The organism is Vibrio sp. 14N.309.X.WAT.E.F5, assembly GCF_030397615.1.
GTDB lineage: Bacteria > Pseudomonadota > Gammaproteobacteria > Enterobacterales > Vibrionaceae > Vibrio > Vibrio lentus.
This window is the reverse complement of record NZ_JAPNXR010000001.1, coordinates 461,371-515,847: the sequence shown is the minus strand read 5'-3', so window position 1 is coordinate 515,847 and position 54,477 is coordinate 461,371. Positions and strand designations below refer to the sequence as shown.

At 41.8% G+C, this 54,477-nt stretch carries 76 protein-coding genes and 2 pseudogenes (2 of these 78 cut by a window edge); 13 read left to right on the top strand and 65 right to left on the bottom strand.

The genetic code is table 11. From position 1 onward, the window contains the following. The 8 genes from OW495_RS02425 to artP form a co-directional block, all read right to left on the bottom strand. Nucleotides 1–6 carry the start of a hypothetical protein gene (locus tag OW495_RS02425; protein WP_102362223.1) on the bottom strand. Its footprint begins 465 nt before the window's first position, so 6 of the gene's 471 nt are visible here — the first part of the coding sequence; it begins with the start codon at nt 4–6; its stop codon lies beyond the left edge, outside the window. A 139-nt stretch (nt 7–145) separates the two neighbouring features. Continuing rightward, the gene (locus tag OW495_RS02420) at nt 146–601 is read right to left on the bottom strand and encodes a GNAT family N-acetyltransferase (protein ID WP_065103463.1); all 456 of its coding nucleotides are present in this window, start codon (nt 599–601) and stop codon (nt 146–148) included. A gap of 138 nt (nt 602–739) precedes the next feature. Beyond that, nucleotides 740–1,390, bottom strand: coding sequence for a hypothetical protein (locus OW495_RS02415; RefSeq protein WP_102513601.1), 651 nt, complete (start codon nt 1,388–1,390; stop codon nt 740–742). 134 nt (nt 1,391–1,524) lie between these two features. Beyond that, nucleotides 1,525–1,902, bottom strand: a complete 378-nt coding sequence (locus tag OW495_RS02410; RefSeq protein WP_102280800.1) for a hypothetical protein — start codon at nt 1,900–1,902, stop codon at nt 1,525–1,527. 311 nt (nt 1,903–2,213) lie between these two features. Next, nucleotides 2,214–2,882, bottom strand: a complete 669-nt coding sequence (artM, locus tag OW495_RS02405) for an arginine ABC transporter permease ArtM (protein ID WP_017074936.1) — start codon at nt 2,880–2,882, stop codon at nt 2,214–2,216. After that, nucleotides 2,879–3,565, bottom strand: coding sequence for an arginine ABC transporter permease ArtQ (gene artQ, locus OW495_RS02400; protein WP_102513602.1), 687 nt, complete (start codon nt 3,563–3,565; stop codon nt 2,879–2,881). The genes artM and artQ overlap by 4 nt, the downstream gene beginning before the upstream one ends. A gap of 1 nt (nt 3,566) precedes the next feature. Beyond that, nucleotides 3,567–4,298, bottom strand: coding sequence for an arginine ABC transporter substrate-binding protein (locus tag OW495_RS02395; protein ID WP_065112559.1), 732 nt, complete (start codon nt 4,296–4,298; stop codon nt 3,567–3,569). Nucleotides 4,299–4,418: 120 nt separating this feature from the next. Continuing rightward, nucleotides 4,419–5,147: an arginine ABC transporter ATP-binding protein ArtP gene (artP, locus tag OW495_RS02390; protein ID WP_102513603.1), complete on the bottom strand. Its 729-nt coding sequence runs from the start codon at nt 5,145–5,147 to the stop codon at nt 4,419–4,421. A gap of 527 nt (nt 5,148–5,674) precedes the next feature. Here artP and OW495_RS02385 point away from each other — a divergent pair. Beyond that, nucleotides 5,675–7,510: an ABC transporter ATP-binding protein/permease gene (locus tag OW495_RS02385; protein ID WP_289884741.1), complete on the top strand. Its 1,836-nt coding sequence runs from the start codon at nt 5,675–5,677 to the stop codon at nt 7,508–7,510. 198 nt (nt 7,511–7,708) lie between these two features. Continuing rightward, on the top strand, nt 7,709–8,173 hold the full coding sequence (locus OW495_RS02380) for an acyl-CoA thioesterase (protein ID WP_017091416.1): 465 nt from the start codon (nt 7,709–7,711) through the stop codon (nt 8,171–8,173). 127 nt (nt 8,174–8,300) lie between these two features. Here the strand turns inward: OW495_RS02380 and OW495_RS02375 are convergent, their stop codons facing one another. Beyond that, on the bottom strand, nt 8,301–10,556 hold the full coding sequence (locus OW495_RS02375) for a peptidase U32 family protein (RefSeq protein ID WP_102294864.1): 2,256 nt from the start codon (nt 10,554–10,556) through the stop codon (nt 8,301–8,303). 173 nt (nt 10,557–10,729) lie between these two features. Here OW495_RS02375 and OW495_RS02370 point away from each other — a divergent pair, with 173 nt between their 5' ends. The 3 genes from OW495_RS02370 (at nt 10,730) to gltS (ending at nt 14,190) form a co-directional block, all read left to right on the top strand. Beyond that, nucleotides 10,730–11,320, top strand: coding sequence for a glutathione S-transferase (locus OW495_RS02370; RefSeq protein WP_241910163.1), 591 nt, complete (start codon nt 10,730–10,732; stop codon nt 11,318–11,320). A 195-nt stretch (nt 11,321–11,515) separates the two neighbouring features. Then, nucleotides 11,516–12,889 carry a patatin-like phospholipase family protein gene (locus tag OW495_RS02365; RefSeq protein ID WP_289884736.1) on the top strand — a complete coding sequence of 458 codons (1,374 nt, stop codon included), beginning with the start codon at nt 11,516–11,518 and terminating at the stop codon, nt 12,887–12,889. A gap of 77 nt (nt 12,890–12,966) precedes the next feature. Continuing rightward, nucleotides 12,967–14,190, top strand: a complete 1,224-nt coding sequence (gltS, locus tag OW495_RS02360) for a sodium/glutamate symporter (RefSeq protein WP_102513607.1) — start codon at nt 12,967–12,969, stop codon at nt 14,188–14,190. A 150-nt stretch (nt 14,191–14,340) separates the two neighbouring features. Here the strand turns inward: gltS and OW495_RS02355 are convergent, their stop codons facing one another. The 3 genes from OW495_RS02355 to OW495_RS02345 are packed head-to-tail and all read right to left on the bottom strand — an operon-like array spanning nt 14,341 to nt 15,332. Beyond that, on the bottom strand, nt 14,341–14,790 hold the full coding sequence (locus tag OW495_RS02355) for a GyrI-like domain-containing protein (RefSeq protein WP_102513608.1): 450 nt from the start codon (nt 14,788–14,790) through the stop codon (nt 14,341–14,343). A gap of 48 nt (nt 14,791–14,838) precedes the next feature. Beyond that, complete coding sequence (locus OW495_RS02350) at nt 14,839–15,072, bottom strand: hypothetical protein (RefSeq protein ID WP_004733848.1); 234 nt, start codon at nt 15,070–15,072, stop codon at nt 14,839–14,841. Nucleotides 15,073–15,080: 8 nt separating this feature from the next. Continuing rightward, nucleotides 15,081–15,332, bottom strand: coding sequence for a Rho-binding antiterminator (locus OW495_RS02345; RefSeq protein ID WP_102513609.1), 252 nt, complete (start codon nt 15,330–15,332; stop codon nt 15,081–15,083). A gap of 244 nt (nt 15,333–15,576) precedes the next feature. On the opposite strand from OW495_RS02345, the gene OW495_RS02340 reads away from it, so the two are divergent. Both OW495_RS02340 and OW495_RS02335 read left to right on the top strand, forming a co-directional pair. Continuing rightward, on the top strand, nt 15,577–15,942 hold the full coding sequence (locus tag OW495_RS02340) for a cytochrome c (protein WP_102513610.1): 366 nt from the start codon (nt 15,577–15,579) through the stop codon (nt 15,940–15,942). Between the two features lie 118 nt (nt 15,943–16,060). Beyond that, nucleotides 16,061–17,239, top strand: a complete 1,179-nt coding sequence (locus OW495_RS02335) for a BamA/TamA family outer membrane protein (RefSeq protein ID WP_102513611.1) — start codon at nt 16,061–16,063, stop codon at nt 17,237–17,239. A gap of 69 nt (nt 17,240–17,308) precedes the next feature. Here OW495_RS02335 and catB read toward each other — a convergent pair whose 3' ends face one another. The 4 genes from catB to OW495_RS02315 form a co-directional block, all read right to left on the bottom strand. Continuing rightward, nucleotides 17,309–17,935, bottom strand: coding sequence for a type B chloramphenicol O-acetyltransferase (gene catB, locus OW495_RS02330; RefSeq protein WP_102513612.1), 627 nt, complete (start codon nt 17,933–17,935; stop codon nt 17,309–17,311). Between the two features lie 93 nt (nt 17,936–18,028). Continuing rightward, nucleotides 18,029–18,760, bottom strand: coding sequence for a glucose 1-dehydrogenase (locus OW495_RS02325; protein ID WP_012604011.1), 732 nt, complete (start codon nt 18,758–18,760; stop codon nt 18,029–18,031). 9 nt (nt 18,761–18,769) lie between these two features. Continuing rightward, nucleotides 18,770–19,177 carry a nuclear transport factor 2 family protein gene (locus tag OW495_RS02320; protein ID WP_102513613.1) on the bottom strand — a complete coding sequence of 136 codons (408 nt, stop codon included), beginning with the start codon at nt 19,175–19,177 and terminating at the stop codon, nt 18,770–18,772. 96 nt (nt 19,178–19,273) lie between these two features. After that, on the bottom strand, nt 19,274–19,990 hold the full coding sequence (locus OW495_RS02315; protein WP_102513614.1) for an HAD family hydrolase: 717 nt from the start codon (nt 19,988–19,990) through the stop codon (nt 19,274–19,276). Nucleotides 19,991–20,243: 253 nt separating this feature from the next. Between OW495_RS02315 and OW495_RS02310 the strand changes: the two genes are divergently transcribed. Further along, nucleotides 20,244–20,576 carry a PBPRA1643 family SWIM/SEC-C metal-binding motif protein gene (locus tag OW495_RS02310; protein WP_004733856.1) on the top strand — a complete coding sequence of 111 codons (333 nt, stop codon included), beginning with the start codon at nt 20,244–20,246 and terminating at the stop codon, nt 20,574–20,576. A 180-nt stretch (nt 20,577–20,756) separates the two neighbouring features. On the opposite strand, the gene OW495_RS02305 is transcribed toward OW495_RS02310, so the two are convergent. The 8 genes and pseudogenes from OW495_RS02305 to OW495_RS02270 all read right to left on the bottom strand — a co-directional run bounded on the left by OW495_RS02305 (nt 20,757) and on the right by OW495_RS02270 (nt 25,021). After that, the gene (locus tag OW495_RS02305; protein ID WP_076671951.1) at nt 20,757–20,981 is read right to left on the bottom strand and encodes a hypothetical protein; all 225 of its coding nucleotides are present in this window, start codon (nt 20,979–20,981) and stop codon (nt 20,757–20,759) included. 187 nt (nt 20,982–21,168) lie between these two features. Then, a complete protein-coding gene (locus OW495_RS02300) occupies nt 21,169–21,831 on the bottom strand; it encodes a DUF922 domain-containing protein (protein WP_102513615.1) in 663 nt (220 codons plus the stop codon). A 205-nt stretch (nt 21,832–22,036) separates the two neighbouring features. Continuing rightward, complete coding sequence (locus OW495_RS02295; protein WP_102513626.1) at nt 22,037–22,507, bottom strand: GNAT family N-acetyltransferase; 471 nt, start codon at nt 22,505–22,507, stop codon at nt 22,037–22,039. Between the two features lie 132 nt (nt 22,508–22,639). Next, complete coding sequence (locus tag OW495_RS02290) at nt 22,640–23,221, bottom strand: HD domain-containing protein (protein ID WP_102280769.1); 582 nt, start codon at nt 23,219–23,221, stop codon at nt 22,640–22,642. A 44-nt stretch (nt 23,222–23,265) separates the two neighbouring features. Beyond that, nucleotides 23,266–23,814 carry a GNAT family N-acetyltransferase gene (locus OW495_RS02285; protein WP_102513616.1) on the bottom strand — a complete coding sequence of 183 codons (549 nt, stop codon included), beginning with the start codon at nt 23,812–23,814 and terminating at the stop codon, nt 23,266–23,268. Between the two features lie 187 nt (nt 23,815–24,001). Continuing rightward, nucleotides 24,002–24,418: a VOC family protein gene (locus tag OW495_RS02280; protein ID WP_017112026.1), complete on the bottom strand. Its 417-nt coding sequence runs from the start codon at nt 24,416–24,418 to the stop codon at nt 24,002–24,004. 45 nt (nt 24,419–24,463) lie between these two features. Then, nucleotides 24,464–24,562 (bottom strand): annotated as a pseudogene (locus OW495_RS02275) (GNAT family N-acetyltransferase); the annotation flags it as partial. A gap of 18 nt (nt 24,563–24,580) precedes the next feature. After that, nucleotides 24,581–25,021, bottom strand: a complete 441-nt coding sequence (locus OW495_RS02270) for a MarR family transcriptional regulator (RefSeq protein ID WP_065103485.1) — start codon at nt 25,019–25,021, stop codon at nt 24,581–24,583. An 89-nt stretch (nt 25,022–25,110) separates the two neighbouring features. Between OW495_RS02270 and OW495_RS02265 the strand changes: the two genes are divergently transcribed. Then, entirely contained in the window at nt 25,111–25,554 is a 444-nt protein-coding gene (locus OW495_RS02265) for a hypothetical protein (RefSeq protein ID WP_102362236.1), read from the top strand. 79 nt (nt 25,555–25,633) lie between these two features. Here the strand turns inward: OW495_RS02265 and OW495_RS02260 are convergent, their stop codons facing one another. Together OW495_RS02260 and OW495_RS02255 are read right to left on the bottom strand one after the other, a co-directional pair. Next, a complete protein-coding gene (locus OW495_RS02260; protein WP_289884723.1) occupies nt 25,634–26,140 on the bottom strand; it encodes a DUF6653 family protein in 507 nt (168 codons plus the stop codon). Between the two features lie 247 nt (nt 26,141–26,387). Beyond that, the gene (locus OW495_RS02255) at nt 26,388–27,197 is read right to left on the bottom strand and encodes a sulfite exporter TauE/SafE family protein (protein WP_289884722.1); all 810 of its coding nucleotides are present in this window, start codon (nt 27,195–27,197) and stop codon (nt 26,388–26,390) included. Nucleotides 27,198–27,489: 292 nt separating this feature from the next. On the opposite strand from OW495_RS02255, the gene OW495_RS02250 reads away from it, so the two are divergent. Both OW495_RS02250 and OW495_RS02245 read left to right on the top strand, forming a co-directional pair. Next, on the top strand, nt 27,490–28,467 hold the full coding sequence (locus OW495_RS02250) for a DUF1852 domain-containing protein (protein WP_102543710.1): 978 nt from the start codon (nt 27,490–27,492) through the stop codon (nt 28,465–28,467). Between the two features lie 27 nt (nt 28,468–28,494). Continuing rightward, the gene (locus tag OW495_RS02245) at nt 28,495–29,526 is read left to right on the top strand and encodes a methionine synthase (protein WP_102307218.1); all 1,032 of its coding nucleotides are present in this window, start codon (nt 28,495–28,497) and stop codon (nt 29,524–29,526) included. A gap of 157 nt (nt 29,527–29,683) precedes the next feature. On the opposite strand, the gene OW495_RS02240 is transcribed toward OW495_RS02245, so the two are convergent. The 17 genes from OW495_RS02240 to OW495_RS02160 all read right to left on the bottom strand — a co-directional run bounded on the left by OW495_RS02240 (nt 29,684) and on the right by OW495_RS02160 (nt 40,488). Next, a complete protein-coding gene (locus OW495_RS02240) occupies nt 29,684–30,130 on the bottom strand; it encodes a GNAT family N-acetyltransferase (protein WP_065112537.1) in 447 nt (148 codons plus the stop codon). 198 nt (nt 30,131–30,328) lie between these two features. After that, on the bottom strand, nt 30,329–30,781 hold the full coding sequence (locus tag OW495_RS02235; protein ID WP_017112017.1) for a DUF302 domain-containing protein: 453 nt from the start codon (nt 30,779–30,781) through the stop codon (nt 30,329–30,331). A gap of 485 nt (nt 30,782–31,266) precedes the next feature. Continuing rightward, the gene (locus OW495_RS02230; protein ID WP_289884715.1) at nt 31,267–32,145 is read right to left on the bottom strand and encodes a PhzF family phenazine biosynthesis protein; all 879 of its coding nucleotides are present in this window, start codon (nt 32,143–32,145) and stop codon (nt 31,267–31,269) included. A 194-nt stretch (nt 32,146–32,339) separates the two neighbouring features. Further along, entirely contained in the window at nt 32,340–32,831 is a 492-nt protein-coding gene (locus tag OW495_RS02225; RefSeq protein ID WP_289884713.1) for an RDD family protein, read from the bottom strand. Nucleotides 32,832–33,059: 228 nt separating this feature from the next. Continuing rightward, a complete protein-coding gene (locus tag OW495_RS02220; RefSeq protein WP_289884712.1) occupies nt 33,060–33,395 on the bottom strand; it encodes a 5-carboxymethyl-2-hydroxymuconate Delta-isomerase in 336 nt (111 codons plus the stop codon). Between the two features lie 17 nt (nt 33,396–33,412). Further along, nucleotides 33,413–33,847, bottom strand: a complete 435-nt coding sequence (locus tag OW495_RS02215; protein WP_289884710.1) for a GNAT family N-acetyltransferase — start codon at nt 33,845–33,847, stop codon at nt 33,413–33,415. A gap of 306 nt (nt 33,848–34,153) precedes the next feature. Continuing rightward, a complete protein-coding gene (locus OW495_RS02210; RefSeq protein WP_289884708.1) occupies nt 34,154–34,585 on the bottom strand; it encodes a DUF2000 domain-containing protein in 432 nt (143 codons plus the stop codon). A 144-nt stretch (nt 34,586–34,729) separates the two neighbouring features. Beyond that, nucleotides 34,730–35,209 (bottom strand): ATP-binding protein, encoded by a 480-nt coding sequence (locus OW495_RS02205; RefSeq protein WP_289884707.1) that lies wholly within the window; start codon nt 35,207–35,209, stop codon nt 34,730–34,732. An 80-nt stretch (nt 35,210–35,289) separates the two neighbouring features. Beyond that, the gene (locus tag OW495_RS02200) at nt 35,290–35,739 is read right to left on the bottom strand and encodes a DUF3291 domain-containing protein (protein ID WP_102362247.1); all 450 of its coding nucleotides are present in this window, start codon (nt 35,737–35,739) and stop codon (nt 35,290–35,292) included. 142 nt (nt 35,740–35,881) lie between these two features. Next, nucleotides 35,882–36,703 (bottom strand): NAD(P)-dependent oxidoreductase, encoded by an 822-nt coding sequence (locus tag OW495_RS02195; RefSeq protein ID WP_289884706.1) that lies wholly within the window; start codon nt 36,701–36,703, stop codon nt 35,882–35,884. A 113-nt stretch (nt 36,704–36,816) separates the two neighbouring features. After that, nucleotides 36,817–37,272, bottom strand: coding sequence for a GNAT family N-acetyltransferase (locus OW495_RS02190; RefSeq protein ID WP_289884705.1), 456 nt, complete (start codon nt 37,270–37,272; stop codon nt 36,817–36,819). A gap of 107 nt (nt 37,273–37,379) precedes the next feature. Continuing rightward, nucleotides 37,380–37,733, bottom strand: a complete 354-nt coding sequence (locus OW495_RS02185) for a tRNA-binding protein (RefSeq protein WP_102280740.1) — start codon at nt 37,731–37,733, stop codon at nt 37,380–37,382. Nucleotides 37,734–37,781: 48 nt separating this feature from the next. Continuing rightward, nucleotides 37,782–38,183, bottom strand: coding sequence for an OsmC family protein (locus OW495_RS02180; RefSeq protein WP_065112527.1), 402 nt, complete (start codon nt 38,181–38,183; stop codon nt 37,782–37,784). Between the two features lie 149 nt (nt 38,184–38,332). Continuing rightward, complete coding sequence (locus OW495_RS02175; protein ID WP_289884704.1) at nt 38,333–38,620, bottom strand: hypothetical protein; 288 nt, start codon at nt 38,618–38,620, stop codon at nt 38,333–38,335. Between the two features lie 310 nt (nt 38,621–38,930). Next, a complete protein-coding gene (locus tag OW495_RS02170; RefSeq protein WP_289884701.1) occupies nt 38,931–39,326 on the bottom strand; it encodes a hypothetical protein in 396 nt (131 codons plus the stop codon). A 152-nt stretch (nt 39,327–39,478) separates the two neighbouring features. Then, nucleotides 39,479–39,769 (bottom strand): hypothetical protein, encoded by a 291-nt coding sequence (locus OW495_RS02165; protein WP_354669430.1) that lies wholly within the window; start codon nt 39,767–39,769, stop codon nt 39,479–39,481. A gap of 197 nt (nt 39,770–39,966) precedes the next feature. Further along, complete coding sequence (locus OW495_RS02160; RefSeq protein WP_289884698.1) at nt 39,967–40,488, bottom strand: adenylate kinase; 522 nt, start codon at nt 40,486–40,488, stop codon at nt 39,967–39,969. A gap of 314 nt (nt 40,489–40,802) precedes the next feature. Between OW495_RS02160 and OW495_RS02155 the strand changes: the two genes are divergently transcribed. Further along, nucleotides 40,803–40,958 carry a CCGSCS motif protein gene (locus OW495_RS02155; RefSeq protein WP_289884697.1) on the top strand — a complete coding sequence of 52 codons (156 nt, stop codon included), beginning with the start codon at nt 40,803–40,805 and terminating at the stop codon, nt 40,956–40,958. 157 nt (nt 40,959–41,115) lie between these two features. Here the strand turns inward: OW495_RS02155 and OW495_RS02150 are convergent, their stop codons facing one another. From OW495_RS02150 to OW495_RS02060, 18 genes and pseudogenes are all read right to left on the bottom strand, one after another. Next, nucleotides 41,116–41,778 carry a DNA alkylation repair protein gene (locus OW495_RS02150; RefSeq protein ID WP_102362254.1) on the bottom strand — a complete coding sequence of 221 codons (663 nt, stop codon included), beginning with the start codon at nt 41,776–41,778 and terminating at the stop codon, nt 41,116–41,118. Nucleotides 41,779–41,788: 10 nt separating this feature from the next. Further along, entirely contained in the window at nt 41,789–42,403 is a 615-nt protein-coding gene (locus OW495_RS02145; RefSeq protein ID WP_289884694.1) for a nucleotidyltransferase domain-containing protein, read from the bottom strand. Nucleotides 42,404–42,417: 14 nt separating this feature from the next. Continuing rightward, nucleotides 42,418–42,891: pseudogene (locus tag OW495_RS02140) on the bottom strand (GNAT family N-acetyltransferase). An 11-nt stretch (nt 42,892–42,902) separates the two neighbouring features. After that, nucleotides 42,903–43,307 (bottom strand): DUF1801 domain-containing protein, encoded by a 405-nt coding sequence (locus OW495_RS02135; RefSeq protein ID WP_289884692.1) that lies wholly within the window; start codon nt 43,305–43,307, stop codon nt 42,903–42,905. A gap of 219 nt (nt 43,308–43,526) precedes the next feature. Further along, nucleotides 43,527–44,003, bottom strand: a complete 477-nt coding sequence (locus OW495_RS02130) for a hypothetical protein (protein WP_289884691.1) — start codon at nt 44,001–44,003, stop codon at nt 43,527–43,529. 114 nt (nt 44,004–44,117) lie between these two features. Then, nucleotides 44,118–44,594 carry a GNAT family N-acetyltransferase gene (locus OW495_RS02125; protein WP_102339711.1) on the bottom strand — a complete coding sequence of 159 codons (477 nt, stop codon included), beginning with the start codon at nt 44,592–44,594 and terminating at the stop codon, nt 44,118–44,120. A gap of 49 nt (nt 44,595–44,643) precedes the next feature. Then, nucleotides 44,644–45,336, bottom strand: coding sequence for a hypothetical protein (locus OW495_RS02120; RefSeq protein ID WP_289884802.1), 693 nt, complete (start codon nt 45,334–45,336; stop codon nt 44,644–44,646). 123 nt (nt 45,337–45,459) lie between these two features. Continuing rightward, nucleotides 45,460–45,867, bottom strand: coding sequence for a GFA family protein (locus tag OW495_RS02115; RefSeq protein WP_102291266.1), 408 nt, complete (start codon nt 45,865–45,867; stop codon nt 45,460–45,462). A gap of 124 nt (nt 45,868–45,991) precedes the next feature. Continuing rightward, the gene (locus OW495_RS02110; protein ID WP_289884687.1) at nt 45,992–46,549 is read right to left on the bottom strand and encodes a cysteine hydrolase; all 558 of its coding nucleotides are present in this window, start codon (nt 46,547–46,549) and stop codon (nt 45,992–45,994) included. 141 nt (nt 46,550–46,690) lie between these two features. Next, nucleotides 46,691–47,158 (bottom strand): cold shock domain-containing protein, encoded by a 468-nt coding sequence (locus tag OW495_RS02100; protein WP_289884684.1) that lies wholly within the window; start codon nt 47,156–47,158, stop codon nt 46,691–46,693. Between the two features lie 170 nt (nt 47,159–47,328). Then, nucleotides 47,329–47,577 (bottom strand): hypothetical protein, encoded by a 249-nt coding sequence (locus OW495_RS02095; RefSeq protein ID WP_289884682.1) that lies wholly within the window; start codon nt 47,575–47,577, stop codon nt 47,329–47,331. Nucleotides 47,578–47,718: 141 nt separating this feature from the next. Further along, nucleotides 47,719–48,099 (bottom strand): HNH endonuclease signature motif containing protein, encoded by a 381-nt coding sequence (locus tag OW495_RS02090; RefSeq protein WP_289884680.1) that lies wholly within the window; start codon nt 48,097–48,099, stop codon nt 47,719–47,721. A gap of 105 nt (nt 48,100–48,204) precedes the next feature. Further along, nucleotides 48,205–49,032, bottom strand: a complete 828-nt coding sequence (locus OW495_RS02085) for a TIGR02391 family protein (RefSeq protein WP_102327510.1) — start codon at nt 49,030–49,032, stop codon at nt 48,205–48,207. Between the two features lie 135 nt (nt 49,033–49,167). Further along, nucleotides 49,168–49,692, bottom strand: a complete 525-nt coding sequence (locus OW495_RS02080; protein ID WP_289884675.1) for a hypothetical protein — start codon at nt 49,690–49,692, stop codon at nt 49,168–49,170. Between the two features lie 217 nt (nt 49,693–49,909). After that, a complete protein-coding gene (locus OW495_RS02075; protein WP_289884673.1) occupies nt 49,910–50,518 on the bottom strand; it encodes a sugar O-acetyltransferase in 609 nt (202 codons plus the stop codon). A gap of 95 nt (nt 50,519–50,613) precedes the next feature. Next, a complete protein-coding gene (locus OW495_RS02070; protein ID WP_102383068.1) occupies nt 50,614–50,988 on the bottom strand; it encodes a VOC family protein in 375 nt (124 codons plus the stop codon). Nucleotides 50,989–51,056: 68 nt separating this feature from the next. Beyond that, entirely contained in the window at nt 51,057–51,773 is a 717-nt protein-coding gene (locus tag OW495_RS02065) for a pseudouridine synthase (protein WP_289884669.1), read from the bottom strand. Next, nucleotides 51,746–51,907: a hypothetical protein gene (locus OW495_RS02060; RefSeq protein ID WP_012604036.1), complete on the bottom strand. Its 162-nt coding sequence runs from the start codon at nt 51,905–51,907 to the stop codon at nt 51,746–51,748. Before OW495_RS02060 ends, OW495_RS02065 begins: the two co-directional genes overlap by 28 nt. 198 nt (nt 51,908–52,105) lie before the next feature. On the opposite strand from OW495_RS02060, the gene OW495_RS02055 reads away from it, so the two are divergent. After that, on the top strand, nt 52,106–52,507 hold the full coding sequence (locus tag OW495_RS02055) for a YkgJ family cysteine cluster protein (protein ID WP_017107975.1): 402 nt from the start codon (nt 52,106–52,108) through the stop codon (nt 52,505–52,507). Between the two features lie 52 nt (nt 52,508–52,559). On the opposite strand, the gene OW495_RS02050 is transcribed toward OW495_RS02055, so the two are convergent. The 4 genes from OW495_RS02050 to OW495_RS02035 form a co-directional block, all read right to left on the bottom strand. Further along, on the bottom strand, nt 52,560–52,973 hold the full coding sequence (locus tag OW495_RS02050; RefSeq protein WP_029223502.1) for an NUDIX domain-containing protein: 414 nt from the start codon (nt 52,971–52,973) through the stop codon (nt 52,560–52,562). Between the two features lie 184 nt (nt 52,974–53,157). Then, nucleotides 53,158–53,538: an STAS/SEC14 domain-containing protein gene (locus OW495_RS02045; RefSeq protein WP_289884663.1), complete on the bottom strand. Its 381-nt coding sequence runs from the start codon at nt 53,536–53,538 to the stop codon at nt 53,158–53,160. Between the two features lie 111 nt (nt 53,539–53,649). After that, nucleotides 53,650–54,246, bottom strand: coding sequence for a class I SAM-dependent methyltransferase (locus OW495_RS02040; RefSeq protein WP_289884661.1), 597 nt, complete (start codon nt 54,244–54,246; stop codon nt 53,650–53,652). Beyond that, nucleotides 54,239–54,477 carry the 3' portion of an HAD family hydrolase gene (locus OW495_RS02035; RefSeq protein WP_289884660.1) on the bottom strand. Its footprint extends 268 nt past the window's final position, so 239 of the gene's 507 nt are visible here — the last part of the coding sequence; its start codon lies off the right edge, out of view; the stop codon is at nt 54,239–54,241. The genes OW495_RS02040 and OW495_RS02035 overlap by 8 nt, the downstream gene beginning before the upstream one ends.

The following is a 54,477-nucleotide window of genomic DNA, read 5'->3' as shown; positions in this document are numbered from 1 at the left end:
TAACATGTTTGACCTTTATTTTGATAAATTATCGCTAGCCCCTAACGTCCAATTAAGCAGCTAACAACGTTATTAATATACTCAGAATCACTCAAGCTAAAGCCATTAAAAATGCTACGTGTTGGCTTTCTGCTTAAATTGTTTGTTATAGTTTCACTTGTTTGAAGTACTGTTTATATTTTGTATTTTCCAAATAACCTAATTCTTCATACAGTAATTGTGCTACAACGTTATCAAGCGATGTTTCTAGTTCAATACCTTTCGCATTAGTGTTTCTGGCATACATTTCTGCAAATTCCATTAGGGCTCGTCCAAGTCCTAATCCCCTTGCTTCGGTAGATACATAAAGATCATTTAACGCCCAGTATTTTTTTAACGAAATTGAACTGAATCCTTGGTATAACGTTACAAAACCAAGTACTTGCTCTTTAGCTATTGCTAGGAGAAAAACACCACTTCCATCATTTAACCTAGAAGCTATCCAATCTGAAGATTCACTTTCACTAGCTGTACTATCTAGGCTCACCGACAACTGACGGTAAGCATGAAAAAGCATAGATAATTGCTCTAGATCTTCAACTTTTGCTTCACGAAATTCCATTTTTACCTCTTAAGTTACAACGCCTTGTTTAAAGTGTAAGGCACGGAATGCCAAAGCTACCGTAACCACCTTAAACACTAAAGCCAACGCATAGTAAAATGCCACGTGTTACGAATTATTATTGAACAGTTTGTTCGTTTAATAGTTGTGCTCTTGCGTACGGTGATAAAAGTCAGAAGATAAGTTCACTCGTTTAAAAAGATCGCTAGACATAACAAGCTCTAGTAAAGCTTGCATCGCGACTTCATACTCGCTCAGTTTTTGGTCATCATCACTCAATTCATAATGCTCGTCATATGCCGCTTCATCATAACCAGACATGCCATAAAGTGCGACAGCATAACGGTTGCTCCAATCTCCGATATTTTTCCTTACTCGTTCACGGGTCTCATCGGACCTATAGGTGTCCTCTAACTTGTTACTCGCGCGCTCAGCGTTAATCAACCTCAACAACTCAACTTTATGCGTACCGGTCAACTCAGAATCATTTGCCTTAACTTTCTCTTGAATTTGTGTGTCTATAATTCCATCCAAATCTGACCAAGTATCTAACTTATCCTCTTCGTATTCTTCAAGCGCTTCCCAACTGTCTAAGGGTTTGTTTGCTTGATCCCACCAGTCAATGTACTCATTGATAGTTTTGTTGAAACCTGCTTCTGTATGAATGTAAACAACGCCTTCAGAAATAACTACCGCATAAATACTTTCACTTTCATAGTTATCAATTAATACTTTTAGCTTAGGCTCAAGTTCCTGAAAAATTAAATCCGAGTTTAAACGCCTTCTCATAAAGTTTCCCTATTCAACTAACGCCCAATTAAGTAACTGACAACACTACCAATACACGCAAATTTACCAACGAAATAACTGAAGCTAAACCGAGCTAAAAATGCCAAGCGTTGGCAGTCTGCTTAAATTGCTTGTTATAAATTTTTGTATGGGTTCATCCATGACTTAGGAAATTTGGAGAACAACGTATAACTAATTGCTTCACGTAAACTAAACTTACCTAAGAGGCACATTACTAAAGAAAAAACGCTCGCGACACATACAACACCTGCATACACCGACAGTATTAACACTAAGAGTTGTGAACCTAAAAATTGATAAACACTATACTCTGAACCATTTAATTGACTTAAAGGTAAATTAAGATCAACGCCAAACCAACCTGCTAACAACATGCTTAATTTAGTACATATGAAGATGCCCAGAGTTACACCCAAAAAGCCAACATAAGACGTGATTTTTTGATATTTCATCGGTAATCGATACTGTGCTTTGATCGCTTTAATAACCATTACACCACCCTTATTTATAACAACTATTAGACTGAAAAATTCTGCATTTAAACACCGAATTATTCTATCTAGTTTCATATGAGCGGAACTCTACCACAATTAATTTTATAATTTCAGTGACTTAAAGCACAGATAAGCACGTCGAATGATAAGATAAAGAACATTTGCACGCCGTATGGTTATGGCAGAATTGTCCTGAACTGTATAGAACCACTGTTCATCTACACTTATCCCAAACACAAAAAAGCCTACCATCTATGCGAACATAAATGGCAGGCTTTATACGTTAATTAGGCTTGTGAGTCGCTAGATTACGCGGCTTCGAATGCTAGGGCTTTCTTTTCTACCTGACGGAAGATAAGCGTTAATACGCCATTTACGGCTAGGTAAAATGCACCAGCAATGCCGAACACGGTTAGCGTGTCGTAGGTTTGGCCATTAATACGCTGAGCGTAGCCCATCAAATCCATGATAGTGATGGTGCTTGCCAGTGATGTGCCTTTGAATACCAGAATCACTTCGTTCGAGTAAGCAGGAACCGCGCGACGCAGTGCGTATGGCAGTAACACTTTAAGCGTTGCGATTTTGTCCATGCCTAGTGCACGACATGCTTCCCACTGCCCTGCTGGAATCGCGTTGAATGCACCTCTGAACAGTAGCGTACTGTACGCTGCTGTGTTCAAAGCTAATGCTAACATCGCGCAGAACCAAGGTTGGCTTAACCATGTCCATAGGAAGCTTTCACGAATCCAATCGAATTGACCTGGGCCGTAATACACCAAGAAGATCTGCACCAATAATGGTGTACCCGTGAACAACGTAATAAGACCACGAGTGAACCAATGTATTACTGGTAACCTTAGAATCAGCGTTACTGTCATCAACAGTGACAAGATACAACCAACAAGCAGTGAAGCGCCTGTCAGTTGAAGGCTGGTCGCTAAGCCTTCAAGCATTTGAGAGAGGTATTGTTGATTCATGCCATTGCCCCTTTGTTACCCAAACCTTGAATAGAGAACTTACCATCAATCACTTTTACTGCTCTTTGCGTAATCAATGTGATGATTAGATAAATAGCTGCTGCCGTTGCGTACCAAGTAAATGCTTCGTGCGTAGCTGCTGATGTCAGTTGCGCTTGCTTCAATAGATCAGTTACGCCAATCAGCGAAACAAGTGCGGTGTCTTTTAATAGAACCAACCATTGGTTCGTTAAACCTGGTAGTGCGTGTCTTACTGCTTGTGGCAATACAACTCTGAAGAACGCGCGAGATTGAGGGATACCCAAAGCACTCGCCGCTTCTCTCTGCCCTTTACTTACTGCTTTCAATGCACCACGAATAGTTTGTGAAGCGTAAGAAGCGAAGATAAGTGACAACGCAACAACACCAGATAAGAACGGGCTAACTTCAATAAAGTCACCAGTGATCATGAAGAGCACTTGTGTTGAACCAAAGTAGATAAACAAAACCACCAAGATTTCTGGTAGACCACGTACGATTGTCACGAACGCGGTTGTCGGCCATTTGATAGCAATACGACGAGACATTTCACCGCCAGCAAACAATACCGCTAAAACTAATCCAACCAATAGACTTACGAACGCAAGCTGAACTGTCATCCAGCTTGCTTCGACGAGCCCTAAAGAGTAACCCGTTAACTGCATATTACTTACCGAAGTACTTGTTGAAGATCTTGTCGTATTCGCCGTTCGCTTTAACCGCTGCAAGTGCTGTGTTCAGCTGTGCAACGAGCTCTGGGTTGCTTTTGTTTACTGCGATACCGAAACCGTTACCGAAGTATTCTTGGTTCGTTACTTGCTCGCCAACGTAAGTTAGGTTGTCTTGCTTCTTAAACCATTCCGCTACTACCGCTGTGTCACCAAATACTGAATCAATACGGCCGTTTTTCATGTCGATGAATGCATCTTGGTAGCTTGAATAAGGAACAGCGGTTACGCCAGTCATTTGCTCAAGTAGGAAGCTTTGGTGAGTAGAACCGTTTTGAACACCGATACGCTTGCCTTCAAGGGCTGCTTGGTCTGCTACTTTACCTTCGATAGAGATGAATGCTGCAGAGTTGTCGTAATAAGCATCAGAGAAGTTCACTTGTTGAAGACGTGCTTCAGTGATATCCATTGCCGAGATAGCCGCATCGTAACGTTTGAATTTAAGAGCTGGGATCAGGCTATCGAATGCTTGATTGTGGAAAGTACATGTCGCTTTCATCTCTTCACAAAGTGCGTTTGCTAGGTCTACGTCAAAACCTTGGATTTGGTTGTTCTCGTCCATGTATTCGAACGGTGCGTAAGTTGCTTCCATTGCGAATTTGATTTCTTCTTGAGCCGCTGCATTGAAAGAAGCAAGGCCGATAAGTGAAGCTAGTAGAATCTTTTTCATTTTGTTACTCCGAATACATTGTGATAGTGGCCTGTGGCCATTCTTATAATTTGATTGTTTTAATCGATGTTGTGTTTAGCTAAATCTAGTGAGCTAGCTTGGATTTAATGAGTGACTTACTTAGTGGGTTAAGTACTCGGCAAACTCTGGAGTCTGCGGATTAATGAATGCGTCGTTGGTGCCGTGTTCAACGATGTAACCTTTCTCAAGGTAAAGAACATGGCTTGCAATCTTCTTGGCGAAATCAACTTCGTGAGTCACAACAACCTGAGTGATCCCTGTGCCGCTTAGCTCTTTAATGATGCTAACAACTTGGTTGGTGATCTCTGGGTCGAGTGCTGCCGTTGGTTCGTCAAACAACAATACATCTGGCTTCATCATAAGAGCACGAGCAATCGCAACACGTTGTTGCTGACCGCCAGACAGTTGCAATGGCCAAGCTTCTGCCTTGTCCGCAAGCTGTAAAGTGGTTAATACCGCTTGTGCTTGTTTGATGGCTTCTTGCTTATCTAAGCCTGCAACTTTGGTTGGCGCTTCAATCAAGTTTTCCATTACCGTCATGTGCGGCCACAAGTTGTATTGTTGGAAAACCATGCCGACTTTACGACGAAGTTTAAGCCCCTGCTTCTCTTGGATCTGACTAGCAAAGTCGAATTGCTCGTTAGCAATGTCTAATTCGCCGTTGTCCGCAATTTCTAGCAGGTTCAAAACACGCAGTAGTGAACTCTTACCAGCGCCGCTTGGGCCAAGCAGTACCAAGGTTTCGCCACTCTCACAGTTAAAACTGATGTCGTGAAGAACTTGGATATCGCCATATGATTTGTTGATGCTCTTTACTTGAATACTCATGCCGGATTACTGCATTAATTGTCATTTGTTGGTTATTCTATTCAAACTGAACTTTTATGCAAGATAAATGTATAAAAAACTAATTTGTTGAATTTTTGTAACAGATATTACATAAAAAATAGTCTCAATGACTGGTCTTACATCTATAAATTACAAGTTATTGATAAAATTAGTTTAGAGATAAAAGGCAAACGTTTTACTGCTAATTTATAAATAACCGTTGGGTTGTAAATCTATGAACACACTTCCCTATTGATTTAGAATTACTTGCATAAAAATGAGGGTTATAAAGACAGTTTTGAAACCATCTTGGCACACACCAAATGCTTAATTTTCCCTTTAAACAGTTTCTGTTGATTCACTCAGTGCTAAGAAAATTTTGGAAATTGACTTTCCTAGGAAGCGTCACGCGGCAATAAATGCTTTAATGGCATCGATTCTCAATAACAAGTTTTCAGCAGCGAACAACACGTATTACAAGCAATAAGCCATCTATTCTCAAAGCGACAACACATTAAGGCAGTCATATGCAAAACGATGTCTCTTCTACGCTCGACTCTACTCAGCGAACGACTCAGCGCTCTACTCAAAAAGCGCCAGAACCCAAACCTGAGAAGAAAAGCCTCAGTATTCTATTCGAGCTCAGCAAATTTATTCAGCCGTATAAAGGTCGTGTGATTGCAGCGTTGATCGCGTTGATCTTCACGGCGAGCTTAACCCTTTCGGTCGGACACGGTATTCGTCTTCTTATCGACCAAGGCTTCAGCCAACAATCGTTGTCAGACTTAGGCAGCGCGATTCAATTCATTATGGTGGTGGTCGTGTTGATCTCGATTGGCACCTTCTTCCGCTTCTATTTAGTTTCTTCTGTTGGTGAGCGAGTAAGTGCGGATATACGCCTGTCGGTTTTCAATCACGTGGTGACGCTTCACCCGAGTTACTTTGAAACCAATGGCAGTGGCGACATCATGTCGCGCATCACAACCGACACAACTCTGCTTCAAAGCATCATTGGTTCGTCGTTTTCTATGGCGATGCGCAGCGCGCTGATGTGTATTGGCGCAATCATCATGCTGTTCGCGACCAATATTAAGCTAACGCTGATTGTATTAGCGTCAGTGCCGTTTATCTTGATTCCAATCCTTGTCTACGGGCGTCGTGTGAGAGCCCTATCCCGTCAAAGCCAAGATTCGATGTCTGATGTGGGCTCTTATGCTGCCGAAGCGATTGAGCACATTAAGACGGTGCAAAGCTACAGTCGAGAAGCGCAAGAGAAAGCGTCATTCGCAATTGAAGTCGAAAAGGCTTATGAGATTGGTCGCCAACGCGTTAAACAGCGTGCGATTCTTATCTCTGGTGTGATTGTTATCGTGTTCAGTGCGATTGCAGGCATGCTTTGGGTTGGCGGCAGTGATGTTATCAACGGCACGATGTCGGCGGGTGATCTGGCTGCATTTGTCTTCTATGCGATCATGGTCGCTTCATCGCTAGGTACGATTTCTGAAGTGATGGGTGAATTGCAACGTGCGGCAGGTGCGACAGAGCGATTGATTGAAATACTACAAGTTGAAAGCCACATTGTTGCGCCTGTAGAAAACCCAACACCACTCGATAACGTGACACCAGAAGTCGCTTTTGATGATGTGACTTTCTGTTACCCATCAAGACCCGATCAGCCCGCAACAAGCAGCCTCACGCTAACGGCCCATGAAGGTAAAGTGTTGGCATTGGTTGGCCCGTCTGGCGCAGGTAAAACCACCCTATTCGAACTGCTACAACGTTTCTACGACCCACAAGTGGGCAAAGTGACGTTAGGTGGTGTTGAACTGAATCAGTTTGATCCGAACGAGCTAAGAAAGCAGATGGCGTTGGTTCCTCAGCAACCCGCTCTGTTCAGTAACGATGTGTTCCATAACATCCGATACGGAAACCCAGAAGCAACGGACGAACAAGTTATCGAAGCGGCGAAAAAAGCGCACGCGCACGAGTTCATTCAGAACCTACCTGAAGGTTATCACAGTTTTCTTGGTGAACGCGGTGTAAGGCTTTCAGGCGGTCAGCGTCAGCGTATTGCAATCGCACGTGCCATCCTAAAAGATCCGAATATTCTACTGTTGGACGAGGCAACCAGTGCGCTAGACAGTGAAAGTGAGCATCACGTTCAACAAGCTTTAGAAGAGTTAATGCGTGGCAGAACGACCATCATTATCGCCCATCGATTATCAACAATTAAACACGCCGACCAGATTGCAGTGCTCGATAAAGGACAGCTAGTAGACATCGGCGACCACCAGTCGCTCATCAACAGCTGCGAATTGTACCAACGCCTAGTTGAACTGCAATTCAAACACCTTAATGTGTAAACATTGAGTGGATGTGCAACTAAGTCACTGACATTGTGTGGTTTCAAGCTTCAAAAACTTAAATCACACGTGTTGCAGTTTTGTTAATTTAACGGTAGGGTTTTTATTTCAATAGCAACTTATCCCGATGAAGGATAAGTAGATAACGTTAATTACCCAGATAACATTAACTACACAGATAACAATAAGAGAGTTCGCATGGAAGCATTATTATCTGACTACCCGGTAGTAACAGAAATCCCAGTCGCTTGGGGAGAAATGGACGCGCTTAATCACGTTAACAACGCCGTATATTTTCGTTATTTCGAAACTGCTCGCTTAGATTTTTTCAAGCACGTTGAGCTGATGGAAGAGATGGCGATTACCAAAGTTGGCCCTGTTCTTGGTGACACTTACTGTAAGTATTTCCGTCCAGTCACGTATCCAGACACGCTGATGATTGGTTCTCGTGTCACCGACATTCAAGACGACCGCTTCACCATGGAATACGCGATCGTCAGTAAGACTCAACAGAAGCTGACGACAATCGGTACTGCGACCATCGTTATGTTCGATTTTGCGTCAAACCAAAAAGCGCTGCTTTCACTGCGTTTAACCAGTGAAATCGAGAAGATGAACACGTTAAAGAGCCCATGCTTCAAACAGGAAGCTGTGACGGAATAACGTATTCGCTGAATCAGAATCCTCAGATACAAAAAGGCCACTCGATTGAGTGGCCTTTTGTTTATTACTTCACCGTGCTTACAAGCGGTTAAGCCTTATAGACCTTAGCCCCTATAAACCTTGAACCCTATAGACCTTGAACGTATTGAGCGTTAGTACGAACTTCGACTAGCTGCTCTAGGTTCTGTTGTGAACCATCAACACCGTCAATCAAACCTTGGAAGTGTTTGATAAGCTCTACTTTGTCTTGTACTTCTTTCGAACCTGCACCGATGTTGGTTAGATCGATGAAGAACTCATCGAACAGACCCGAGAAATCCGTTACAGCGTCATGGTTTAAGAACTGCTCGTGATTGTAAATGCTTGGGTAGCCGCCCTTCTGTTTATCAACCGCGAAAGAGATGCCTTTCACGTTGGTAATCGTGGTCGCTTTCTCACACTTCAACATACAACCCGCTTCGATGCTTGGCTTGTTACAACCGACGGTTCTTTGGAAGAAACACTGGCGGCTAGTCATCATCAAGATTGGGTGGTAGATGCTGTAGAACAGTTTGAAGTTCTCTGGGCGACGGATATGACGAATCTGACCTTTGTTGATCTCGTTCGAAATGAAAGCACCGGCACAGTTAAGCTCTTCTTGCAGAGTCACTAACGCATGAGAGTTGGTCGTGTTCATGAACGGGCCTGCAACCCACTCGATACCCATTTCGTAAGCTTTGTAAGCAATACCCGTGTTGTTGGTTACGATGCGAGCTGGCTTGATCTCTTCCAGAATACGAACCGCTTCGTCGTAGTCTTTACCGATCAATACTGCAGGGAACCAAGGAATCAAGCGTGGGTTTGCAGCCAAGATATCGATGTACTTGTTGCAACGCTTCTTGAAGCTTTCAGGCAGTTTGAAGTAAACATCCGCTTCAGTCACATCACACAGATGCAAGTCTTCCACATCCGCGATGAGCATCGACATGGTTGGCTTGTCGTTCACCTTAGGGTGTTGCGGTAGTGCTGGCACGTCAACATGCTTAATCACATCTACAGAACCATTAAGAACGAAGTCGATTTCATCTTTAAGATTAGACACTTCTTTCAAAGGAATAATCAGGCCAGCATCAAGGTTATCGTAGTTGTAGCTCTCTAATGTATGAACTGCACTCTTAACAGCTTTGAAACGCTTCTCAAGTAACTCTTGATCGATCGCCTTCTCACCTGCCGCTATCAGTAGCGATTTAGATTGAACCGTAAAGTTCTCTTTTGATGTGTTTACTGTCACCGTGAATGGTTGACCCAGTTTCGCGCTAAACGACAATGACACCGGTGTTTTACGAATATCAAGGAACTCGATCTTGTCGCGCATTTCGCTACCTAGCGCATTCTTAGCTTCGTAAAGATCGCTGGTCACTTCTTGAATTTGCACAACAGAGATTTCATTGTTCTCTTTCGTCGCTTTATCTACAGCGTAATTCATGCTGTTGTCGCGAGGGTTATCGATGAACATGTCTTTCGTTAGGTTGCCCTTAAGGAAAGAGTTGGTGAAATCACGGTTGAATACTTTGTGTAGGTTCGAATCGTCTTCGATCAACAAACCACTTTCTACAAAGCTATCAATCTGTTTGCGCCACGTGTCTACCACAGTGTATACGTAGTGTGCGCCTTTAATACGGCCTTCTACTTTCAACGAGTCAACTTTTGCGTCAACCAGTTCAGGTAGGTCGTAGTAAGCAGAGTTATCTTTCAGGTTCAGTGGAAACTTGTTTCCTGCATCGGTGATTTCGTATTCATCACGACATGCTTGGCTACAACGGCCACGGTTACCTGAGTTACCCACACTTACTGAGCTTGAGTAACATTGGCCAGAGAATGCGATACACAAAGCGCCATGTACAAACACTTCGGTTAGAACATCGTGATCGTGTGCCACTTCCGTCAGCATTTTGATTTCTGGCAGGTTCAATTCACGAGACAAGTTAACGCGCGTCGCGCCAATCTTAGACAAGAACTTAATCTGGCCTTCGTTGTGCGTAGTCAGCTGAGTCGATGCGTGAACATCTAATGATGGGAAATGCTTTTTCACCAAATCGAATAAACCAAGATCTTGGACAATGATGCCGTCTAGTTTGGTGTTCACTAGTTGGTTTAACAGTTTAGTGATGCTCTTAATTTCATGCTCCAGCAGCACAACGTTAAGAGTTAGAAACACTTCACAGCCATATTCATGAGCAAGGCGAATCACACCATTCAACTCATCTAACGACAGGTTAGAGGCTCTGTTACGAGCGTTGAAGGTGTCTAAACCGCAATAAACCGCATTAGCACCTGCTACGATAGCTGCTTTAATCGCCTCTACATCGCCACCTGGGGCTAATAACTCAATCTTTCTGCTCATTTTTGAAGTCGCTCACTTACTTATAATTTTTAAGCCGCGTATTCTACCTACATCACGATCTCTTTACCACCTAACAACACTTTTCAAACTAAATGACCTCAATAATGCCAAACGAATCCGATTTACCTATCCTTTATTCTTTAAGACGCTGTCCTTACGCTATGCGTGGAAGAATGGGCATTGCCTTATCAAAACAGCAAGTGTTGCTCCGTGAGATTGTCACCAAAGATAAGCCTAGCGAACTATTGGCTAGTTCACCAAAAGGCACTGTTCCAGTATTGGTATTGCCAGATGGTCAAATCATCGAGCAGAGCTTAGATGTGATGAACTGGGCGCTTCAACAAAACGATCCTCAAAATCTTCTGCGTTCAAGTAACCCAACACTTAGCCAACAAGTCCACCAGCTCATTAAAGTTAACGATGATGAGTTTATTGGTCACTTAGAAAAGTATCGTGCGTCTGTTCGTTACCGAAACATCGATACGGAACAACGTCGACAAGCCTGTGAAGGATTCATCAGTAAGTTAGAAGCGTTACTCACCGATCAGCCCTACTTTTTTGGAGAAACCCCAAGCTTAGCCGATTTTGCCGTGATGCCTTTTGTTAGCCAGTTCGTAAGAGTCGAGAAGAAGTGGTTTGTGCAATCTGAATATCAGAACGTAGGACGTTGGTTAAGAGCGCACCTCGAGAGTAAGCTCTACACCCAAGTCATGAAGCAATACCCTTTGTGGAATGAAACTAAACAAGATTGTCTTTTTGGATAGGATTAAGTCGCTATGAATTACTGGAGATATCCCTAGATTTCTGAAGATGACTGTAAACAGTTCTAAATAACCATAGCCAGCTCTCTATTGTTATGAAAATCGTGACACTGAATTACAAGTGGTGCTATTGATGGCATATTAGATATCAACGAAAATCGCCTTTCACTCAATCACAACGTTAGTTTGAAATGCGCTATGCCCAAAAACCAAGTAAACACGTTCAACACACCTAGTCCCGATTTTAAAGGGTTCGCGAAAACTTCACTGTTAGTGGCCTTCTCGCTTGCCCTTTCAGGCTGTAGCGCGAAAAACAAAGCAACCAACACAAGCCCATCTGCTGCGCAGCAGAATCAAGCCTACACGGCGAAAAGCTTCATTAAACCCAATAGCAAAGTCACGTTGATCCTCTCTTTCTCTGGCGGCGGCACACGTGCAGCTGCGCTCTCATATGGTGTGTTGCAAGCATTGCGCGACACCAACATCGAAGTTAATGGTGAAACGGTCAATCTGTTAGAAGAAGTTGATATGATCAGTTCGGTATCCGGTGGCAGCTTTACCGCCGCGTATTATGGTTTGTATGGTGACCAGATATTCGAAGATTACGAAGCAACGTTCCTTTATCACGAAGTCTCGAAAGATCTGTTCTCCATCCTTTTATCTCCAACTTATTGGTTCTCGTACGCCACCAGAACAGACAAAGCCACCGACTATTACAAAGCCAACATCTTCGGTGAAAGTACATTTGCCGACATGCACCGAGAAGATGCACCCTACATTGTTATTAACGCGACCGACATTTCAACGGGTTCACGTTTTTCATTCACACAAGAGTATTTTGACCTCATTTGTTCAGACTTGAACAGCTATTCTGTATCTGGTTCGGTGACGGCTTCTTCTGCTGTGCCTTTCGTTTTCACACCTGTGGTACTAGAAAACAAAAATGACTGTGACAAATCAGAGCATTTACAGCCCTCGTTTGAAGCCACAAGTTACCGCAACCGAAATCTGATCAAGTCGTTAAAGTCTTATAGCAATAAGCATGATGTGAGTTATCTCCACCTTGTCGATGGCGGGATCACTGACAACCTCGGTTTACTGTCGGTATATGAGATGTCTGAATACTTGCGTTACAACGACAACGAAGAGCTGAAAAACTTGTACGACAACCAGCACGCGCGCCCTATTGTCATCATTTCGGTTGATGCATCGACGACGCCAGAATCTGGCATTGGAGAATCAATTAAAGCGCCTTCCATCAAACAAACGGTGGATGTCATCACCGATATCCAGCTGCATCGCTATAACGACACAACAAAAGATTTGATCGTTGACGAGTTGCAGTCTTGGTCGGAGTTGGCCTCTCAGCAAGGTCGTAAGGTGTCTCCTTACTTCATTGAAATCAGCTTAAATAAATCAGACAACAGCGCCAAGCGATATTTGCTCAATCAAATTCCGACGGACTTTATGATAGACAAAGAAAACGTCGACCTATTGATTGAAGAAGGTAACAAACAACTTGTTGCCGATCCGGAATTTCAAAACTTCTTATCATTTGAATATAACAAATGATGCTAATCTAGTTGCTTATTAAAGCGCAATCTGGCAATCAAAAATCACGTCATAATTTCACCTTTACAAGGATCACTATGGAATTTGAAAACAACATCTTACATCTCGGGTCATTCTTTGCAGTGACCATGGGGATCGTGGTTCTATTTATCGGTCGGAGGCTCAATCAAGTCATCGGTTTTTTAAAAGAGTTCAGTATCCCTGAACCTGTATCAGGCGGAATTTTAGCGTCGCTCCTGTTCGCGGTTTTATACGCGACGACCTCAATCGAAGTGCAGTTTGATCTGTTTGCTCGCGATGTATTATTGGTCTACTTCTTTACCACCATTGGTATTAACTCAAGTTTGAAAGACCTGTTCAAAGGCGGAAAGCCCTTGGTCATTTTGCTAGCAATCACTATCTTCTTCATGATCATGCAGAACATTGTCGGTATTTCTGTTGCATCAATGTTCGGTTTAGAGCCTGTCTTTGGTCTACTCAGTGGAAGTATTTCGCTGATTGGCGGACATGGTACCGCGATTGCTTGGGCACCCAAGGTTGCAGAAGAGTTCGGCCTAGAAAGCGCGATGGAAATAGGTATCGCCAGTGCAACATTCGGGCTGATTTTAGCCAGCCTGATGGGTGGCCCTATTGCGAAGTTTCTCATTAAGCGTCACAACCTCAAACCTGCCGACGGGCAATCAGGATCAATCGATTCAAATGCAAAAAAACAACAACAAGCTCTTACATCATTTCAATTTTTAGACGCCGTGTTAGCGATCCATATTTGTGTCATTGTCGGCGCGTTGCTTAATGAATTGATCAGTCAGACAGGATTACAGCTTCCACTGTTCGTATCGTGTTTGTTTGCGGGTATCGTGATCACCAACGTAATGCCAGACTCCTACCCTAGAATCTCGGGCGCAAAATGGCCGACACGCTCACCCGCTATCGACTTAATTGCTGAAATCTCCCTGGGTACATTTTTGGCAATGTCACTAATGAGCATGCAACTTTGGACGCTCATTGACTTGGCGGGTCCTATCTTCGCGATATTGGCAATGCAGCTGCTACTGGCCGTGATAATCAATATCTTCATCGTGTTCCCTTCAATGGGTAAGACCTATGACGCGGCCGTTGTATGTGCGGGGTTTGGAGGAATTTCATTAGGTTCAACACCGACAGCCATGGCAAACATGTCGGCAGTAAGCCAGAAGTATGGGCATTCAGCGCAAGCCTTCATCATCGTGCCATTGGTATGCGCGTTCTTCATTGATTTAGCGAACGCCCTGATTATTCCTTACTTCATGAGAATGATGTAGCTAACCTTTGTTAATACGATATTCCATAATTTGTTAAAGGGTGTACCGCAATTTATTTAGGCGGTGTACCCCAATAAAAAGAGCCGCTCAATACAGAGCGACTCTTTTACTAATGACTCAATTTGACTATCACTAATGACAACCCAAAGCTTATTGAATCGCTATCGAAATCTCGACTTCAGTTTCGCCTTTGTAAAATTCAAAGTCTGTCGTGTAAGTTCGAACATGTGGGCAATCCGCTGCGTTGAAATACGCCCACACTTCGCCCCATAAATCGATGACCGCTTGTGGTAATTCACCTTCAGCAGAAAACGTTAAGTATTTGCCTGCTTGTATTTCGGTTTCTACAAACGCGTCTAAATTGTTATCGGTAAGTGCGTTAGTACATGCAATAACATCAAACTCACCAGTAAAATCCGATTGGTAATTGGTGTAGACGCCATAAACCTTTGAATCTGCTGTCAGCTTAGGAAAAGCTTGATCGAAAAAACCTTGCCATAATTGACCTATCTTTGCTTTTGCTGGATCAATCTCATCGGTATTAGTGGTTCTTACTGAAAACCCATACGCCTTTACGGCTTCAATCGTTTCTACTTTCATACGTATTATTCCTATGCCAATCGACGCTTTAACTATGTGAAATTTTAACTAATCTTGTATCTCTTTATGGCCACACTTTTCACAGACAAGATGACGAGAAAACTCATCCATTGACGCGATAAATGGGCCAAGGAACCAACCTTTTATCATGCCTGCCCAAAACTCGCTTCGCTTTTGGTTAGGTTTGTCTGCAAACGCACTCGTCTTTCTGACCAACACAACAACATGTTGTGTGTCTTCTCTGCACGCGGTGCAATAGCATTGTTCTATGGTGTTATTCATTTGAAAGCCTATGACGTTTTGAATGAAATCTGCTGAAAATGAGGATTGTCGACACAGACTTCTAGTGTGGAAAGGTCAGTGAGTACGACAAGTTGTTCTACACCTTGAATACTGACCTTCATGCACTCTTCACGGCTATCATTGCGTTGAGTATCTAATCCGACACATTCAATCTGCTCGCCAGACTTCAGCGTTAATTTGATTGGGTATCGGTGCATACACACAATCTCAATATAATCGTAATCGTTGCAACTAATCATAATACCCCTCCAATTCATCCACCACGCTAATGCGACACGCCATACTATGCAATATGCATATAATCAATCATTTACCCAAATCACATTGATGTTAGTCCGCAACTAAACCTATTTCTAAATTTACTTATAAAGCTAATTCTAATTCTAATTCTAAACTTAGCTTAATCTCGCTTTATCCATTCACGTTTCTTCTACTCACGCCTGCTTATTCTTTCATTGTTAAATAATAATCGAGAATAAAAAAATGAAACACATGAACTATTTACACTTGTTGGCTTTCTTCGGGTTAGTCACCTCAATGATGACGTTTAATGTTAATGCGACCACTGAAGTCGATGCGAGTCAATTCGCCAATGGCAAAGCCAAATATCGACAGCTTTGTCAGGTGTGCCATGGGGACAAAGGACACGGTGATGGCCCCACTGCAGCTTCATTGCCACACAAGCCCGCCAATATCGCTAATAAACTGAGCGGCTTTTTTACCAGCCCAAGCTCTTTGGCGGATGACATTTTAGAGGGCGATGTAGAACAAGGTATGCCAGCGTGGAAAGGTACAATTACCAAGCAAGATGCTCTGAATATTCTGACGTACGTAGAAACTATCCAATAGTAAACGCTGTGCCATTCGCCTTTTGAACAGATATATCGGTTAATACTCCTCGTTCTATTGCGCTCTCTATTTGGTTGATTACACTCAATTTAATGGATATTGAATAATACGGAATGTTATGACCTTTAAACCTTTAACACTAAGTAGCCTGATACTTGTTTCTACGGCGACACACGCCGTCAGCTTTATCGATGAAATTGATGGCCAACTCGATATGGGAGAATACCTCGCAGAAAATGCCTATGGTTTTCTTCCTGTCCCAATTCTCATTACAGAGCCTGCGGTAGGATACGGTGGCGGCTTCACCGGTATCTTCATGCACGAATCTGAATCGCAAAAAAACACGCGTAAAGAACTCGCCGAAAAATCCATCGACGGTGGCGCGCAACTTCTCACCCCTGCAATCACTGCGATTGGCGGCTTTGCGACAGAAAATGGCACTTGGATGGCGTTTGTTGGTCACAAACGCAGTTGGAATGAAGACTCGATACGCTACCTTGGTGGATTAGGTTATGGCGATATCAACATGACCTTTTATAGACAAAGCTCTCCGAACGCCTTGTCTCCACTCGATCCAAACGAAGGTGTTGAGCTAGGACTCAAAGGCATGGGCGGGATACAGAAGCTCCAATTTAGAGTACCCGACTCGCAATGGTTACTGGGGTTTTCTCAACAGTTCTTCGCACCAACACTCTCACTGAATAATCATCCCAAAGCGCAAGAAATCTTAAACAACATTGGCAACACGTCACCGACCTCTTCCGGTTTGGGTCTAATCGCTGAATACGACAGCAAGAACAGCTTCTTGAATCCGACGCAAGGCTACAACTATGTCGCGGAATATCTTTGGTTTGGTGATGCGATTGGCAGTGACTACACCTACCAAACGTTTAATTTGGAAGGGTTGAATTATTGGGAGTTAAACAAGGAGTGGAACTTAGCATTGCGAGGACAATACAAATCATTGTCGACCAATGAACGCGTGCTTTCCCCTCAATATTACCCAGACATTGAACTCAGAGGTATCGCCCGCAATCGCTATCAAGGTGAACACACTGTCGCGGCAGAAGTTCAAATAAGCAAACAATGGACACCACGTTGGTCAACCGCGGTGTTTACGGGAATTGGCTATGCGGGTGACAGTGATAAAGACATGTTTGATCAAAGTTCTCACGCTGCTTATGGCGTCGGTTTCCGATACCTTATCGCAAGACGCTATGGTTTGATTTCAGGGATTGATATTGCTTTCAGTGAAGAAGATACCGCGCTCTACTTCCAAGTCGGTGCTGGTATCTAATTTATTACGCTGTGCTTACCCAATAAACCAAAGCGATAACGATGAGACAAAGCGCTCCGGTAACAATAATTACTTGAGTGCTTTCCAGTACTGATAAAGGCCATCGATATCTGAAGAGCACATCAACGACATTGCGCCTTTGATCTGTTCTTCGCTCCATTCCCACCATTTCATTTCTAGCAACTGAGCGATTTCAGTTTCATTGAAACGATAACGGATGTGACGCGCAGGGTTTGAGCCGACAATCGAGTATGGTGCAACGTCTTTAGTCACAACAGCTCGACTTGCGATGATTGCTCCGTCACCGACCTTAACACCACTCATGATCATGGCTTCTGTGCCAATCCACACATCGTTACCAATCACGGTATCACCAGAGCGTTCGAAGCCGTCTATCGCATCTTCAAACTTCTCGTCATCTTGATAGAAGAACGGGAAAGTGCTCACCCACTGATTTTGATGTCCTTGATTGCCCGCCATCATGAAAACTGCACCAGAACCAATCGAGCAATAACTGCCGATGATTAACTTGTCGATCTCTGTTCTATCAGGTAGTAGATAACGCGCACAATCATCAAAACTGTGGTTATGGTAATAGCCGGAATAGTAGCTGTACTCGCCTACGATGATGTTTGGGTTGGTCACTTGTTCTTTGAGTGACTTTCCGACAAACGGACTTTCAAAATAATTTTTCATGTTTGTACTCTTAGTTTCGTTCTTTTAGTTAGGTACTTTTGTTGCGTGTTTATGATTTTAACTGGTTTATCTTAGTGTAAAGGCCAACGTGCCCTATCGACCGCCCGCAATATCAATAAATGAGCCGGTTACATACGAAGCTTCGTCTGATAACAACCATGCAATAGAGTTAGCCACCTCTTCTGGTGTGCCACCTCGTTGTAATGGTAGCTGCGAAGCTAGTCTGTCTACGCGATCAGGTTCTCCGCCGTCTGCGTGCATCTCAGTGTAGATACAACCAGGCCTTACGCCATTCACTCGGATATTGCGTGAAGCCAATTCAAGCGATAAGCCTTTGGTGAGTGAATCCATCGCACCTTTCGATGCTGCGTAATCCACATACTCAAACGGTGCGCCTGTGCGAGAAGCGGCAGACGATACATTCACAATTGAACCCGCACCGTCCGCTTGTTTAATAAAGGCTTTACTGCATAGAAAACAGCTTGATACATTGGATTTCATCACCTTTTCGAAGCGATCCAATTCAATATCTACTAATGGTGACTGGGTAAACAATATCCCAGCATTATTGACCAAGTGAGTCACTGGACCTAGCTTGTTACGAGCAATCTCGAATAAGGATTTCACGTCCGATTCAACAGACACATCCGCCCGAACACTGATAGCGGTTCCACCTTGTTCACGAATATCATTGACTAGCTCTTCCGCTCGCGATTCATTGTGTATGAAGTTAACGCATACGGCATAGCCTTTACTGGCCAACAATTTAGATGTCGCAGCGCCAATGCCTCGGCTTCCGCCTGTTACAATCACTACCTTATTCAATGAAACCTCCTAATGCCATTTGTTTGTTATAACCTGATTTTTCGATACAACCTGAACCCACTGCGATCGCCACACCGGCGCTTCGAATGGGTCTGGCCAAAACTCAGTTTGCTTTTGAATCAAGCCATCAACCACCGTGTGAAAGGTGATCACCCGATCTTTCAATACACTGTCAGTCACTGACACATCGGTTACTACTGTATCACCCTCACAGACAATCGAATTGAGCGTGAACTCCCAAACACCATTCGCTGGGTATTCAGAGTTGATTGCCGTAAAGTTATCGCGCCCTAATGTGAGTTCAGATGACTGAGGCCAATAGCCTTCAAAATCTGCGGCTAGCCATTCGCTTGCCTTGGCAAAATCATTACTGCGCATTGCATCCCAAAAACCTAATACCACTTGTTTTGGTGTCATTATTCTTCCTTAAAATCGTTCAGTTATAACGAATTTTTTACATAGCTATTTAGGTACGTAAAGAGATCGCTTTAAGCGTACTTAAACTATATACCTCTACGTATACTTACCGATGATCGTTAAAAGATCATCGACATGGTTGGCAATATAATCGGGCTTGGTTTGCCAATTTTCAGGTTCAGATCGGCTATAACCGGCGGCCACGGCAATCACTTTTGCGTTCTTACCCAATGCTGCTTCAATATTGCGAGCAAAATGTGTATCCGCTTCATGGTCACCGATGTACATCAAACAAAGCTCGTTAGACTGATCGGCGCCAAATATGTTCTCAACACATTTCACGCCACCAAACGGGTGTGGCTTTTGGTGGCCGTTCGAGACATCGTCATAGCCCACTACCGATTTAAATAAATCGCCAATGCCATAACTGTCGAGCACACCACGAATATTCAATTGAGAGTTTTGAGAACAAATCCCATGAGGAAGGTGAGCAAACTGACTTACCACAGTGTTCATCCCGTCAAACAAGGCGACAGCAGTTTGGTTTTTCTCTTGATGCTCTGCCCACATTCCACCGGCGATCAACATTTCGTCATGTGATAGGCCGTAATAATCGACATATAAAGCTTGCCAGTTTTTAGCACCGTGGTTGGCTTCGTGGTAAAGCGTTTCGCTCAGCAGATATTTAGGTAAATTCTCACCTGATAAGTGTGGCGCGACCACAGAGATAATATCTTTGGTAATTGCGATATTCTTTGGAACTGAATTCACTAAGGTTCCATCGTAATCCCACAGGATGGCATCTAACTTCATGGGGTATCTCGTTGTTTAAATTGACGATTTCAATTTATCACTTGAGGCCCTGTTAAGGGAAATCTTATTGTCTTGAGTTTCAAAATTAGTCTAATTAGAACAAAGCAATAAAACAAATAATTGCTGGCAAACAAAAACCAACAATCTTTACTCACATCACTGCTTTATCAATTGGAATATATGCGTATAATCCCCCGCTCTATAACGCTACCTAGCATAGGAATAGCGTCATCCCAAATTTTGTGAGTACCCAATGTCGAAACTATTTTTCAAAGGCCGTATCGAAACAAGACAGAACCACGTTCTTGCTGGCTACAATGTAAACCGCGATGTTAAAGTGGGTACTGAAGAGTCACCAGTTGCTGTAATGGTTCAAACTGAAGCTCGTAAAGCAGAAGTTGAAGCAATCGCGGCCGAGCATTCAATCTTTGTTACTGTATCTGTTGATGCAACTAAAGAAGAAAACACGCTTGAGTTCGACACGTTGCTAAACAAGCCAAAAACAATGACGTTCGAAAAGACACCTAACCGTAACGACCCATGTTCTTGCGGTAGCGGTAAGAAATACAAGAAGTGCTGCGCATAAGCACTTCTAACTCTCAATCAGTAACCGCATACGATTGAGACAATCGAGATAAAAACGGGCAGGTCACTACGATCTGCCCGTTTTTTGTATCTCGAGCTATTTCTTAAGCAAGGCGTTCACTTTAATAACGTTTTGGCTTTTTGATAACAGACCTCTCAGATACCTTACTGATCGCCAGCCTTAGTCAAGATTGTCTGGCGTACGTAAGTACGTACCACACTTTGTACACTTATAATCACCCGTTGTGTTATTGGAGACTAGTGACGACAGAATCTGTTGGATCAAACCTGGTTTCTTTGCTTTTTGAGGTGCTTTTTGCACTTGGTTGCTGAACATAGTGTATTTATGCAGTGTCAGCACTTTGCAGTTACAACAAAACGCTCTCGTCTGCTCACTTCCATACATAATATCTATAAACCTTATCGATAACAGAAACTTAACCAATGCAAATATGCCACAAGTTGAATTCAATCTAAATCGTTTTATAGAATTATCCGTCAATCAAACAACCGAAACTAATAAGAGAAGCCGCTCATAAACCTACTTTTGTTGGTGAACAAATTTTTTCGGCTCACATAGCTTTACGTTGCACTCACTCTTTCATGTTTGTTAGATACTTCGATAACGTGATGCGGCAATGAGCGTAATAGGCTTCCTCTCCAAAGGGAGAAGCGAGTAATTCAGTTTCACCATGATTGGTGTAGGAATCGAACTCATCACTCTGTTGTTGCAAGCTGGCATATAAACCGTCGACGACAGTGAGTTGATGTTTGCAATCTCCGCTCTCTCCCTGCTTGAACGCTAAATACACCTGCTGAAATAGCTTTGCGGCTATCGCACAGTGCATTTCTTCATGACGATACAGTTTTCCCATATAAGATTTAAATTCGTCCACCACCTCTCGGTTAGCTTCCGAACGTTGGATTTGGGGCAAGGTATACGTGATGTTAACGTCCAGTTTAGATAGCTCGCAGGTTTCACGGTTATGAGAGGTTTGATATTGCCAATTAGTAAGACCATCGAAACCTCTATCTTTTAAGTGTTGAGGCTTATTCTCATGAAAGGAGCGATTAATTTCAGCAACGGTACCTCCGTTCACGCTATAAGGTTGGTACTCAACGCTAAGAGAATAACCTAAGGGCAACGTTTCGCTCATTGCTATATGGCTAAAAAAAATATGGTGGCTAAACATTATAAAGTGACCAAACACAATTGATACGTTCGTTCCCAAAGCCTTTGATATTCGACTATTCATAGTCCCTCAATAGTTCTAAAAGCAAGACTAGAGTGATCATCAGCAATCGCTCAATCACCGCATATAAGGAACGACCTATGTCTGGACTACCTCACGTGTCGATTAACGCCAAGTCATTACTTAGTTCGTTCCCAGTATTAAAAATAGGTCGGTATTGAGTTTTCACAAACGACTTTTTCATTCGAGCATCACTTACGAACAACGCTTATCTAATTTGTCCTTTCATTATGTGCTGCGGACCGGCTTCACCACCTAAGTACTTTTCATTGGTATCCACGAATCCACCCTTTTTGTAACAACTGACGGCCCCTGGGTTTTTGCAATTAACGGTCAGGTAAATCGAGTCGTATTCGGCGTAGTTAGATTTCAAATAAGGAAATAGCGCCTTCACACTACCCGTCCCGATGCCTTTGCCCTGCTGATTTTTGTCGACAGCGAATGCTCTTAATCCTAAGCCACGTTCAGAACAAAAATCGTACCCAGCAGCATACGCAGTATCTAACTTAAAAAAGCCAACAACATCCTCGTTGTGTTTGATGACGTGTAAGTGAATCGTGTCACTACCACTCAATAAAAACGCTTCTGCGGTTCCTGCGAACTTGATCTGTTCATCAGCCAATTGAATGTTTTTGACTCTCTCAACATCCAACGGTTTGAGTCGTTCAACGGTTATCATAAATGCTCCAAACTGTCTGGTTACGTTGCGCTTAGTCATTACGTAAGTTCCGTAATTAAGTCGCCATGGCCGATTACCTAATATTTTGACTTATTGTCTAAGAGAAGCCGGATTAATACTGTGGTTCATGCACTATTTCAGAAAACCTTTCTCTGCGGCACTTTCTAACTGAACTTCAAGTGCATCCCACAACTTATTACTGCCTTTGGATATGCGTTCACCATTGAAAGTGAGGACTTTATCTTTAGAGATATTGTGCTTCTTCCAGCTATGACCACCACCGTGGATGTTATGTAATAAGGGAGGCACTCTATCAATCGCTTTTGCGAACATCGACTCTGGAGACTTGCCTTCTTCAAACTCTAACCACAACTGTAAATACTCATCGCGTAGATCATGAGGTAACGATTGGAATAAGCGCTCAACACAATGACGTTCTTTTAACTTATTTTCTTCCGTTTCACTGGCGTAAATAATCGTGTCTCCGGCATCGATCTCACCTAGGTCATGAATCAATAGCATTTTAACAACACGCGTAATATCAATCGTCTCGTTCGCGTAGTCTTTCAACATCAAGGCACTTAAGCACACATGCCAACTATGCTCGGCTGAATTTTCGTAGCGATCCAGCCCTACTGGTTTCGTTTGACGGTGAACTGATTTTAGCTTTTCAATTTCAACCATAAACTGAAGGACATTATTGATTTCTTCCATGAAGCATTCTCCTAAATCGAGTGTAAGTTAGATGGGTTTGAGCATCAGTTATGAAGATCTTTTGTGCACAACGTCATCGTCATTTCGGAGATCGATTGACCATCGATACGATAGCAATCGGACATTTCACCTATTATTGAAAAGCCGTATTTTAAATATAAATTTTTCGCTGGGAGGTTATCTGAAAGCACGTTGAGGTCAAGCCAATCAATGCCTTGAGTATCTCGACAAAACTGAACGACCGATTCAATTAACTTACCCCCTAATCCTTGTTTTCTGACGCTATGATCAACGCCCATACCTAAACAAACGCGGTGGAAACCATACTCCCCACCATTGTGGCGTAAATCAATGTGGCCAAATATATGACCAAACGAGTCTTTAACGACCCAAAGCTTTCGCCAGCCTGATTCACCGATTGAAACTTCGAAGCCGTTTCTAAACTTAGCTTTGAGAGAATCAGAAACACGACAGTCATGCTTAGCAATAGGTTGGAAAAGTGGAGAGTCGTCGCCAGCATTATCTAAAAGCTGCACGTCTAAATACTGATAGAAGTTTTCCAGATCTGATATTTCTGCTTGTACTATTTCCACTTATCTTCCTTGTTTTTATATGATTACCGCATCAAATAATAGAGCCTATTAGAGGCCAAACATCGCAACCTTTGAGTGCCATGCCTTAAGTGTCAGATTGTGCATATTTCGAGAAGTGTTGATTAGTGGCTTGTGGCGTAATTTATAGGGCGTATATAAAGAACGTCCTATAAATTGACCTATGTGCTTATCTCTTTGCCATCGGATGGTCAGGGTTTAACTGAAGTAAATCCCAAAGGTTTCCATACAAATCTTCGAATACAGCAACAGTACCGTAGTCTTGTTCTTGTGGATCTCGGACAAAGTTAATCCCTATTGATTTCATGTGCTCGTAATCACGCCAGAAATCATCGGTATTCAAGAAAATAAATACACGTCCACCCGCTTGGTTACCAATAAAATCATGTTGTTCTGGCTTAGACGCCTTTGCGAGCAATAAGGTAACGCCGTGAGAATTCGGCGGAGCAACCACAACCCAACGTTTGTCCTGTTCTGCCTGATAGGTGTCTTCAATAAGTTCAAAATTCAGCTTGTTTACATAGAAATCGATGGCTTCATCGTAATCTTTGACGACCAATGCAATGTGGACAATATTTTGCTTCATGTTCTTACCTATTGTGTAAACTTTTTAGTTTTTAGAATCCGTTCATTATACGCAAGGTTTGAACTTTTTTGTCATTCCTTGGCATGAAGGAGACACTAGTTTATAGCCTAATTTTTCATAGAATTCAGGTTCATCAGCGATCATCAGCGATCATCAACTAAGCTATTCTCTTTCAAGAAATTTGGCCATTTTATTTAACGTAATTAAAGCCTTATCTAGCTCATCTCTGTCGATTCCTTCGGCGCCTTGATTTGCCCACACAACTTGTTTCTTATCGAGTAGATTGTAGGTTTGCTTACCCTTGTCCGTGAGTTCCACGAGTTTCGCTTTCTTATGATTCGGATTATCTAACCATGCCACCAGCTCGTCTTTAACCATGACGTCAACAACACGCTGAGTGGCTTGTCTACTTTGGCCCATGATACGGCTAATTTGTGACACTGTGACTAAGTCAGTTGATTTTTCAATCGCTCCCATCACCTTCCATCGTGCACTACTCAGTCCAAACTCTTCCGTTATTTTATCGCCTTCATTGTTCAATAAACCACTTACCTTAAAGATCTCTAAAGCAATCTTAGTAAAGACTTCTCCATTCGTATCCACAATGCCTCACTTTGACAATATGCTGTCATTAATTTAAACTCAACGATATTGACAACATATTACCAAAATAACAAATGGAAGAGAACAATATGAAACCAATAATCCACCGACTTGCTGCAATAGTTGCTACGTTATGTGTTGCAACATTCTTTTCTTCAACCTTGATTGTGGAACTGACTGGAACCACAGAGTCGATACAGCTGGTTAAGTCGCTGATAGTATTTCCGGGTTTATTTATTCTGGTACCAGCGATTGCAGTTACGGGCGTAACAGGTGCTGCAATGGCTAAGCACCGAAAAGGAAAAATTGTTGAACGTAAGAGTAAACGGATGCCAATCATTGCGTTTAACGGAATCTTTATTTTGATCCCAGCAGCCTACTTTTTGAATCAATGGGCGAGTTCTGGAGAGATGGATGCAGTATTTTATGGCGTTCAAGCGTTAGAACTTATCGCTGGAGCCACTAACCTAACACTGATGTCTTTGAATATTATGGATGGTCGAAAATTCCGTCCTAAAAAGACGAAATCTTAACTACCCTTGGGTAGAGTTGTTTAGGTGAAGCACTCATGGGCCTTTCACCTAATAAGGAACCTACCCGATTCGCTGGTCATCACTTTAACCAATTCGCATATTCAGGTTTGGTGTCTTTCATATCCAAATACAGCCAGACCATTCTATCGACAAACCAAGCCTTGAATACCGCAATCCAAAGGTTACCAAAGACGACTAAGGTTAAGTCTAAGTTCCACAGGCCATATACAAATACGGGCAAGCCTAGCCCAGTTAAGGACTGAAGAACCAGAATCGGTTTTACATGATGAAGAGGAATAGGCTCAACCTTACGATTCAGATAGATACGCTCGCCAAACGTACCCATTGAAGCCCAGTTGTTCGTTGTCTCAGGAGCTTGGAATAACCTCGGATTAATCCATACCCAAAGGAAAGAGGCCAATATTGCCAGTACAGAATAGATACCGATCCAATCTCTAGACCAAAAAGCGAGAGAAATCAGTGGGAGAAGAGTAAATCGAGTATAAACACTCCATGGATTAGAGTGCTTATGCCAAGTGGATTCATCCATCGACATGAGCTTTTCTAATTGTTTAATGATATCCAAATGACTTCCCTTGAATTGTTAACGTATCGGCCGTGAACAATTAGCCACGAACAGCAAACAACGCTGCATATGAACTCAAGCATTACACGACCACTTAAACGATAAAAACGATTCGAGCGTATTTTGTGATATCAGGTAGTGAACTCGTGTCACCCTATAGGCTTAACACCTTCTCGGAGTCGTTCATTCATTGATTCTTAATGAACATTTATTTTTAACGACCACTCATTCTTAACGACCATTAGTTTTAACGAATAGCCATATTGGCAGCCATAGCTAATAGTAATACTGCGAAGATTTTTTTGATCGTTGGAACGGGTAAGTAATTGGTCGCTTTTGCCCCTAAAGGTGCTGTGAACCACGAAGTACAAACAATACCTAATAGCGCAGGTAGATAGACAAACCCAGCAAAACCATCCTTTAAAGCAAAGTGAGCCGTACCTGAACTGATGTAACCTATCGAACCAAACAACGCGATGACAATACCGCAGGCAGACGCACAGCCTATGGCCTTTTTCATATCGAGTGAGAAGAACGTCAGTAAAGGCACTAATAACGCACCACCACCGATACCAATCATGGCTGACAACCCGCCAGTGATCGTCGTAAAAAAGGTTAACAATGCTTTATTGGGTAGCTTACGCTCTTTAGAAGCCTCGCTTTTACTGCTTAGGAACATCTTAATTGCGATGAGCACAACACTGACGGTAAAGACCAAGCGCACCACTTGTTCTGGCAATAGTGCCGCCATAAAACCACTAACCAGTGCGCCAAGCGCAACACCTGTCATTATCCATGGCGCAAGATTCCATGGCACGTTACCATTTTTATGATGGGCAATTGCAGACGATGTTGATGTGAATAATATCGATGCTAATGACGTCGCAATTGCAACGATCACGACCTGATCTGTTGGTAAAGATCCGAAGTGCAGTAAAATACTACTGAGTACCGGGACAATAATAAGCCCCCCACCGATCCCTAATAACCCAGCCAAAAAACCTACACCACTGCCAAGTATTGCACAGTATAAAATCAACAACAGCCATTCACTCATTCCGCTTATTTCCTTATATATTTAGGGGCTACTTTACGACATAAATTCAGTTACGCTCGCATTCAGCCAGTTAATATAACTGACGGTCGCTTTATTTTTCAAACGAATACATCATGAATAATCCTCATGTTGAATGTGAAAGAAAACCATTATTAACCATCCACTGAAGCACGTATAAATAATCCCATAGCAAAAACATTATTGAATTTAATTCTTAAATCAGCTCACGGCCTCAAACCAAAACCTGTGCAAATCGCTGACTAAGAAATCAAAATATTGGGATACCAACACTATGAATAAAGACTTTAACTTTACAATTAAAAGCATTTGTCTCGATGAAAATTATCGTCCTTCAGACAGTACTCGTATCACAACCAATTTTGCTAACTTAGCGAGAGGCGATAGCCGCCAAGAGAATCTACGTAACGCATTAAAGATGATTGATAACAGTTTCAACGCTTTAGCACATTGGGATAACCCAAACGGTGATCGCTACTCTGTTGAGCTTGAAATCATTTCGGTTGATATGGATATTGAAGGCAGTGACCAAGCCTTTCCTTCAATCGAAATTTTGAAAACGAATATCGTTGACCAGACCACCAACAAACGTATTGAAGGCATTGTTGGAAACAACTTTTCCTCTTACGTTCGCGATTATGATTTTAGTGTATTACTACTGGATCATAATAAAGGCCAGCCGAAATTTAGTATCCCAGAGAATTTTGGTGACCTACACGGAAAACTCTTTAAATACTTTGTTAACTCGGATGTTTATAAGCAGAACTTTAATAAACAGCCAGTGATATGCCTGAGTGTTTCAGACAATAAAACCTATCATAGAACTGAAAATCAACACCCAGTTTTAGGCGTTGAATATCAGCCAAACGAGTCTTCTCTCACTGAGCAATATTTCAAGAAGATGGGATTACAAGTTCGCTACTTTATGCCGCCAAATAGCGCAGCACCGTTAGCTTTCTATTTCTTTGGCGACTTACTTAATGATTACACCAATTTTGAATTGATCAGCACCATCAGCACAATGGGAACTTTTCAGAAGATTTACCGCCCAGAGATTTATAATGCGAACGCAGTTGCTGGTAAATGCTACCAGCCAAATCTTAAGAGCTTAGATCATTCGTTGACTCAAATTGTTTATGACCGAGAAGAGCGCAGTCAGTTAGCTATTGAACAGGGTAAATTCGCTGAAGAACACTTCATTAAACCGCACCAAGCGACGCTTGAGAATTGGTCTGCGAACTACGCATTGTAATTAACCCAGAATATAGCGGCACTTATTATGAAAACACTATTACCGACTTCAACAGCAGGCAGCTTACCTAAGCCCTCTTGGTTAGCTCAACCTGAAACACTTTGGTCACCTTGGAAATTGGAAGGTGAAGAACTGATTGCTGGTAAACACGATGCGTTGCGTATCTCGTTGCAAGAACAGCAACAAGCCGGAATCAATATTGTTAGTGACGGCGAACAAACACGCCAACACTTCGTCACAACGTTCATTGAGCACCTTAACGGCGTTGATTTTGAGAAGCGTAAGACCGTTAAGATTCGTAATCGCTATGACGCAAGCGTCCCTACGGTTGTAGGCCCTGTTTCTCGCCAAAAGCCTGTTTTTGTCGAAGATGCTAAGTTCTTACGTCAACAAACTGATCAGCCGATTAAATGGGCATTGCCTGGTCCTATGACCATGATCGACACGCTTTACGATGATCACTATGAGAGTCGCGAACAATTGGCTTGGGAGTTTGCCAAAATTCTCAACCAAGAAGCGAAAGACTTAGAGGCGGCTGGCGTTGATATTATCCAATTTGATGAGCCTTCGTTTAACGTGTTTTTTGATGAAGTGAATGATTGGGGAATCGCGTGTTTAGAAAGAGCCATTGAAGGCCTTAAATGCGAAACTGCCGTTCATATTTGCTATGGCTACGGCATCAAGGCCAATACAGATTGGAAAAAGACATTAGGAACTGAGTGGAGACAATACGAAGAAGTATTTCCGAAACTGCAAAAATCTAATATCGATATTATCTCGTTAGAATGTCACAACTCTCGTGTGCCTATTGAGCTATTGGAACTAGTTCGCGGCAAAAAAGTCATGGTTGGCGCTATTGACGTAGCAACCAACGATATCGAAACACCAGAAGAAGTTGCAGATACTCTTCGAAAAGCTCTAGAGTTTGTAGATGCCGAAAACCTGTACCCATGCACTAACTGCGGAATGGCTCCCCTGCCACGCTCTATCGCAACGGCCAAGCTGAACGCATTACATGCAGGAGCAGAGATCATCCGAAAAGAAATCGCCGATAAATAGAACACTCATCGGAAGCTTTATCGAGATTTGAAGCATCAACTTGTTTGACTAAAAGCGCACCGCAGAAATCGGTGTGCTTTTTTGTGCTTAACTGTTGATACCGTTAGTTAATCATAAGCATTGAATCGCTAACTATTTCACTCAAGCTCACAGCTTGTTAAAGCTGTATGTATAGCCTCAGCATGTCTTTATGTTGAATGCCGTTTTCAAAGATGGGCTCTGGATAATTGAGAAGAAAGTAATCTTTAGCCACTGAATCGACTCGAAAGCCAAGGCGTTGATAGTAAGTTAGTTGATAACCAAAAGTACCGGTACCAAGTTCGACTCTTTCTATCCCTTTGGTCGGTAAAACGGACAAAACAAACCTAAGTAATTCAGACCCAATGCCACGCCCCTGATTGTCGGGATAAACCGAGACATTATAGATTTCAGCTACAGTATGCTTTTGAGGTTTAACAACACACACGCCCAAGGTTTTTCCATTCTCTGATGCGCTAAAGCACCACGAACTTGGCAGATACGATGAAATGCTCTCTTTTGACGGGTCAGCTTCGAGAAGTAGATCCATCGGGATCTCGTGACTTCCAACTTCATTTAATTCCATATTTCTCACCAAGAACGAACAGCAAACCGAATTCTATCAAAAGTGATACTCACTACGTTAATTCATATGAGAAAGCATGCCCTATGGACAACTGGTTACGAACTAGAGTGAAGCTTAGTTCAATTGAGGCATGTTACTGACAGCCTAACCTCGCGTAGCAAGCCACGCATAGGCTGTTGGTGATGAAACTATTGATGCTTACTTGGCTACTGTAGCCTCTGACAGCTTACTCAACACACCTGAGATCTTTTTAATGACTTCATCACAACCTTGGATCTGATGACGCTCCATTAGGTACGTAGGATTATTATAAGTGAGCCAAACTTTCTTATTATCGTCTTCACTCACCATGACCTTCTGCGGTAAATCGATAGCAACATCTTGAGCGCACTGCATTAAAGGCGTTCCAACTTTTGGGTTACCAAAAATGATAACTTCGGTTGGTCGTAGTTCTAGGTTCACACTGGCCGCATTTTTTTGATGGTCAACTCTTGCAAACAAAGTAAGCCCTTTGCTTTTCGCTATATCTTCGAAACGATCAGCAGTTTCTTTTACCGAGTAATTACTTTCATACTTAACTAGACCATCAGACGCCGCGACAGAAAAGGAAGCGGAAAGTGCGATAATGCCTAGTGATATTATTCTTTTCATTCTATACCTCTACGAGTTAACTCATTCAAAACACAGTTGCCTAACGCCGAATTACAGGGCGAAACATCACTCTTATAACGCCTTTTTAGGTACTTAGTCTACGCAGACCTTTGTAATATGCGTCATCAGAAAGCCTAACCTTTCAACTGGTTGGTACTTATGATTGTAGTGTGCGACACATTATCTATATTTCTTCATTGAATTTTGGACAATGAGTTTTGTCCGAGTGTATGAAAAGTGTAATACCCAATAAACAAGAATAAACAGCCCGATATCAATGAGAAAGAGCGTTAAATCGAACGGATCAGAAAAGATATTGTAGCTATACCCTAGCTGACTCATAACATGCCGGCTAAATAAGATAGTGATCAAAATAATGACCAAGTTCATGAACATCCTTATCGGTCTAAGACCTGCTTATTTATAAAAAAATCTTGAGACCAACACCCTGTTAATAAGGCGTCGCGCATGAGTTTTCAGTGTTCCTATATGGCAATATTCTGAACCCCAATTGGGTGAGCGAAGCCTCCGACCCTAACCTTGATAATCTCACTATCGCCAACATCGTCTAATTCAACGGCTGCCGTAATTTGGGAAACACAACCCATTGCCCTACCTTGCTCGAAAGTAAAACTGTGTCCATGAATGCCATTTAAGTGCTTAGCTAAATAGCAAGCCAACGCACCACTGGCGCTCCCTGTTGCTGATTCCTCAGGGATCCCAAATAAAGGCGCGAAATTTCTGCAACTTGCAGTTAATTCGGTGTGTTTCTCACACAGTTCAAAAGCATGCAGGCCAATGACATCATGTACCTTACAGAATTCACTCAGAGAATTTTCATCGACTTGAATTTTGTCGAGATAGCCATTGGGGACGGGAACAATAATATCTGGCAACCCAGTTGAAATAACCTCGATTGGCAATTGGGTATATCCTAATATTTGTGGGGGGATTCCAATCAATTCAGATATCGTTTCATAGCTAAACACATCTCGATATTCAGGTAATGCTTGCTCCATTGCTATCTGTCCATTCGACTCAACAGTGACAGCCAATATGCCAGCTTTAGTCCTTTGAACGTATTGCCCTGGAGTGATAAGTCCTTCACGGTACATTGTTGAAAACGCGGCTAATGTTGCGTGTCCGCAGAAATCGACCTCACTCGTTGTGATGAAAAAAGACAATTCAAAGTCGACTTCATCATCTTGAGAAACAAACGCTGTTTCAGAAAAGCCAACCGCTTGTGCTATCGCTAACTTGTCTTCGTTAGACAGAAGATCTGCCTGCAAAACTACACCCGCAGGATTCCCTCCCTTACCGTTCTTAGTAAAGGAATTCACCAAAAAAGCTTCAACGTTCTTCAACTTCAGTACCTCCATGCAACATCATAGTAAACGCGGATAAATGCTCACTCCCACTCCAGACGATCTTGTCACATTTTGATGTTACTCGGTGTGCTTTTTCTGTAATAACTTTCACTCAACTAACGTGTAAATCTACAGACCTGATTAACACGAACTCATGGAAAGTGAGCGACGAGTTTGATTCACTATAGATGCTAACTCTTAGAAGAAAACCTGACTTTCTGAGGTGTTTTTCGGTCTTTTGTGCAGATAACCACAGTGTTGGCCAATTTATCATGCCATCCCTGTTTACGCTTATCCCAAGCAACCCAAAATATCCCAAGCCCAAATGGGATAGTCGCTAGGATATATCCAAGGTATCTCACTATATATTGTTGAAGAGAGGGCTTATCGCCAGTGGTGGCGTCTACAATTTTTGCGGATATCGCCATTTTGCCAGGTGTTGCTTGTCGATAAATCCAAAAAACCAAAATAGCGACGACTGGAAAGATCCAACCAAACACAAGATCAGTGAAGCCTTTTACTAATGCCTCGTTATCAAAATATACCCAGCCGTAAACCGAAATCAATATAGGGTATGTGATGACACCGATTATGACCGTATCAATTAAACTCGCACCAACTCGAGGCCAAAAGCCAGAATATTCGTACAAATCACCTATTGTCGAGGGGACATCATCTTTCATGCTATTTACTTATATAATTAACGTAAATACATGATACTTAATGCAATCGACTTCTCAATTGATACTCAACAAGACACTTAATGTTTGTGATTGCCGTACCAATTTATAAATCACGACAATAGAAAATCGTTCAAAATGGCATCAATCAAGAAAACATATCACACGGTAAAACACCGAGTGTTATGAATCTAGTTATAAGCTTGGGAAAAGAAGTAAATACGGAGAGAGTTAGACCACAACCTTGCTGTAGCTATTTCGATCCATATCGACGACCTCAATCGTAATCGAGACATCAACCAGAGACAAAGACTCTAATTGCGTCATCACAGTGTTTGACAAGGTCGCCTTATTCTCATCACTGCGGCCAGACAATATACGTAGTGTGACGTGGATGAAATCAGCTTTCGTCGTACCGGTTTGGTAGTTCTGATAGGCGATGCTTCTCACCTTGATATCTCGGCCGTCAGCCTCAAACAAACCCGAATTTAGCGCACCTAGAAAGACTTTGTTGTTTAACTCATCCGACTTAATAGACGAAGAGTGTTCAATAATACAATGAGGCAAAACTTACTCCTTAAAAATTAGACGTTACTGTTACTTGAGCTATTAAACGAGTACATACGAACTTCGTCACGAGGAAACCAACCCAATTTCTCATAGAATTGCTGAGCGTTGATATTATCGTTGTATACGAATAAGTGCGTCTTGGGAATACCTAACGTAGCAAGAGAGTTAACCGCTTCGGATACAAGTTTACAACCTAGCCTCTGTCCTCTGCATTCAGTAGAGACAGCCAAATGTTGTAAATAACCTCGCCGACCATCAGTACCCACTAAGACAGCACCAACAACTTCTTTGTCGGACTCAGCGACAAAGCTCAAACCAGGGTTACGCTCTAGGTAACTCGCAATGCTTTCTTTTGAATCCGCATCACGAATGCTCATGCCTTCAGTTTTACACCATAACGCGATGACTGAATCATAATCTGCAGTTACCATTTCTCGAACCTTGACCACATTGCTCTCCTTGCTTCTGTAAGTTTCAATTGAATAAGTCGAAAGTCAGTTAGTTCTCGATTATTGACTTAGTAAGAAATGACAGAGATGAATCTACAGGATAATTATCCAACACCATTAGGCATTGATAGCCATCATTGTTGAGGAGGACAAGGTTTACCATTCAACTGAAAACCTTCGACTAGCTCTTTGATTCCAGACTCTAAATACTTGGTCATTTTTATATTCTATGCTGAAAAATCAGCGGAATAATACACCCACACAAACACATGTATATCCATACAGTTACAATCTGTGAGCTAAGACTTACTTGTAGAGGCTAAACTTCTTTGTAAATTCGCGTAGAGTTTCCGTGTCACCAAACAAGCATACACCTAAGTATTCTAAGTCTGCTTCTTTGGTTTGCTTAGTTCTTTGTTGTTGTTCGACAGAGCCACCTTCGATCATCGTACTCGTGAAATCGGTAAATTTGATACCACGGCTAATGGTCTCTTCACGCACTTTTCGAAGCTTATTTGAATTGTCGGCTTTGAGAACAATGAAAGGATAGTGAGACAAGTTAGGGTGAACGCCATCCTCCATATCTTGATAATCAACGTAACAGGTTTCACCCTCTTTCAATTGATCAGATAAGCCAACACTCAAATGACCTAATACATTCAGCGTTCTTCCTAAATCCATCTTTTTACTTAAGACAGCAATGAATCGTTTCTGAGTTTCATCTGGCAAAGTGCTCACAGCATCCCCTTGTTTTTTCTCAATCACATTAGTTGTATAACGTAATCCTGAGAGGTGAACAATGCAAGTGCCCTAGCTCATCGCAGGTTTAACCTTCCTATTGAGAAATACACTTCAATCTAATGTGCTTTGTCATTACCCCCGCTAAGAGTCACTTTTAACCCAAACCACATTTTCATCTGAAGCAGGAACCTCAAACCAAGACCAGAACAACTCCAACATTTCTGGCGTCATTTCATACGACTTTCCATTCAACTCTGAATTACGATGAAATGCGCTCTCCTTACAGGTTTCAAAAGGAACATCCAAATAATGCACTTCACTTTTAACACCTGCATTTGATGCCCATTCAGTAAAAGCATTTCGATCGGCTTTGCGCCAAAAACCGAAGTCAAAAATAGCAGGCACATCAAGAGAGAAAAGTTGTGTTGCCGAGTCTTTGAATAACCCCTGTAGAGTCGCTAAACGGTGGTCAAAGGTTTCACGATCCATATGCTCGCCATAGAGAGGAATCATCCATTCATCTATGGAGAAACGAAAGGCGTTATGCTCTTCTGCAAGTCGTTTAGAGTACGTAGTTTTACCCGAACCAATAAAGCCACAAACGAAATAGATTTTAGTCATAGTTCCTCGTTAACAAACAACGTCATTAAGATGTAAATCTGACAATACCAAAGGAACCTACAACGCACTGTTATACAGCGCTATTCTTGCGCTTCTAATTCAGTAAAATTGGTTTTAAACGTGAATGCATAAGGTGTGTCACCCACTTCTCTGAGGTGATCTAGTCGCTCGATAGCTTCATCAAGGCTTGGGATGTGATCATCTTCAACCCACCAAAGAACATAAGTGTCCTCAGCTAAACGATGAAACCATTCGTTTTTTCTTCGCATGAAGTCGCGATGATGAGTTCTAAACATGAAATTCTTTAACGAATCTACTGAATCCCACACAGACATATTGACGATCATATTCGGATCATCAAACGCTTTGATATTGGTCGCATCACCAGATTCATCTTTGAGACGCCAGACAAATCCCTCACTGCTTTCGGCTATGCCATTAACCAGATCCAAATTATCAACAAAATCTTTAATTTCCGGTGCATCTAAAGCGTACTTCGCCAGAGCAATATTTAACTGAGCTAATTTCACAATGCTTCTTCCTTGAATGATTATGGTAAAAATGGAGAAGACTTCGATGAGCAATAACCAACGTCAATCGCTAACCAAAGTCTCAAGCTGAATCTTTACACCGTAACATGAAAGCTATCCTGAAGTTATTTCATTACTTTCGTTACATGTACTTTTCAATATATTCACGAACAAACTCGGTGGGTTTAAACAATGGGCTAATTGGAAGTTTGAGATTCAGCTTTTCGATGTCTAGAGATGCAGAACCATTTACATCCTCAAACTCCGCCCAGGTACATTCATTAATCTTTAGTACGACTTTTGAATCCAGTAGAATCTGTGCCAACGCCGCAGGGCTGTAACCCTTAGTTTCTGCAATAAAATGCTGCGTTTCTAAGGATCGATCTCGCGCCAACGTTAAATAGAATCTGGCAACGTCATAGACATGGATGTATTGGTTGTAACCTAAAGACGGTACAGGGACTTGAACGGTTCGGTTGAAGTAGGAGTCGATAATTCGTTTAAGCTGACAGTTATCACCGCCGTATACCAAGCTAGGACAATAAACGATATTCCACTCCATTCGGATGACGTAATTTATTGTTTCTACGTCTAACTTAACGGCTTCTAGAGGTTTAAAGTTAAATTCTTTTAGATCGTCATGGGATGCATGACCAAAGAGCCAAACACCGGATGTATGTATCTTGGTCGCATTTTTAGCTGCAAATCTATCGAGTTGTGTCAGTAACTCGTGCTCTATGTCTGCGATTTCATCAGGCGAAAATTCAGACCAGTGCGGACGCGCGCAATTTATAATGACATCGAAGTAACCTTCGAAATCGGAGCGTACCTCTTTGAAGTTTCCTGATTGGGGTATAACGCTTTTATTCCTGTCGTAGGTAAAAACTTCAAGGCCATTTTCTACAAACAACTTTGTTACGTGGCGACCAATGTATCCATTGGCTCCTGATATCAATACTCTCATTCTTTTCCTGAACTTATTCTTATTGCGATGCTCGATTAATATTGAGTCAATGTGTAAAAGCACCAAGTGTCATGACTCTATTTGTAACGATTGCTAGTGTCTGAAGCTCGAAGCTAAAAGTACTTAGGTATGGCCCCTTTAAACTCTGAGTCACTCGCGATATACATACAATCAGAACCCTCAATGCTGACAAACCCAAGTCGATGATAAAACTGCTGGCCGATATCGCTATGCAAGTATAAAGCTTTACAATGCTTACTCGCGAATAACTCCCTTTTTACTAAGTGGATTAACTTAGAAGCATAACCTTTGTGCCTTAGTTGGAGATGCGTCGCGATAGAGCCAAGACCGAAACACCCCTTTTGAAGACCAAACGTACCGCTGTAAACAATGAGAGCAGAGACAACTTGTTCCTTTTCGACAAGCACATACCATGTTCCCTTTGAATATTTACCGTTGCTACGACAACAAGACAAATACTCATCTGAAGAAAGGCCATCACCCCACACATCGAATCCCATTAGATAAACGATATCGAGCTCATCAGGTTCAGCTGCTCTTAAGTACATGATAATTAATTTCCTAATTTGGCCAATACATAGAATGTGTCTCAAGCAATATGTACTTGTCTTACAAAGAAGTACGTATGGGATATTCCGTTTTAGAGCTCTGTACGTTAACCCGCTCTAGCACCATTGGGCATTTCGTTTTCTGGGCAAGCTAAACATGGTTGCAGTTTATCTTCGTAGCCAATGTCGAAAAGCATCCCTTGAGACAACTCACCTGCCATTTTTCTTTCTGGCAGGTTCACAACAAACAGCGCCTGTTTGCCTTCAATCTCTTTCGGGTTTTCACGTTCTTGTTTAATGCCAGCCAAGATTGAACGCGTGTGGTCGCCAAAATCTACGGTTAGCTTCATTAACTTGTCAGATTTAGCGACTTCGCTCACTTCCGTGATTTGGCCAACTCGGATATCAAGCTTTGCAAAATCGTCGAATGTAATTTCGTCTTTGATTGGTGCTGGTTTCATAGGTATATCCTAAATTTATGATGAGCGTTTAACGCTCTATGATGAAAGTTACGCTGCTATCACTTCTGCCGAACAAGTAATCTTTATTTTAGGTTGCAGCATCAAGCAAACATGGCAATGTTTTGAAACAGCTTCTTGAGCCGCAGTAAGAATATCTGACTCAGAAATCCCACGGCTTTGTACTGAAAAATGGAGATTGGCAGATTTATACAAGCGAGGTTCTTCGTCCGTTAAGGTGTGTGTGACGTTATTTTCTAGCCCTGAGATTTCGAAACCTTTCTCTTGAAGGATCAAAACCACATCCGTTGCACTGCATGCGCCGAGTGCAGACAAAAGTACCTCGGTTGGACACGGTGCTTGGTTGCTGGTGGCGTCGATATCAAAATTGAAACCACCCTCTGTGGTCACTTTAAATTGACACTCACCACCCCATTTAACATTGAGACTCATAGTGACTTACCTTTGAACATGTGAGTTTTTTGATGTCTTCTGTTCTATTGCGGGAATTATTAACCTCAGCAGACTGAATTGTCTCTGAAATAGATGCTGGCAGCAAGGCAGAACTCTACAACCGCTTTTGAGAATAGCGGTCAGCGACACTAACCTATGGGTTTGCACGTACCCAACCATGTACTTTCATAGTCATAATCAGTTATGACATCCGCTGAATCCGCATAAAATGTATATGTACAAGTATCACTGAATAATTTATAGATCACTTCTTTTTCACCACCATCACTCACAAGAAACTCATTCGGCTCTCCCCAATGCTCTATGAGTGCGTCAACATCCCTTCCTGGCCAATCCTTCCCTAAATAAGCGCCAGTAATAAATAGAGAACATCCACTAAGAAGTAGAGTGATTAAAACAGCTATCATTTTTTTCATTAGAAACCAAGCCTTGCATACAACGACCTTATGATTGTACCCACAAAACAAATTGGTTAAACCACCTAACACTAAAATTACCAAGTATTAAGCTTCATCCGAAATGCCTCGTTATCGATTTCGGTTTGTAGCCAACGCTTTTCTAATCACACCGAATAACCGAGTATACGGTGAGATTGCCCAACCTAAACCATGACACCAAAAACACGAAACCCAACGTTGGCCTATTGAGCTAAACGTTGGGTTTCTAATTCATATTTCTTGTTAAAGACTTTAGCTATGATCTCTAAGCTAACCTATGCTCTCCAAGCTAACCTAAGAGCTCTAACATGAACTTGTTTGGGTGTGGCCAAACTTCATGTTCAGGTCGATCAAACTGCAGGAATTCAATAAGGTCTCGGCCTTCGAGAATAAACGCCACTTTAACTCCCGGTGCCGGGCTTGTTGGCGCTAAAACGATGTTTCTGCCATTGATGGCATCTTCCAAGTTTTCTACAACATACCCGATATGTGGCTGCGTCTTAATGACTTCTGGCAATGAACTGCCTTCATCGAAGTTCATCCACTCCATGGCATAAGGCGTTTCAAAGTATCCTGTTGCATGCATTTTCAAGTCAGCATTATGGCTATCTTCAGGTAAATAGTTTGTGGTTGGAATGCCTACGTGGTGAAACGTCATTTTTTGGTATTTTGGGATAGCTTTCATGTTTGTATTATTGGTATCACTAAAAAAACCAAAGGTTACTAGCAAGCCGTTGAAAACTCTATAGGACTCATCTCAATGAATATTATTGATGCTACCCAAGTACAAAATGCTAAGCATTATGCTTCTCGACCACTCGCTATATTCTGACTTTATCACTCTAAACTTTTCAAACCTGAGGTATCGACACCTTTCAGCGCTTCTTTTGCCACATCGTCAGAGTTCGTCGCTTCCGATTTAGGGGAATAACTACCTGCGACACCTTTACCAAATGACGTTGCTTCGTCTTGTAATCTTTTCCCCTCATACTCGCCGGCGATCCAACCTTGCTTATAATCAGTATCGGACTCGAACCGCTTTTGGTCTTTTATGAAGGTTTCAAAGTTATTACCCGCTTCTTGCATGCCACTATGTCTGCCATCATGAAAACCTTGCACATAAGCCATGTTATGCCCGCTCTCAATTAAAGCACTGTCACTTGTTCCACAGCCCGTAGAAATAATCGTAAACAATAGTAGTAATAGAGACCTTGTCATACCTGAACCCTCACTCTTCGCCTATTAGCCTATTAGCTTAACAATAGTCCAAGTTCCCACAAGGAGGCATAACGCATCCAAATGCGGTGAAGGTTTGTGTGCCCACTTTAGTCGTTCAATTTTAAGCGAGAGACAAAGTTATCGAGTTCACTAACACTTTTGATTACATGTACTGTTTTCTCATCCGACTTAGCGAGTAACTTACACATCAGCTCATCATTCCAGAACGCTGGGCATAACTTCAGAATGTTGTAACTCGCTAGTGTTCCCTTCAATACCGAGCTTCCTTCAGGCCAACCTTCTGGTTTTACGAATACCCCTTTAAGAAAACGTTTCGTTACGAACCAATAGCTAACCGCATAAGGTAGGTCGATGTAGATCAACGTGTCGGCGGCATCTAAACGCTGATTGAACGTACCGATTGGCCCAAGCCCATCGATAATCCAAGTTTCTGAGCTTATGATTTTGTCGTGAACGTCTTGGAATATTTCTCGGTCGACCAACTCGCCATTTGGCTTGTAGGCAATTGAATCTAGTTGATGAAGTGGTAACCCCGTGGCCGCTGCCAACGCTTTACTTATCGTAGATTTCCCGCTGCCCGGTTTACCAAAAACCGCTATTTTCTTCATATTAATACCTCTAAGAGCCTGTTTCCCCGAAAGATAGATACAAAAAAACCACCTCACGGGTGGGTTTGATTATTCTAGAGCGCATCAAAAAACCCACCATTCCTATGGAATGATGATAATTCGTTTTTGAACTTGCTTTAGATTAGTTTTCATACAACCACTCTCATATATTGAAAGTGAGTTGTCAATTGAATTGATTAGAATCGTGTATTCATTAAGGGGAATTACAGCGCCAAACATGTGCTACATCAATAGTTGACTAATTTACTCTGGTATTATTATTTCACGATCACAGACTAATCGAGACCAATGAGATGACATTTTCAATCAAGAAGATCTTCAAAAACAAAGATGCAGAAACCACTGAAGAAACGAAACTAGCTGCAGAAGAAACGACTCAAGAAAACAATGAACTAAAGAAGAAAATTAAACATGACACCCCAAGCGGCTGTTGCGGATCTTGTTCATAGTTCCTATGTAGAACGAACCTTAGAAACCCGTCTAAGGTTTGTTTGTCTGCAAAACGTTATAACACATTAAGCGAAGCACCCTTCCTAAGTTCTTACCATCGTAAACAGCAACAATGAACCAAACTCATTGGTAATATAAATTTTTATAGTGATGTTGTTAAAGAGACATAAGCGCTTGCTGCGTATCTTTGTCTAGGTTTTCTAAAGCATAGCGAAAAGCAGTTCTAGGCATTTTGTCATGGTTATTTTTCAAATACTCCACGACCAATTCTGGCTCTTTCTTGGAAAACACTTTCAATAACCAGCCATAACCTTTTTGAACCAAGTGATGTTCGTTTTCTAACAAATGATCCGCAACTAGAGTCGGTTTCAAATCCTTGTAGACGTTCTTATTGACTGGGTATATCAGAACAACAGCAGCAGCTCTTTGTACCGCAAAGTGATCGTGTTCAACCCAACTTAGCACCTTCTCAAACAACTCATTATGTTGCTTGATTAATTCCCCAAAAGCGTGGGTACAAAAATCGTCACAGTCGTTCCAATCAGTCACATACTCAAATAGCCAATGCTCAAAAGTATCGAACGTTTCCAGCGTATATTGCTTCTTTACTCGAAACGCCCAATCATAGGCGATGACCCCAAATGCCCAATCCCTATGTTCAAGGAGTTCTTCACTCGCTTTAAGTACATCTGAGATATCTTTACTCTCTAAGGTTCTATAGACCTTCGCCGATATACTGCGAATTTGGCTGGTGCGAACACTTTGCTCAGGATAACCAACCCCACGTAGCTCTCTTGCAATTAAGTCGAATACACTCATAAATTTTTTGTCATACGTTTAAGACGAACGCTGCCAATTTCTTTAACTTTTCAATACTCTGCGGCTCTTCGTATACTTCAGAGAAAAGTTTAAAAGCAGCCTCATCATTCTCTTCCAGCCATGAAAAGCTCTGTTTTGGTCCGAAATACCAAAGCCTGCGTAATGAGAAATACGTTTGTAACAGGTCAGTTTGAAGCCAACCTTTTCGAAAATTGCCCTCAAGCCCACCTTTGCATGCCTGTTTTAAAATCTTCTGTCTTAGTTCGATAAGATTGGTTTTGTCTAAATCAGTTAGAGACGCAGGGCCCTTTTGATGCTCTTTCTCGACCTTCGTGACTAGTTTTTTGCCAAGCCCTTGTTTGTCTATAATGCAGCACGCTTGGTGTAACTTTATAAAGTCACCAACGCTATTCATCGCATCCGTCGGATATATCCAAGCATCAATGAACACACCATCACGGTCGCTCGTATCTTCAAAAGTTTGCAAGCCATCAACAAAACATGCGAGATCGACATCACTTTCAGCCGTCGCATCCCCTCTCGCTCTTGAGCCATAAACTATTACAGTATGAGGGTCATACTTTTTAACCATTTCATTTACAGCTAGCTCTGTCGCTTTATCCATAACATAACACCTTATTAGTCGAATGTTACCCAACGAAAATACGGACGCTGGCCATCCATACGCTCTATTTGTGCACCTAAGTTATTGTAGAACTCATGGGCTTTTATATTGTATGGGCTTGCTGTCCACGAGATGTGAGAGGCTAACGACTTTTCAGCTTCCGTTTTCAAAACCTACATAAGTTCAGCACCATACCCCTTTGATCTATGTTCCCCAACAACCAAAAGGTCATCAAGCCAAATAGACGGTTCCCCGCTAAAAGAGGAGTAACGATAATGAAACAACGCGAAACCTAAGACATGCTCATTGAGTTCTAATAGCAAAGCATGTGCAAATGGATAGTCACCAAATAACGTGCGTTCGATTTTCTCTGTAGTCGTCGATATTTCGCCTTCAAACCCTTTCATGCTTCGATCAAATTCAGCTTTTTGCTCAATAAGTTCGAACAACTTACTCGAGTCTTGTTTAGATGCTTTCCTTACGTTCATAGTAATACCAATCATGTTCCAAGAAGCGGTAAATGTTTTCGCTGGTGATAAGTTAATGCAAGCTCTAAGCACTGTTTAATTTCAGGCTCTGGCAATGGGTCGGACAAGCGTAATTCGATCGCCCTATTCCCTTGAAACCGCAATACATCACCATGCAACTCTCGAAAGGTATCTACCAACTTTGTTTGGCAGTGAAAATACAGATAATAGTTATTCGGTGATTTCAATTTCCAGTCGATTCGAAGGGGGCTACCTGCCTTTACGCTGTAGCTGGGTTCTCCCCACTTCAACGACTCTTCGACTACGCCCAACTCCAAATCGGATGATAATTTGAAGATAAGTTCTCGCAACTCTTCAAGCCGAATTCGAGCATTTACTGGATACTCTTCGAAACGATCTTTGACTGCCTTGTCCATTGAAACTTCCTATTCTCGAATACCAACGTCTAACAGTTGATTATGGGTTAGCTCTATAGCTAAAGCTCCAGAAGATAATACACCAACACAAATGCATGTATATACACACAGTTAGTGTGTGTGGCGGGAATTAAACGAAATGCGGCATTAAGTGGAGAGCACAGCCCTCACAGATAGGCTTTAGACACTAAAACGAACGCACAGTGTAGATGACACGCGTTAAGAATCAGCCTCAAGTTTTTTGTTGTGCTTTTTTTCATATCTATCGATAGCAAATACAAACTGTGCAATACAAATACACAGATAAACCAAAGTTATTCCACCAAACGATCTACCACTAAGCCACTTCGTAGAACCATAAATAGAATAGCCATTTTTTATAATATTACTTACCTCTATAGGCTCTCTATCGCTTAATACGTTTTTTGGATCAAATAGAACTTCAACTTTTCGATTATAATATATTTCCCCCTCTTCAAATCCTGATGACAGGTTAGTATCAACTCTAAATCTGGTCGGCATATCATCTAAAGTAAAAATAGATTCGCATATACGGCGTCGATATTTTTTTTCGCAATAGGCTGATTCGATATTGATAACACTGACATTAAGTGTGAATGAGGACAAATCACTATCCAATAAAGACATCCCATAAAAACACAAGTAGAGTAATGCGAATAGTACGACTTCCTTCATAACCCACCTAATTAAGCATTATACCAAGTTAAGCTAAAACTAACGCACACTGCACTCTACTACAGCGAGAATACGACGCGCTAGTCATCGCTCTGGACGCATGTCATGTTGAAGTTACCCACTGATTTTCTTAGACATATTGAAACCAGTAATCTCGAAACCAACGTCTTTGTATAATTTAAGCGCTCGTTCATTATGGTACGCGACCCTAAGCTTAATTTGACTGATACCAATCGTTTGTAGTTGAGCTTCCAACGCTGAAATAGATTGAGTTCCGAAACCAAAACCTCGATATTCGCTTGAAACAAAAAAGTCATAAATAAAAGTAGATTTATCACTTATGTTTATTGAGTGCCAAAGATAACCCACCAGCTTAAGCTCACCATTGATTTGTGCATCAATACATAATAATGAATGCTCATTTCCCTCTAGCCCGTTAGGGAAGCAACGATGCAAATCCTTCTTGGCTAATTCGATTGAGACATCTAAAGAATGTCCATAATTTTTAGCTATTTCCTGACTGTAATCGTCAATGAAATACTGACAATAAGCCGGATATTCCTCTTGGCGCATTTCTCTGAGTACTACCATTTTTATCCTTTATTTATATAGAACTAGTCCGCAACATAACGCGTGCTAACTATTGCACCCTATACTTTGCCAAAGACTTGGTGACGTCTAAATTCTGATACCAGTTATTGAAAACCAACTCGAAATCTTCAAGCACAACACGACCAAAATCGTGATTCTTATACCGCTGACATAAGGCTAAAAGTTGCTTTGCATCATTGAGTGGGGCTTTGAACCGAATAATTGAGCTATGCGTTGTAACTAGCTTATAACGGCTATCGAAAGTTACTCTTACCCCTGCTTCAGTTAGCTGCGTTCTAAGCTCATTTCTAAGTCGCTCTAAAGTATCAGATGTTGGAAAGCCTTGAATTACAATGCAGTTAGGTGAAGCACTAACACCGTGATACCTAATTTCTATTTTGCCTGCATTTTTGAGAGCCGAACGAAAAACATCGATATAAGGATTAACATCAATTTCGGTTACGGCAAACTCTGGTAAGCATGAAATCACTGACAAAACGGTTAGGTGCAGCTCATTTGATGGGTGATAGTATTGCTTTGGTTCGAGTTCTCGTACCTCTTTCTGAAAACGAATTATTTCATTGATGGTAGAGCTATTCCCTTGATTTAAATACGCCAAGGCAGTGATGCCTCTTCGAGTATCATTTTCAAGCTCCGACAGGTATGGATCGAGTTCATATTCATTGCGCTTTAATGCCAATTCAAACCTTTGCCACATGTCATCATAAATACTCTGAATCATCATTTCCTCTGAGCGTATAACGCTAAACTAACCACTTGAAACTATGTCATATACTTTTACGAAGTGAAAATGCCAAGTATTGAGCGTCAATTTCAACACCTTGTTAAACGGATTTAACCGCGCCTACTTTCGCCCAACTTCGTGCTTTTCATTACGAGGTAACTCAACATCTAAGTCATCCCAGTTAGCCTTTGATGTAACAAAGTTATGAGAAATAGGACGTTCCGATATTTCTGTATCCAATATACCTAAGCGAAGGCGAAGCCTTTTTGGGGATTGTGAATTTGAACTATAGATTGGACTTCCACAAGTTTTACAAAAGTACTTCCGCTTGCCTTCACTGCTTTCGTAAAAGGTAAGTGTATTATTTTTGTCTGTTAACTTGATATCTTCAGCATTAATGAAACCATTAGTGGCATAAGCACTTCCGCTTGCCTTACGACACAAAGAGCAATGACAGTGAATGATATCAGTGACACCCCCATCCAATTCGAACTGAATTGAACCACACAAACAACTTCCTTTGTACATCTAAATTCCTTAGCTAATTCCACTTAAGTCGCTTTAAGTGCTGAGCGACGCTACCACCTAACTCATTGCATCATAAACACAAAACCCAACCTTGAATTGAAGTGTCGAGCGTAGAAAATCACTCTTAAGTTTTCATTCTATCGATGACCTCAGTATTGGATAATGGAACTCCGATTCCACTATTAACCATGTATCCAAATGATTCATCATGACAACCTTGATCGTATGAATCAATACACTCTTTAGCCAATAATAAATGGTAGTCACGTTGGTAAGCATCGATAGCAGTGACTCTCACACATGCATGAGTATTTACACCTGCAATCACAATTTCACTAGGTGACATTTCATTTAAGATCGCATCAAGATCTGTTCCAAAGAAAGCACTATAACGCTTTTTGATAATCTCATGTTCATCTGGATATCGAACTAACTCACTTAGTAGCTCGCAACCACGAGTACCTTGGATAGTCCATTTTTGACTCGATTGTCGTAACGCCAAATACGTATCTGACAAATCGTCTTTGAAGACTTGACGCACCCAAATAATCTTCTGATTTTCTCTACGAAATGCTTGTACCAACTCGTTCAACGAGTGAGTAAGTTCAGTTCTTTTCTCACCAAGCCTGCCCTGCTGAAAAAAGTCCTCCTGCATATCAATAACTAATAGTAATTTGGTCACAATAACCTCTATGGAAAGATAACGTCACGTTAAAAAATCAGCAACCCAACACTACTGCATACCACCTTAACCACTAAAAGCAACGCATAGTAAAAATGCCACGCGTGCCGAATCACTCTTGAACAATTTGTTATACCGATCCTACCAACTGCCACATAACTGATTCTCGCAAGGGGTTCCATCATTATCGCCATCGACTTTCACATTCGGACAATTTGATAGATAAAATTTTGCTTCATCACAAGACGCCATTTCGCTACAGTAAGTCTTGCCTTGGCAACTGAACCCCATATTTTCATATGCAGGATTCAACTTAGGCTCTATATAAAACAGATATAAGGCTACGCCGGTTAAACCGACGATAACTGCTAATAATACAACTGAAAAAGGATTGCTTTTCTGTGATTTGACACCGACTAACTGAGCACTTTCCGCACTTAACTTAGGTTGATTACTTGCCAGTTGAAACTCTACTTGGTCCCCTATTCGAGGGCGTCGGTATCCTTTTTTGAACTTGGATACATGAACAAAAATGTCACCATCCAGTTCATTGGAGTTTATGAACCCAAAACCGCGCTCATCAACCCAGCGAACAATTTGTCCTTTCATATCCTCTCCCGTTTTTTACATAGCGGTATAACGCCCTGCTAAGGTTTGAGCAACGCAACGCAATGCCGATGCCACTGTGCCATAAACACTGAAACTAAGTTGAGACTGAGGTCGCCAAGCGTTAGGAGTCTTTGTTAAGCAACTTGTTAGTACAAAGTAGAACGAGGAGTTTAACCCCAGCCGTGAGGCATACTTTCATTGTTGCTGTATTCTGAACCACAAACAGTACACTTAAAGTAACAGATGTTTGATTTTGAACTGTTTTGATTGAGTAAGACGCTAAACAAAAAATGAAGAGTTTTATACTTTGGATTATTCTTTTCGGCTTTTTGGGCTTTAATCTCTGAGCTACTTAATCTTCGATGTGTTGTTTTTTGATTACACTTACTGCCGTGTAGCTCAGTTCTATTATCAGACATATAAACCTTCCTTGTATGAAAACTCAATCTGTATGCTAACGCCAAGCTAACCCGCACGAAACCTTGGTATATACTTCCGCGGAGCGAAATTGCCAAGTGTTAAGTGTTAAGTGTTAAGTGTTGGGTTTAGCGCCTTGTTAACTATTTTTTGATGAGTTTATTATAGAGTTCTATTTCTTTCTGAGTTTCAGCTCTTTTATTAGTGATATATTCTCGAGATATAGCTATAAGGTCAGCTTTGCGATATTTTTCAATAACTACATGGTCTTTAGGGTTCCAAGTACTTTTGATAAAGTTACATGTCCGGCAGCTCAATGCATAGTTTCTCAGTTCGTCAGCGCCACCTTTTGATGAAGGTATAATATGATCTGTCTGCCATTCTTTATAACTATCAACAGACTCAAACATGTCCTTGTCGCAGTACGCACATTTGAAACCAAACTCTACACCTAACTCCGCTTCTATAGGCCCCCAATGGCCAGTTTCCATTAATACTTTAAATTCTTTAGTATCTTTATACATAGCTTTTCCTGATAGCTAACGCCAAATTAAGCTGTAAGTGAACGTGTGCCATGTTTGAGCGAAGCGAGTTCGGCACACGTTTACGAGTCAGATTTAAATACTTTGTTATATTTTTGATTCGTATATCATTTTTGCTTGTGTTGCTTTGTCTAATCGACGGTGAACTAGAGAAACCATTGAAAGTATATCTAGTGCGTCAATTTCTTCTATTGACCACGTAATTTTTGGTGCGTGTGCTGTTGTATTGCGAAAAGTACCAAATAAACCTCTTAGTAAGTTCATAAAGCCTTTTTGCTCACTCTTTTCACTTTCGGTAACTAAGGAATTGAGTGCTAAATGAGGAATGTGCTTAAAAGAAAACGCTTCATCAACTAATACGGAGCCATCAGATGTTAAACCCGTTTTATTTCTAATTTTATCAGCTACACTTTTTGTAGCTTCAAATACAGCGTGGAAATAGTTATCTACAACTAACTCCTCTTTGCAATATTTTAGAACGTCGGGATGAACATTACGAGAAACAAGGTGGTCTTTGAGTTTATACGCTCTAGCTGCCGCTTCACTGATGGTGTTCGACTTAGTAACTGTTCCTATTATTCCATTTTCACCGATATTAAAACCAGCAAAGCTAAGAATTTTATTTAACTGATATCGAGTGTCATTGAACCACTCAAGGTTATTGTAATGGCGAGCAGGGCTAATTGCATTCTGAATGAATGCCAGTACGTTGTTAGAGCAACCATCTATGATTTGCTTGTTGGCTAAAGCTGAATTGAGCCTTTTCCATTTGGTGTTTACAGAATCAATATCTTCGATTCCTGATTCATAGAGTAGCTTTCCAATTTCAGTTCCAGTAAAACCAGTTTCCGTATTACCAAGTAACTTACAAACTGATTCGATAATACTTAAATCTAGACTTTTAATAGCAGCCATAAGCTTCCTTAAAAAATATAACGCCCAATTAAGGTGTGAGCCACGCTACCACGACACTATAATTGAACGCCGTAAACACTGAACTAGACCCAAACCAAAAATGCCAAGCGTGGGGAATCACTCTTAAATTGTTTGTTATGTGAATTGTTTCCCATTGATAAAAGAATTTCCACCGTGCATTTCACCAGAGCCATCTTCGACCGTAACAAATGAAGTATGTTTCTTTAAAGTACCAACCAGCGCTTCAAGCTCAAGAGGGTCTTCGGGTTGCTTTGCAAATACAGAAGTTAAATTGTATGCGCCTGTGTCTTTAGTTGTGCTAATAATGTACTCAAAATCGCCTAAATCACTTAATAAAGTAGTTAAATTCAGAATTTTTCCACCACGGGATAGATTAGCATCATACGCCAAAGCCCATACTGTTTTATTGTAAGGAAAGTCATCTTGCTCTTCGTCATCGTTTCTTTCATATTCGACCAAGTAACTTCCCTTAGGAAAGGACTCAATACGTTGCTCCATTGCTTGGGCAACTAATTTAGGAGACGAAGTGTTCGTAATAATACTCGATGCACTGTTCACTAAACTGATTGATAACAAAGTCACACCAGCAGCTTTCTTCAACCACTTTTTAAGTTTAGAACGACTAAATTTTTGCTTCATACTTCCTCATTCACATAACAGCTTTATTAGACAGAATAATTCTGTATTTAAATGCAGACTAATTCTGTCTAGTTTCTACTGCACATACTTCATATGCAATCTAGCCATTATACAACAATGACTTATATCACAGCTAGCATCGGCTTTAGAGAATATGCAGAATCTTTCTGTATAGCATGACCAAACGCCAAGCCAGCGAAATTATGGGTGACAGGGATTAGTTAAGCTCGTCTGGAATGCGGCGATCTTTGTGGTAATACTCTCGGTCACGTTCATTAATTTCACGTACCACTTTGCACGGGTTTCCGACAGCAACGACATTCGCTGGGATGTCTTTGGTGACTATGCTGCCCGCTCCGATAACCGAGTTTTCACCAATGGTGACTCCTGGAAGTACTACTGTGTGCGCGCCAAGCCATACGTTCTTACAGATGCGAACGGGAACATTGAACTGCGCGGCTTTGAGCCTAAGTTCCGGGCTAATGGGATGTGTGCCTGTCGCGATGGTTACGTTAGGTGCAATCATCACGTTATCGCCGATGAATATGTCTGTGTCGTCGACCAGAGTTAGGTTGAAGTTCACATATACGTTATTGCCTAGGTGCGTGTGACGGCCCCAGTTGGCGTGCAATGGTGGCTCGATGTAACAACCCTCGCCGACTTCTGCGAACAGTTGCTTCATGATTTGCTGGCGCTTCTCACCTTCACTCGGGCGAGTGTGGTTGAAATCGTAAAGCACTTCTAAGCATTGTGTTTGCTCGGCGACCAGATCAACGTCATCACAGTAATAAACGTCTTGGTTGTGCATTTTTGCCTTTATATCCATGTTTTAACCTATTTGATAATTACCGAGAGCGGTATAAATAAAGCGACATATGGATAATTTGAAGCGTTTCACTGGTCTTAAAACAAGTTTACGGGCTAACGTGGCCTGATGTTCTCGGCAACACGCCATAGCACGCCACTAGGGTCAGTGATACAAAACTCAAGCATTCCCCAAGGCTGTTCTACAACCTCGGTAACGGTTACTTCAAATTCCGTCATTACATTAGAGTTTTGCACGTGCTGATACCAACTTTTTACGTCTTCCACCAGCAAGTGCATCATGTAATTGTGACAGTGCGCAGGTTCGTAAAAATCTTGTAAAAGGAATGCATAATCGCCGTGACGAAAATAGGCGATATCATGGAATTCAGACATGATTTCAAAGCCGAGAGTTTGATAAAAACGCTTAGACAAATCGAAGTCTTTCGCTGGCACAAACGACTTTATTTCAGCGACTTTCAGGTTTTCCATGATAAACAATTCCTTCTGTTTTAAAGCCCAGATTTATCGCTAGGCTTTATGCTTTAATTGGTTTTAGGTTACTGGCTAAAAGAACTAACTTCATCTTTGGTGAGATAGCGCCAATGGCCTTCTTCGACATCTAAACGTACTTCGCCTATTTGCTCTCGGTGAAGCCCTACCACTCTATTTCCAACAGCAGCAAACATTCGTTTAACCTGATGAAACTTACCCTCTGTGATGGTCAGTAACACTTCTTTCGGGCTTACCACTTCTAATTCTGCTGGGCGCGTTGGGGCTTTCTCGCCTTGCAACTGAACACCCGCCTTGAATTTATCAGCGACCTCGTCTTTTATATCTCGTGACAATGTCACGCGGTAGACCTTTTTACACGACTTAGTCGGCAGTGTGATATTGAAAGACCAACGGCCATCATCGGTGATCAACACTAAACCAGTGGTATCGGCGTCTAACCGCCCTGCGATGTGCAGTTCAGACGCTTTCTCTAACTCTAGGTAATTGAAAAGCGATGGGTACACTTCATCGATATTGGAACAGATGGTGCCCGCAGGCTTGTGCATTAAGATGTATCTAAACTCTCGTAGCGTTAATGCATCGCCATTGAGCAAGATGGCGTTACTTTCATGAACCTGAGTAGATTCGTCTAGCACAACCACACTGTTCACACTCACCTCACCGTTTTGGATTCGCTGAACGGCTTCGAGTTTTGTTAGTTCTGTGCTTTTACAAAGGTATTTATCAAGGCGCATTAATCGTCTGCACCACATTTCGCACAAGGCTTATAGGTGCGTTCACCTTGAGCAATCACCACATAGTCTCGAACGCAGTTATCACATAGCGCCAACTTTGGGTAAGCGTCTTTCTGTTTCTTTGCGTTAATGTCGCCTTCAGTGGTGTATACGGTTCTCATTTTTATGCCTTTGTTTTAATAACTTGCTAGGCGCAAATTGTATCACTGTTTACATCCCTGTTTGCAGTGTTGTGACTTAGATAAATGAATATCAAATCAGGTTGCTCCTTTGAGTTTCCGAGTGATGGACAACAAAATCAACGTGCCACGGCTATCAGTGGTAAAATGACAAAAGCTCACCAACCAATGAAGTCACTAATGAAAAATTGTAATCAATGCGGAAAATGCTGTATCAAATATGGAGATGGTGACCTTGCCGCGACTCAAGAAGAGATTGATTTGTGGGAGCTGTTCAACCCAGACATATTTGAATATGTTCGCGGTAGTGAGATCTGGTTTGATCCTAAATCTGGCGAACGCTTAAGTCGTTGCCCTTTCCTAGAAGTTGTTCCAACGAAAGATAAGAATGCCCAAGCGAAATATACGTGCAGCATTTACTTAGACCGACCAGAAGATTGCCGACACTATCCGAGCTTAATCAATGAGATGGTAAGAGATGAATGCGAGATGATTGAGGTGGTGGATTTACAAGATACGAAAAAAGCTCAAAGAAAACTCGACATTCTTATGAAAGACAGTCGCCCTTCAAGCTTTTCATAAGCACTGATCTATAAAGATCCTCACTAAACAGTCGTTCTATATTAACGAGCCATTATTTACTGATAAGTGGTAAATACTGGTTTGCTTCTAACCAATCAAGCGCAACAAGAGCAGCCAATGAACATACTGCTCTGTCGTTACCATCAACAAACTTAAGCTCTTCAATTTCAGCGTCTGGAGCGAGTTCGCCAGTATAATCTGCAAGGTAACACGTCAATTGCACTGACACGCCTTCTGCTTTGCCATCAGCTTGGCCAGTGAACGTTTCAACGTATTTGATGGAATCAGGTACTAGGTCTACTGATATTTCTTCTTTGATTTCACGAACCAATGCTTGCTCGTCACTTTCCCCTGCTTCGCGCTTTCCGCCCGGCAAGTAGAACAGCTCTTTGCCTTTTGACCTCACCATCAGCAACTTGCCATCTTCAATGAATATCCAAGCGAGCTTATCAATTACCTTATTCATGTTCTTAGACCTTGTTATTGTGTTTATTATTTTGGTTAGCACAACGTATCGCGCTAGGCGTATATTACATTCAGCAGTGAACATATTCTATTGAATTGCTTAGGGAATGGTTTTGAAAGTCGATAAACGACAGCCTTCAAGTAGAACACTCGCCAGCTGTCATAAGAACTGAACTGTGGTTGAATTAATCAACTAGCCACTCGATAGCGGAATCATGATCTTCAAAAGACTGAATCTCACCCGACACAAACCAACTCCCGACTTTTGATGCCATTTCTTGCCAGCTTTTATCACCGTAGATGGCAATTTTGTCTATTTTCGAGTTCAGTTCTAGCCCAAGTTTAAAATCATCCCAAGCTGCACGTAACTCCCATCCTGTTAAGGTTGAAATGTCGACCAGCATCTTAAGTTCAGATGAATCGAGTTCTTCTAGTGTGGTATTCAGAATTGGCATCATCGCTTGATAGTCATCGTGTGTGAGTTTGCCTTTCGCTTTAAACACAACGATGGTTTCACCGCTAACACGTTCAATGCCAACAGATATTCCATGACGTTCGATACTCATAACCTAGTCCTCTTAATGGAAACTAGAGTTAGCTTAGAGGATTAAACAACAAAGAGATGAGAGGTTGGCGTCAAAACAGACAAGCATCTGAACGAGTTTTAGTTACTGACTTTAACGACGCTTAATCGCAACGACCGAGTAAGTGTGCCAATGCTTCATCCTACCCAGCGACGTGAGTGCTTGTTCGTCTCGCTCATGGAATCGTACTATCTCAAAGTCGTTGAATAAGCTAAGTACTTTGGCTTTTGTTAACGGCGTTGTTGGGGTTCGATAGCCATGTGCCCAACTGTCATCGACGCCCATGAAATCGCCTGCGAATACACCACCGATTTCAAGACAGTTTTCAATATTGTGCCAAACCCCGTCAAAACGGGTTGGGTCAGAAAAAAACAGACTCGAATTAGCAATCACTACGCCAGATTTAGGGTAATCATAGTGTTCAAATCCATTTTCAGATATCTCGACCGAAGATTTGCGACCAAAACGATCCCGACATATAGCAATCGAATCAGGATTAACGTCGAAACCATACACTTGATACGCTTGCTGTTCTAAAAAAGCGATGTCACTGCCTGTTCCACAACCACAATCAATCGCAACACTTAAGCCTGACTCATTCAGTTTAATTGCGAACTCAGTTCTCTTTAAATGAAGTTTACTTAGTGCTTTTTGGTAATACTGGCGCCAGATCTCTGAATGGTCATCCATGGCGCTTCCCTAACAGTTCGCTTAGGTTTTGAACTTGTACGATATTCGGATGCTCTGACTTAAGAACAGTGCCTTCCGTGTTCAACCACACAGCGTGTAAACCACTCGCTAACGCAGGGTAGATGTCTTTTTCGAGAGTGTCTCCAATCATCGTCACATCCTGAGCTTGAACACCTAACTGTGTAATGATGGCAGGATAAAAATCAGAATCGTATTTCGATACGCCAAGAC

Coding starts and splice junctions, on each gene's coding strand:
- OW495_RS02290 (WP_102280769.1), bottom strand. CDS start 23,221: ATGGAAGAAATCAATAATGTCCTTCAGTTTATGGTTGAAATTGAAAAG.
- OW495_RS02175 (WP_289884704.1), bottom strand. CDS start 38,620: ATGAAAAAAATGATAGCTGTTTTAATCACTCTACTTCTTAGTGGATGT.
- OW495_RS02090 (WP_289884680.1), bottom strand. CDS start 48,099: ATGTATAAAGATACTAAAGAATTTAAAGTATTAATGGAAACTGGCCAT.
- OW495_RS02125 (WP_102339711.1), bottom strand. CDS start 44,594: ATGGTAGTACTCAGAGAAATGCGCCAAGAGGAATATCCGGCTTATTGT.
- OW495_RS02115 (WP_102291266.1), bottom strand. CDS start 45,867: ATGTACAAAGGAAGTTGTTTGTGTGGTTCAATTCAGTTCGAATTGGAT.
- OW495_RS02320 (WP_102513613.1), bottom strand. CDS start 19,177: ATGACACCAAAACAAGTGGTATTAGGTTTTTGGGATGCAATGCGCAGT.
- OW495_RS02235 (WP_017112017.1), bottom strand. CDS start 30,781: ATGAAAAGAATAATATCACTAGGCATTATCGCACTTTCCGCTTCCTTT.
- OW495_RS02385 (WP_289884741.1), top strand. CDS start 5,675: ATGCAAAACGATGTCTCTTCTACGCTCGACTCTACTCAGCGAACGACT.
- OW495_RS02040 (WP_289884661.1), bottom strand. CDS start 54,246: ATGGATGACCATTCAGAGATCTGGCGCCAGTATTACCAAAAAGCACTA.
- OW495_RS02180 (WP_065112527.1), bottom strand. CDS start 38,183: ATGAGTCTCAATGTTAAATGGGGTGGTGAGTGTCAATTTAAAGTGACC.
- OW495_RS02340 (WP_102513610.1), top strand. CDS start 15,577: ATGAAACACATGAACTATTTACACTTGTTGGCTTTCTTCGGGTTAGTC.
- OW495_RS02160 (WP_289884698.1), bottom strand. CDS start 40,488: ATGAAGAAAATAGCGGTTTTTGGTAAACCGGGCAGCGGGAAATCTACG.
- OW495_RS02365 (WP_289884736.1), top strand. CDS start 11,516: ATGCCCAAAAACCAAGTAAACACGTTCAACACACCTAGTCCCGATTTT.
- OW495_RS02060 (WP_012604036.1), bottom strand. CDS start 51,907: ATGAGAACCGTATACACCACTGAAGGCGACATTAACGCAAAGAAACAG.
- OW495_RS02195 (WP_289884706.1), bottom strand. CDS start 36,703: ATGAGAGTATTGATATCAGGAGCCAATGGATACATTGGTCGCCACGTA.
- OW495_RS02130 (WP_289884691.1), bottom strand. CDS start 44,003: ATGAAGGAAGTCGTACTATTCGCATTACTCTACTTGTGTTTTTATGGG.
- OW495_RS02075 (WP_289884673.1), bottom strand. CDS start 50,518: ATGGATATAAAGGCAAAAATGCACAACCAAGACGTTTATTACTGTGAT.
- OW495_RS02315 (WP_102513614.1), bottom strand. CDS start 19,990: ATGAAGTTAGATGCCATCCTGTGGGATTACGATGGAACCTTAGTGAAT.
- OW495_RS02370 (WP_241910163.1), top strand. CDS start 10,730: ATGGGCATTGCCTTATCAAAACAGCAAGTGTTGCTCCGTGAGATTGTC.
- catB (WP_102513612.1), bottom strand. CDS start 17,935: ATGAAAAATTATTTTGAAAGTCCGTTTGTCGGAAAGTCACTCAAAGAA.
- OW495_RS02305 (WP_076671951.1), bottom strand. CDS start 20,981: ATGTATGGAAGTGAGCAGACGAGAGCGTTTTGTTGTAACTGCAAAGTG.
- OW495_RS02355 (WP_102513608.1), bottom strand. CDS start 14,790: ATGAAAGTAGAAACGATTGAAGCCGTAAAGGCGTATGGGTTTTCAGTA.
- OW495_RS02170 (WP_289884701.1), bottom strand. CDS start 39,326: ATGAAAGCTATCCCAAAATACCAAAAAATGACGTTTCACCACGTAGGC.
- OW495_RS02300 (WP_102513615.1), bottom strand. CDS start 21,831: ATGAATAGTCGAATATCAAAGGCTTTGGGAACGAACGTATCAATTGTG.
- OW495_RS02095 (WP_289884682.1), bottom strand. CDS start 47,577: ATGTCTGATAATAGAACTGAGCTACACGGCAGTAAGTGTAATCAAAAA.
- OW495_RS02265 (WP_102362236.1), top strand. CDS start 25,111: ATGAAACCAATAATCCACCGACTTGCTGCAATAGTTGCTACGTTATGT.
- OW495_RS02375 (WP_102294864.1), bottom strand. CDS start 10,556: ATGAGCAGAAAGATTGAGTTATTAGCCCCAGGTGGCGATGTAGAGGCG.
- OW495_RS02255 (WP_289884722.1), bottom strand. CDS start 27,197: ATGAGTGAATGGCTGTTGTTGATTTTATACTGTGCAATACTTGGCAGT.
- OW495_RS02280 (WP_017112026.1), bottom strand. CDS start 24,418: ATGAAGCAAAATATTGTCCACATTGCATTGGTCGTCAAAGATTACGAT.
- OW495_RS02240 (WP_065112537.1), bottom strand. CDS start 30,130: ATGGAATTAAATGAAGTTGGAAGTCACGAGATCCCGATGGATCTACTT.
- OW495_RS02190 (WP_289884705.1), bottom strand. CDS start 37,272: ATGTACTTAAGAGCAGCTGAACCTGATGAGCTCGATATCGTTTATCTA.
- OW495_RS02080 (WP_289884675.1), bottom strand. CDS start 49,692: ATGAAGCAAAAATTTAGTCGTTCTAAACTTAAAAAGTGGTTGAAGAAA.
- OW495_RS02345 (WP_102513609.1), bottom strand. CDS start 15,332: ATGATTAGTTGCAACGATTACGATTATATTGAGATTGTGTGTATGCAC.
- OW495_RS02070 (WP_102383068.1), bottom strand. CDS start 50,988: ATGGAAAACCTGAAAGTCGCTGAAATAAAGTCGTTTGTGCCAGCGAAA.
- OW495_RS02085 (WP_102327510.1), bottom strand. CDS start 49,032: ATGGCTGCTATTAAAAGTCTAGATTTAAGTATTATCGAATCAGTTTGT.
- OW495_RS02415 (WP_102513601.1), bottom strand. CDS start 1,390: ATGAGAAGGCGTTTAAACTCGGATTTAATTTTTCAGGAACTTGAGCCT.
- OW495_RS02250 (WP_102543710.1), top strand. CDS start 27,490: ATGAATAAAGACTTTAACTTTACAATTAAAAGCATTTGTCTCGATGAA.
- OW495_RS02135 (WP_289884692.1), bottom strand. CDS start 43,307: ATGGACAAGGCAGTCAAAGATCGTTTCGAAGAGTATCCAGTAAATGCT.
- artQ (WP_102513602.1), bottom strand. CDS start 3,565: ATGCAGTTAACGGGTTACTCTTTAGGGCTCGTCGAAGCAAGCTGGATG.
- gltS (WP_102513607.1), top strand. CDS start 12,967: ATGGAATTTGAAAACAACATCTTACATCTCGGGTCATTCTTTGCAGTG.
- OW495_RS02205 (WP_289884707.1), bottom strand. CDS start 35,209: ATGACTAAAATCTATTTCGTTTGTGGCTTTATTGGTTCGGGTAAAACT.
- OW495_RS02350 (WP_004733848.1), bottom strand. CDS start 15,072: ATGAATAACACCATAGAACAATGCTATTGCACCGCGTGCAGAGAAGAC.
- OW495_RS02100 (WP_289884684.1), bottom strand. CDS start 47,158: ATGAAAGGACAAATTGTTCGCTGGGTTGATGAGCGCGGTTTTGGGTTC.
- OW495_RS02295 (WP_102513626.1), bottom strand. CDS start 22,507: ATGATAACCGTTGAACGACTCAAACCGTTGGATGTTGAGAGAGTCAAA.
- OW495_RS02155 (WP_289884697.1), top strand. CDS start 40,803: ATGACATTTTCAATCAAGAAGATCTTCAAAAACAAAGATGCAGAAACC.
- OW495_RS02150 (WP_102362254.1), bottom strand. CDS start 41,778: ATGAGTGTATTCGACTTAATTGCAAGAGAGCTACGTGGGGTTGGTTAT.
- OW495_RS02245 (WP_102307218.1), top strand. CDS start 28,495: ATGAAAACACTATTACCGACTTCAACAGCAGGCAGCTTACCTAAGCCC.
- OW495_RS02380 (WP_017091416.1), top strand. CDS start 7,709: ATGGAAGCATTATTATCTGACTACCCGGTAGTAACAGAAATCCCAGTC.
- OW495_RS02185 (WP_102280740.1), bottom strand. CDS start 37,733: ATGAAACCAGCACCAATCAAAGACGAAATTACATTCGACGATTTTGCA.
- OW495_RS02145 (WP_289884694.1), bottom strand. CDS start 42,403: ATGGATAAAGCGACAGAGCTAGCTGTAAATGAAATGGTTAAAAAGTAT.
- OW495_RS02045 (WP_289884663.1), bottom strand. CDS start 53,538: ATGAGTATCGAACGTCATGGAATATCTGTTGGCATTGAACGTGTTAGC.
- OW495_RS02120 (WP_289884802.1), bottom strand. CDS start 45,336: ATGATTCAGAGTATTTATGATGACATGTGGCAAAGGTTTGAATTGGCA.
- OW495_RS02410 (WP_102280800.1), bottom strand. CDS start 1,902: ATGGTTATTAAAGCGATCAAAGCACAGTATCGATTACCGATGAAATAT.
- OW495_RS02310 (WP_004733856.1), top strand. CDS start 20,244: ATGTCGAAACTATTTTTCAAAGGCCGTATCGAAACAAGACAGAACCAC.
- OW495_RS02055 (WP_017107975.1), top strand. CDS start 52,106: ATGAAAAATTGTAATCAATGCGGAAAATGCTGTATCAAATATGGAGAT.
- artM (WP_017074936.1), bottom strand. CDS start 2,882: ATGAATCAACAATACCTCTCTCAAATGCTTGAAGGCTTAGCGACCAGC.
- OW495_RS02335 (WP_102513611.1), top strand. CDS start 16,061: ATGACCTTTAAACCTTTAACACTAAGTAGCCTGATACTTGTTTCTACG.
- OW495_RS02420 (WP_065103463.1), bottom strand. CDS start 601: ATGGAATTTCGTGAAGCAAAAGTTGAAGATCTAGAGCAATTATCTATG.
- OW495_RS02225 (WP_289884713.1), bottom strand. CDS start 32,831: ATGAAAGATGATGTCCCCTCGACAATAGGTGATTTGTACGAATATTCT.
- OW495_RS02165 (WP_354669430.1), bottom strand. CDS start 39,769: ATGGCTTATGTGCAAGGTTTTCATGATGGCAGACATAGTGGCATGCAA.
- OW495_RS02050 (WP_029223502.1), bottom strand. CDS start 52,973: ATGAATAAGGTAATTGATAAGCTCGCTTGGATATTCATTGAAGATGGC.
- artP (WP_102513603.1), bottom strand. CDS start 5,147: ATGAGTATTCAAGTAAAGAGCATCAACAAATCATATGGCGATATCCAA.
- OW495_RS02395 (WP_065112559.1), bottom strand. CDS start 4,298: ATGAAAAAGATTCTACTAGCTTCACTTATCGGCCTTGCTTCTTTCAAT.